The organism is Kitasatospora atroaurantiaca, assembly GCF_007828955.1.
GTDB classification, from domain to species: domain Bacteria; phylum Actinomycetota; class Actinomycetes; order Streptomycetales; family Streptomycetaceae; genus Kitasatospora; species Kitasatospora atroaurantiaca.
The window spans coordinates 7,714,910-7,771,337 of record NZ_VIVR01000001.1 but is presented as its reverse complement, the minus strand read 5'-3'; the positions used below and the strand labels follow the sequence as shown (position 1 = coordinate 7,771,337).

The 56,428-nt window shown below is 69.8% G+C and carries 51 protein-coding genes, 3 tRNA genes and 6 pseudogenes (1 of these 60 only partly in view); 30 read left to right on the top strand and 30 right to left on the bottom strand.

The features are described 5' to 3' along the window. Positions 1 to 178: 178 nt before the first annotated feature. From FB465_RS34845 to FB465_RS34835, 3 genes are all read right to left on the bottom strand, one after another. Positions 179 to 847, bottom strand: a complete 669-nt coding sequence (locus tag FB465_RS34845) for a hypothetical protein (RefSeq protein WP_145796961.1) — start codon at positions 845 to 847, stop codon at positions 179 to 181. A gap of 525 nt (positions 848 to 1,372) precedes the next feature. After that, positions 1,373 to 3,721 (bottom strand): DEAD/DEAH box helicase, encoded by a 2,349-nt coding sequence (locus FB465_RS34840; protein ID WP_145796960.1) that lies wholly within the window; start codon positions 3,719 to 3,721, stop codon positions 1,373 to 1,375. 178 nt (positions 3,722 to 3,899) lie between these two features. Continuing rightward, positions 3,900 to 4,496, bottom strand: a complete 597-nt coding sequence (locus FB465_RS34835) for a TetR/AcrR family transcriptional regulator (RefSeq protein ID WP_145796959.1) — start codon at positions 4,494 to 4,496, stop codon at positions 3,900 to 3,902. Positions 4,497 to 4,657: 161 nt separating this feature from the next. Between FB465_RS34835 and FB465_RS34830 the strand changes: the two genes are divergently transcribed. From FB465_RS34830 to FB465_RS37320, 3 genes and pseudogenes are all read left to right on the top strand, one after another. Further along, positions 4,658 to 5,584, top strand: a complete 927-nt coding sequence (locus FB465_RS34830; protein WP_145796958.1) for an NmrA/HSCARG family protein — start codon at positions 4,658 to 4,660, stop codon at positions 5,582 to 5,584. Continuing rightward, positions 5,581 to 6,462, top strand: a complete 882-nt coding sequence (locus tag FB465_RS34825; RefSeq protein ID WP_170290771.1) for a TIGR03620 family F420-dependent LLM class oxidoreductase — start codon at positions 5,581 to 5,583, stop codon at positions 6,460 to 6,462. Before FB465_RS34830 ends, FB465_RS34825 begins: the two co-directional genes overlap by 4 nt. 83 nt (positions 6,463 to 6,545) lie before the next feature. Continuing rightward, positions 6,546 to 6,716 (top strand): annotated as a pseudogene (locus FB465_RS37320) (IS5/IS1182 family transposase); the annotation flags it as partial. 140 nt (positions 6,717 to 6,856) lie between these two features. Here the strand turns inward: FB465_RS37320 and rox are convergent. From rox to FB465_RS34805, 4 genes are all read right to left on the bottom strand, one after another. Beyond that, positions 6,857 to 8,284, bottom strand: a complete 1,428-nt coding sequence (gene rox, locus FB465_RS34820) for a rifampin monooxygenase (protein WP_145797780.1) — start codon at positions 8,282 to 8,284, stop codon at positions 6,857 to 6,859. 537 nt (positions 8,285 to 8,821) lie between these two features. Beyond that, the gene (locus FB465_RS34815; protein WP_145796956.1) at positions 8,822 to 9,523 is read right to left on the bottom strand and encodes a helix-turn-helix domain containing protein; all 702 of its coding nucleotides are present in this window, start codon (positions 9,521 to 9,523) and stop codon (positions 8,822 to 8,824) included. Continuing rightward, complete coding sequence (locus FB465_RS34810) at positions 9,520 to 11,739, bottom strand: hypothetical protein (RefSeq protein WP_145796955.1); 2,220 nt, start codon at positions 11,737 to 11,739, stop codon at positions 9,520 to 9,522. Before FB465_RS34810 ends, FB465_RS34815 begins: the two co-directional genes overlap by 4 nt. A gap of 7 nt (positions 11,740 to 11,746) precedes the next feature. Further along, a complete protein-coding gene (locus FB465_RS34805; protein ID WP_145796954.1) occupies positions 11,747 to 12,439 on the bottom strand; it encodes a hypothetical protein in 693 nt (230 codons plus the stop codon). Between the two features lie 262 nt (positions 12,440 to 12,701). Here FB465_RS34805 and FB465_RS34800 point away from each other — a divergent pair, with 262 nt between their 5' ends. From FB465_RS34800 to FB465_RS34775, 6 genes are all read left to right on the top strand, one after another. Next, complete coding sequence (locus FB465_RS34800) at positions 12,702 to 13,463, top strand: SOS response-associated peptidase (protein ID WP_145796953.1); 762 nt, start codon at positions 12,702 to 12,704, stop codon at positions 13,461 to 13,463. Positions 13,464 to 13,489: 26 nt separating this feature from the next. After that, on the top strand, positions 13,490 to 14,407 hold the full coding sequence (locus FB465_RS34795; RefSeq protein WP_145796952.1) for a hypothetical protein: 918 nt from the start codon (positions 13,490 to 13,492) through the stop codon (positions 14,405 to 14,407). A gap of 219 nt (positions 14,408 to 14,626) precedes the next feature. After that, entirely contained in the window at positions 14,627 to 15,826 is a 1,200-nt protein-coding gene (locus FB465_RS34790) for an MFS transporter (protein WP_145796951.1), read from the top strand. Positions 15,827 to 16,019: 193 nt separating this feature from the next. Next, a complete protein-coding gene (locus FB465_RS34785; protein ID WP_145796950.1) occupies positions 16,020 to 16,712 on the top strand; it encodes a hypothetical protein in 693 nt (230 codons plus the stop codon). A gap of 188 nt (positions 16,713 to 16,900) precedes the next feature. Beyond that, positions 16,901 to 17,893 (top strand): GlxA family transcriptional regulator, encoded by a 993-nt coding sequence (locus tag FB465_RS34780; RefSeq protein WP_145796949.1) that lies wholly within the window; start codon positions 16,901 to 16,903, stop codon positions 17,891 to 17,893. 86 nt (positions 17,894 to 17,979) lie between these two features. Beyond that, positions 17,980 to 18,603: a cysteine hydrolase family protein gene (locus tag FB465_RS34775; RefSeq protein WP_145796948.1), complete on the top strand. Its 624-nt coding sequence runs from the start codon at positions 17,980 to 17,982 to the stop codon at positions 18,601 to 18,603. 384 nt (positions 18,604 to 18,987) lie between these two features. Here FB465_RS34775 and FB465_RS36155 read toward each other — a convergent pair. Continuing rightward, positions 18,988 to 19,076 (bottom strand) — tRNA-OTHER (locus FB465_RS36155). 519 nt (positions 19,077 to 19,595) lie between these two features. Further along, a complete protein-coding gene (locus FB465_RS34770) occupies positions 19,596 to 20,468 on the bottom strand; it encodes an SDR family oxidoreductase (RefSeq protein WP_145796947.1) in 873 nt (290 codons plus the stop codon). Between the two features lie 207 nt (positions 20,469 to 20,675). Here FB465_RS34770 and FB465_RS34765 point away from each other — a divergent pair, with 207 nt between their 5' ends. After that, positions 20,676 to 21,599 carry a LysR family transcriptional regulator gene (locus tag FB465_RS34765; RefSeq protein ID WP_145796946.1) on the top strand — a complete coding sequence of 308 codons (924 nt, stop codon included), beginning with the start codon at positions 20,676 to 20,678 and terminating at the stop codon, positions 21,597 to 21,599. 55 nt (positions 21,600 to 21,654) lie between these two features. Next, positions 21,655 to 22,074, top strand: a complete 420-nt coding sequence (locus FB465_RS34760; protein WP_342791874.1) for a glycine cleavage system protein H — start codon at positions 21,655 to 21,657, stop codon at positions 22,072 to 22,074. A gap of 760 nt (positions 22,075 to 22,834) precedes the next feature. Here the strand turns inward: FB465_RS34760 and FB465_RS34755 are convergent. From FB465_RS34755 to FB465_RS34745, 4 genes and pseudogenes are all read right to left on the bottom strand, one after another. Beyond that, entirely contained in the window at positions 22,835 to 23,263 is a 429-nt protein-coding gene (locus FB465_RS34755; protein ID WP_211785923.1) for an SRPBCC family protein, read from the bottom strand. Between the two features lie 603 nt (positions 23,264 to 23,866). Next, positions 23,867 to 24,016, bottom strand: a complete 150-nt coding sequence (locus tag FB465_RS36150) for a hypothetical protein (protein ID WP_170290770.1) — start codon at positions 24,014 to 24,016, stop codon at positions 23,867 to 23,869. Positions 24,017 to 24,177: 161 nt separating this feature from the next. Then, positions 24,178 to 24,266, bottom strand: a tRNA-OTHER gene (locus tag FB465_RS36145). 180 nt (positions 24,267 to 24,446) lie between these two features. After that, a pseudogene (locus tag FB465_RS34745) lies at positions 24,447 to 24,849 on the bottom strand (SDR family NAD(P)-dependent oxidoreductase); the annotation flags it as partial. Between the two features lie 173 nt (positions 24,850 to 25,022). Here FB465_RS34745 and FB465_RS34740 point away from each other — a divergent pair. Beyond that, positions 25,023 to 25,724, top strand: a complete 702-nt coding sequence (locus FB465_RS34740) for a 2-phosphosulfolactate phosphatase (RefSeq protein WP_342791873.1) — start codon at positions 25,023 to 25,025, stop codon at positions 25,722 to 25,724. A gap of 598 nt (positions 25,725 to 26,322) precedes the next feature. On the opposite strand, the pseudogene FB465_RS34730 reads toward FB465_RS34740, so the two are convergent. After that, a pseudogene (locus FB465_RS34730) lies at positions 26,323 to 26,544 on the bottom strand (SDR family NAD(P)-dependent oxidoreductase); the annotation flags it as partial. Between the two features lie 234 nt (positions 26,545 to 26,778). Continuing rightward, positions 26,779 to 26,867, bottom strand: a tRNA-Gln gene (locus tag FB465_RS36140). A gap of 405 nt (positions 26,868 to 27,272) precedes the next feature. On the opposite strand from FB465_RS36140, the gene FB465_RS34725 reads away from it, so the two are divergent. Further along, positions 27,273 to 28,127, top strand: a complete 855-nt coding sequence (locus tag FB465_RS34725; protein ID WP_145796943.1) for an IS5 family transposase — start codon at positions 27,273 to 27,275, stop codon at positions 28,125 to 28,127. Continuing rightward, positions 28,124 to 28,522 (top strand): hypothetical protein, encoded by a 399-nt coding sequence (locus FB465_RS34720; RefSeq protein ID WP_170290769.1) that lies wholly within the window; start codon positions 28,124 to 28,126, stop codon positions 28,520 to 28,522. The genes FB465_RS34725 and FB465_RS34720 overlap by 4 nt, the downstream gene beginning before the upstream one ends. Before the next feature lie 20 nt (positions 28,523 to 28,542). On the opposite strand, the gene FB465_RS36135 is transcribed toward FB465_RS34720, so the two are convergent. The 3 genes and pseudogenes from FB465_RS36135 to ltrA form a co-directional block, all read right to left on the bottom strand. After that, the gene (locus FB465_RS36135; protein WP_170290441.1) at positions 28,543 to 28,734 is read right to left on the bottom strand and encodes a hypothetical protein; all 192 of its coding nucleotides are present in this window, start codon (positions 28,732 to 28,734) and stop codon (positions 28,543 to 28,545) included. A gap of 76 nt (positions 28,735 to 28,810) precedes the next feature. Continuing rightward, positions 28,811 to 29,325: pseudogene (locus tag FB465_RS34715) on the bottom strand (IS5 family transposase); the annotation flags it as partial. Between the two features lie 82 nt (positions 29,326 to 29,407). Then, the gene (gene ltrA, locus FB465_RS34710) at positions 29,408 to 30,970 is read right to left on the bottom strand and encodes a group II intron reverse transcriptase/maturase (RefSeq protein ID WP_484140827.1); all 1,563 of its coding nucleotides are present in this window, start codon (positions 30,968 to 30,970) and stop codon (positions 29,408 to 29,410) included. A 547-nt stretch (positions 30,971 to 31,517) separates the two neighbouring features. On the opposite strand from ltrA, the gene FB465_RS34705 reads away from it, so the two are divergent. Then, positions 31,518 to 32,300: an IS5 family transposase gene (locus tag FB465_RS34705; protein ID WP_145796936.1), complete on the top strand. Its 783-nt coding sequence runs from the start codon at positions 31,518 to 31,520 to the stop codon at positions 32,298 to 32,300. Here FB465_RS34705 and FB465_RS34700 read toward each other — a convergent pair. Beyond that, entirely contained in the window at positions 32,266 to 32,766 is a 501-nt protein-coding gene (locus FB465_RS34700; protein WP_145796937.1) for a hypothetical protein, read from the bottom strand. The two genes, FB465_RS34705 and FB465_RS34700, sit on opposite strands and share 35 nt — an antisense overlap. Positions 32,767 to 33,242: 476 nt before the next feature. On the opposite strand from FB465_RS34700, the gene FB465_RS34695 reads away from it, so the two are divergent. The 6 genes and pseudogenes from FB465_RS34695 to FB465_RS38050 all read left to right on the top strand — a co-directional run. Continuing rightward, positions 33,243 to 34,490, top strand: a complete 1,248-nt coding sequence (locus FB465_RS34695; protein WP_145796941.1) for a sensor histidine kinase — start codon at positions 33,243 to 33,245, stop codon at positions 34,488 to 34,490. Then, a complete protein-coding gene (locus tag FB465_RS34690; protein WP_143600460.1) occupies positions 34,478 to 35,128 on the top strand; it encodes a response regulator in 651 nt (216 codons plus the stop codon). The genes FB465_RS34695 and FB465_RS34690 overlap by 13 nt, the downstream gene beginning before the upstream one ends. 83 nt (positions 35,129 to 35,211) lie before the next feature. Further along, positions 35,212 to 35,964 carry an IS5 family transposase gene (locus tag FB465_RS34685; RefSeq protein ID WP_342791872.1) on the top strand — a complete coding sequence of 251 codons (753 nt, stop codon included), beginning with the start codon at positions 35,212 to 35,214 and terminating at the stop codon, positions 35,962 to 35,964. A 265-nt stretch (positions 35,965 to 36,229) separates the two neighbouring features. Beyond that, positions 36,230 to 36,961, top strand: a complete 732-nt coding sequence (locus FB465_RS34680) for an alpha/beta hydrolase (RefSeq protein ID WP_145796940.1) — start codon at positions 36,230 to 36,232, stop codon at positions 36,959 to 36,961. Positions 36,962 to 37,484: 523 nt separating this feature from the next. Beyond that, positions 37,485 to 37,994: an SMI1/KNR4 family protein gene (locus FB465_RS34675; protein WP_170290768.1), complete on the top strand. Its 510-nt coding sequence runs from the start codon at positions 37,485 to 37,487 to the stop codon at positions 37,992 to 37,994. Between the two features lie 52 nt (positions 37,995 to 38,046). Beyond that, positions 38,047 to 38,205: pseudogene (locus FB465_RS38050) on the top strand (IS630 family transposase); the annotation flags it as partial. 27 nt (positions 38,206 to 38,232) lie between these two features. On the opposite strand, the gene FB465_RS36130 reads toward FB465_RS38050, so the two are convergent. Beyond that, entirely contained in the window at positions 38,233 to 38,574 is a 342-nt protein-coding gene (locus FB465_RS36130) for a hypothetical protein (protein ID WP_170290767.1), read from the bottom strand. A gap of 264 nt (positions 38,575 to 38,838) precedes the next feature. After that, a complete protein-coding gene (locus tag FB465_RS34665) occupies positions 38,839 to 39,324 on the bottom strand; it encodes a helix-turn-helix domain-containing protein (RefSeq protein ID WP_425461234.1) in 486 nt (161 codons plus the stop codon). Between the two features lie 238 nt (positions 39,325 to 39,562). On the opposite strand from FB465_RS34665, the pseudogene FB465_RS37315 reads away from it, so the two are divergent. Continuing rightward, positions 39,563 to 39,839: pseudogene (locus tag FB465_RS37315) on the top strand (IS5 family transposase); the annotation flags it as partial. A gap of 18 nt (positions 39,840 to 39,857) precedes the next feature. Here FB465_RS37315 and FB465_RS34655 read toward each other — a convergent pair. Together FB465_RS34655 and FB465_RS34650 are read right to left on the bottom strand one after the other, a co-directional pair. Beyond that, on the bottom strand, positions 39,858 to 40,400 hold the full coding sequence (locus tag FB465_RS34655) for a GNAT family N-acetyltransferase (RefSeq protein WP_145796938.1): 543 nt from the start codon (positions 40,398 to 40,400) through the stop codon (positions 39,858 to 39,860). Between the two features lie 126 nt (positions 40,401 to 40,526). Continuing rightward, a protein-coding gene (locus tag FB465_RS34650) for an IS3 family transposase (protein ID WP_246193060.1) occupies positions 40,527 to 41,779 on the bottom strand; the annotation gives its coding sequence in 2 pieces (ribosomal slippage) (positions 40,527 to 41,497 and positions 41,497 to 41,779; 1,254 coding nt in all). Between the two features lie 260 nt (positions 41,780 to 42,039). Here FB465_RS34650 and FB465_RS34640 point away from each other — a divergent pair. Next, on the top strand, positions 42,040 to 42,540 hold the full coding sequence (locus tag FB465_RS34640; RefSeq protein ID WP_145796937.1) for a hypothetical protein: 501 nt from the start codon (positions 42,040 to 42,042) through the stop codon (positions 42,538 to 42,540). Here the strand turns inward: FB465_RS34640 and FB465_RS34635 are convergent. After that, complete coding sequence (locus FB465_RS34635) at positions 42,506 to 43,288, bottom strand: IS5 family transposase (protein ID WP_145796936.1); 783 nt, start codon at positions 43,286 to 43,288, stop codon at positions 42,506 to 42,508. The two genes, FB465_RS34640 and FB465_RS34635, sit on opposite strands and share 35 nt — an antisense overlap. Before the next feature lie 510 nt (positions 43,289 to 43,798). Then, the gene (locus FB465_RS34625) at positions 43,799 to 44,110 is read right to left on the bottom strand and encodes a hypothetical protein (protein ID WP_145796934.1); all 312 of its coding nucleotides are present in this window, start codon (positions 44,108 to 44,110) and stop codon (positions 43,799 to 43,801) included. A gap of 441 nt (positions 44,111 to 44,551) precedes the next feature. On the opposite strand from FB465_RS34625, the gene FB465_RS34620 reads away from it, so the two are divergent. From FB465_RS34620 to FB465_RS34610, 3 genes are all read left to right on the top strand, one after another. Then, positions 44,552 to 44,800, top strand: a complete 249-nt coding sequence (locus tag FB465_RS34620; RefSeq protein ID WP_145796933.1) for a hypothetical protein — start codon at positions 44,552 to 44,554, stop codon at positions 44,798 to 44,800. Then, entirely contained in the window at positions 44,797 to 45,051 is a 255-nt protein-coding gene (locus FB465_RS34615; protein WP_145796932.1) for a hypothetical protein, read from the top strand. Before FB465_RS34620 ends, FB465_RS34615 begins: the two co-directional genes overlap by 4 nt. Positions 45,052 to 45,249: 198 nt before the next feature. Further along, positions 45,250 to 45,546, top strand: a complete 297-nt coding sequence (locus tag FB465_RS34610) for a hypothetical protein (RefSeq protein WP_145796931.1) — start codon at positions 45,250 to 45,252, stop codon at positions 45,544 to 45,546. Between the two features lie 93 nt (positions 45,547 to 45,639). Here FB465_RS34610 and helR read toward each other — a convergent pair whose 3' ends face one another. Continuing rightward, entirely contained in the window at positions 45,640 to 47,805 is a 2,166-nt protein-coding gene (helR, locus tag FB465_RS34605; protein WP_145796930.1) for an RNA polymerase recycling motor ATPase HelR, read from the bottom strand. A gap of 567 nt (positions 47,806 to 48,372) precedes the next feature. Further along, on the bottom strand, positions 48,373 to 49,257 hold the full coding sequence (locus tag FB465_RS34595; RefSeq protein ID WP_145797775.1) for an aminoglycoside phosphotransferase family protein: 885 nt from the start codon (positions 49,255 to 49,257) through the stop codon (positions 48,373 to 48,375). A 536-nt stretch (positions 49,258 to 49,793) separates the two neighbouring features. Here FB465_RS34595 and bla point away from each other — a divergent pair. From bla to FB465_RS34580, 3 genes are all read left to right on the top strand, one after another. Beyond that, positions 49,794 to 50,714: a class A beta-lactamase gene (gene bla / locus FB465_RS34590; RefSeq protein ID WP_145797774.1), complete on the top strand. Its 921-nt coding sequence runs from the start codon at positions 49,794 to 49,796 to the stop codon at positions 50,712 to 50,714. A 524-nt stretch (positions 50,715 to 51,238) separates the two neighbouring features. Then, the gene (locus FB465_RS34585) at positions 51,239 to 51,784 is read left to right on the top strand and encodes an NUDIX domain-containing protein (protein WP_145796929.1); all 546 of its coding nucleotides are present in this window, start codon (positions 51,239 to 51,241) and stop codon (positions 51,782 to 51,784) included. A gap of 391 nt (positions 51,785 to 52,175) precedes the next feature. Next, positions 52,176 to 52,757: an SMI1/KNR4 family protein gene (locus tag FB465_RS34580; protein WP_145796928.1), complete on the top strand. Its 582-nt coding sequence runs from the start codon at positions 52,176 to 52,178 to the stop codon at positions 52,755 to 52,757. A gap of 427 nt (positions 52,758 to 53,184) precedes the next feature. On the opposite strand, the gene FB465_RS34570 is transcribed toward FB465_RS34580, so the two are convergent. The 3 genes from FB465_RS34570 to FB465_RS34560 are packed head-to-tail and all read right to left on the bottom strand — an operon-like array spanning position 53,185 to position 55,621. Next, positions 53,185 to 53,976 (bottom strand): ABC transporter permease, encoded by a 792-nt coding sequence (locus tag FB465_RS34570; protein ID WP_145789095.1) that lies wholly within the window; start codon positions 53,974 to 53,976, stop codon positions 53,185 to 53,187. Further along, positions 53,973 to 54,935, bottom strand: a complete 963-nt coding sequence (locus FB465_RS34565) for an ATP-binding cassette domain-containing protein (RefSeq protein WP_145796927.1) — start codon at positions 54,933 to 54,935, stop codon at positions 53,973 to 53,975. The genes FB465_RS34570 and FB465_RS34565 overlap by 4 nt, the downstream gene beginning before the upstream one ends. Positions 54,936 to 54,949: 14 nt before the next feature. Continuing rightward, entirely contained in the window at positions 54,950 to 55,621 is a 672-nt protein-coding gene (locus FB465_RS34560) for a DUF4097 family beta strand repeat-containing protein (protein ID WP_145796926.1), read from the bottom strand. A gap of 222 nt (positions 55,622 to 55,843) precedes the next feature. Between FB465_RS34560 and FB465_RS34555 the strand changes: the two genes are divergently transcribed. Beyond that, positions 55,844 to 56,428: the 5' portion of a helix-turn-helix domain-containing protein gene (locus tag FB465_RS34555; RefSeq protein WP_145796925.1), read on the top strand. 183 nt of this gene lie beyond the right edge of the window; the window shows 585 of its 768 coding nt (coding positions 1-585); its start codon is at positions 55,844 to 55,846; its stop codon lies beyond the right edge, outside the window.

Sequence of the window (56,428 nt, the reverse complement as noted above, 5' to 3'; positions counted from 1 at the left end):
CCTGGACACACCGGGGGCCGCCGAGTGCAGGCAAGCGCCGGCGAGCGCGGTGTACGGCGGCTCCGGCGGGGGCCGGACCGGGCCCGGCAACCCGGTCGAGCAGAGCGAGGGCACACGCTCTGCGACACCGAGGCCGGACACCGGCGCACTGCTGCCCCCACGGCCGGCCGACTGAGGGTCAGCCGCCCGCAGGGAACGCGCCGCTGAGCGGAAGCTGGCCGAAGAAGCCGACAGGTGTCACGGCGGCAGCGTCACCCACCTCGTCCACGCGGTGGTCGAAGCCGCCGATGACGCCGGAGTCGAGGCCGAAGAAGACCAGCCGGCGGTCGCCGTCCTCCTGCGCGAGCAGGGAGACGTTCACGACCTGGCCGACGCGGCTCGCTCCCCCACGGAGGAACGGGACGAGGCGGGAGTCGACCGCGGCGGCCACGTCGTCGTCGCTCTTCCCCGGGCGCGGGCGCACCTCGGCGATCGAGATGCCTCGGCCGAGGTCGAACTCGCGGGCGTCCGGGTCGTCGGGGTCCACGGCGAGGTCGTCGTCGGTGACCGACGGCAGGGTAATGGGGGCGTAGAAGCCCATGTTCTGGACGGCAACCGCGGGGGACAGCTCGTCGATCCGGTCGCCGGGAGAGATCCCTGTGTCCGTCGACACCAGCAGCAGGAACCGGTCGTCCCGCTGGTCGTGCAGCAGACGGATCCGGGTGATGTTGCCCGTACGCCGCGGTTGGCCGGCCGTCAGGATGTCCCCGAGACGGCGGACGGCCGCCGCGACGCCTTCTGCCGTGGTGTCACCCTTGGGGCTGAGCAAGTAGATGGTCACCCGCCGGTCGAATCGCATGTCGTCCATGCGCGATCCCTCGCTTTCGGTGTGGTGAGCGGTCCGTCCCCGGGGTGACCGGTCCGCTCCGTCCCCCTGCCAGGTCGACGGTAATGGGCTGCCGACTGAAGGCCGCACGGCACGCCCGGCGCACCCGGCCCGGTCCATCACTTGGAGCAGGCGGCCGCTTCACCGGCTCGATCACGAAGGCGAACCACCCGTCATCAAGGCACTTTGCGCCATCCGGAGGTCGACCACATGCCCGGCAGGCCACTGCCGCTTCCCGGCCTGCTCCAGCCGACCCGTCAGCAGGGCAAGTGCTTCGGGTCGACGCGGTGTGCCAGGCACTGGACGCTGGTGCGCGCCGCGCCACGCAGGGGCGCACCCGAAGCACGAACCACCACCACGACTGCGCCCCCACTCCCGTCCTCTCGAGCACACGCGCGTCCGTCAGGCCAGCTGCGGCGGCGCACCCCCGGGCAGGCGGCCGGTACATCTTGCGAGCCGCGAACGCGGCAACGCGCGGGGTCAACTCCCGGCCGCGGGCGGTCCCGGTCAGGTGGTGCGCCAGGCACCGAGAGCGTCCAGCAGCGCGGTCTGCTGGGCTGTGTGCTTCCCGGCGGCGGCCAGCTGGTTCTGCTTCCGCAGCCACGCGCCCGGGCGGAACGTCGGGTCGTCCGCGCCGCCTGTGCGGTTGGCCGGCCCGGTGAGCGTGCCTCCGGCGGCGAGGTAGGCGACAAGTCGGCGGTAGGAGCGGTTCCAGTCGGGCTCCAGGCGCCACAGGGCGTCCAGTGCTGTCAGCGCGGCGTCCTGACGGGCGGTGAGCTTGGGGTTCTTGCGCTGCCGTCCCACCCATGCGCCGACCGCGTAGCCGTCCAGCTTCTCCGCCGCCGGGATAGCCAGGTGCCCGGTACGGGCCGCGATGGCGCGGGCGTAGGCGTAGCCCCGCTCCCAGGCGTGTCCGTGCTTGTCCCAGATCATCCCGAGCGCGTCCAGCTCGGAGACACGGGCGGCGTCCAGCAACCCGGCGCCGCGCAGGTACCGCTGGCGGACCAGCCAGCCCACCAGATCGCCGTCCCGTTCCCTGTCGGTGGCGTCGAGGTGCCCGTGCTCGGCGTGGAACGCGGCCGCGAGCTTGTGCATCCGCTCCCACTCCACCGCGCGCGGGCTGAACGCGCGCAGCTTCAACGCCCGTAGGATCGCTGCGGAGTTCGCCCTCGCGTCGATCCGCAGCCACTCGACCGGCGAGACCTCCCCCTCCCCCTCCTCGGCCTCGGCGCCGGCCTGGCCGCCAGGCCCGGCGGCGGCCGGCTGCTGCTGCTGGGAGCGATGGGTGCGCAGCTCGGCGATCCGGCCGACCACGCGGGAGTCATGGGCGGCGAGCGCTTGCAGGACGCGCCAGACCGTACGGAAGGCGGAGGCGTCAATCTCAGTGGCGGCCTCGGCCCGGACTGCGGGTGAGGCCTCGGTGACCTTGGCGGGGTCGGCGTCGGGTACGTCCTCGGTCTCCGCTGCGGTCTGGGGGGCGGGGAGGTAGACGGGAATGATCACGCGGGCGGTCTTGCCCTGCTGCGGCTTCTGGCGCACGGCGCGGCCGACGGCTTGGACGATGTCGATGACGGACGACTTCGCGTCGGCGAAGCAGATCGCGTCCACCGCCGGCAGGTCGATGCCCTCCGACAGCAGGCGCGCGTTCGAGAGGATGCCGCATTCCTCGCCGTCCTCGCCGGTGTGGGCGGCGAATTCGGCGAACGCCGCGCGGCGGTCACGCAGGCGGTCGGTGCCGGCCACGGCGTTCGCCCACAGCCGCTCCGGCCGGTCGTAGTCGGGGAGCAGGTCCGCCGTCTCCACCAAGGTGGCGGCGAACTGACGGGCTGCCGGGATCCGGGAGTGGAACGTGATCACGCGGCGCAGCCCGAGGTCGGCGATGGCGCGCAGCACCGCGACCTGCAAGGCCATCCTCTGCAGGTCCTCGTTGGTGCGCTGGGAGCGAAGGTCGGCGACGGCGGGGAGTGCGAGGAGCTCTTGGAGGTCCTGGTCGGTGATGACCGGTACCAGGACCTCGTAGTCGGCGATCCAGCCGTGCGCGACCCCCTGGCTGAAGGACCAGCGGAAGACTGTGTTGCCGTAGACCGTGGGGTCGCTCATCGAGTAGACGAGCAGGTCGCCGCTCGCGTCGGTCAGGTGGGAAAGGTCGTCCGGGGCGCCGGGCTTGGCGTCCGCCACCCTCGGGGTCGCGGTGAAGTAGACGCGGCGCAGCGCCGGGACCTGGTCGTCCTCGTGGACGGCCGCCCATGGCTTCTCCACCGCGCCGGCGGTGCGGTGGGCCTCGTCGACGACAACCAGGTCCCATGCGGGCAGGCCGAACTGCCGGTGGGCCTGGACGATCCGCTCCAGGGACGCGTAGGTGGCGTAGACGGTGACCGGCCGGCCGGTGGGGACTGCGGCGACCAGGTCGGCGACGCGGGCGGCCTGGGTGGTGATCTCGGTTTCCAGGTGCCCTCCGCCCTCGGCCTGCTCCAGTGCTTCGTCCCGCGAGCAGGCGGCGATGGCGAGGCCCCGGCGGCCGCCCTGCGTGGACCAGGAGTTGGCGGTCTGCTCCAGCAGCTCAATTGTCGGGACGAGCACCAGGACCCGGCCCCTGAGCGCGAGGCGGTGGGCGCACGCGGCGGCGATCAGCGTCTTGCCGGAGCCGCACGCCGCCTCCACGATGCACCGTCCGCCGTCCCTCACCTCCCGCCAGACCGCCGAGACGGCGTCCTTCTGGAAGTCGCGCAGCTCGGCGATCACCAGCCTCGACGGGACCGGGCGCGCGGCCGGGACCGTGCCGGCCTCGGCCGTACGGCCGGCGGCGGCGAGAGCAGGCGTCGCGGCGGCCGGCGGCTGGACGGGTGCGGTGTCCACGGCGGGTGAATCTCCTTCTGCTGCGGGGTGGTGAGGGCGTGCCGGGCGGACTGGGAAGGATTGGGCCGAGCGGCCTCTGCCCTCTCGCAGGGGGAGGGGATTGGCGTGTGACCTGGAGCGACCGAGGATAGGCGCGAGGGGTGCGAGAGCCCAGGGGTCTCCTGGCGATAGGAATGCGCTACTGGTCCTCGCTTGGTGTGTCCAAGGATCGCCCCCGCCCTGTCCCGTGCGGGCGCACCCCGTCGATGACGAGTGTCAGCAGGCGTTCGGCCTCGGCGGCGCCGTCACTGTCGAATTCGGTGGCCAGCGCGATGGCTCCGACGAGTTTGAGCAGTTGGGTGATGGTGACGTCGGGGCGTACGGCGTGCGCCTGGTGAGCACGCGTGAGCAGTTCGCCGCCGGCGTTCACGATCATCGTGTGGCAGGTGTCTCCCAGTGTCGGACCGCCGTCGCCGGCACCAGGCATCAGGGCTGCTCCCAGGCCCTTGTTGGTCACGGCGTGGGCTGCGACGGCGTGGAGCCAGGTGACGAGCGCGGCTCCGGGGTCGGGCTCGGCGGCCAGGTCGCGCGCCGTGGCGCAGAGAGCCTCCACCCGATCTCTGAAGACGGCCTCCAGCAGTGCCCGCCGGGAAGGGAAGTGCCGGTGCAGTGTGGCTGAGCCGACCCCGGCGTGCCGCGCGATCTCCTCCAGGGAGGCTTCAACGCCGTGTTGGGCGATGGCGGCCCCGGCCGCGGCCAGGATCCGTTCATAGTTGCGCCGTGCATCGGCGCGCATGGGCCGTCCGGGCGAGGACGGCGCGGTGGCGTCTTGGGACACGGGAGCTCCTGACGGCTTGCTAACCGGGGTGGTCCTCCATATTGTAGCGAGCATTAACCGGAGGGCTACCCCACTTAAGGAATGGTCCTCGCCGTTGCGTGCGACATCCAGGAGAGACAGTGGATCCGACGGACAAGACCATCGTGGTGACCGGCGCGACCAGCCTGCAGGGACGGGCGGTGACCAGGCATCTGCTCGACGGTGGCTGGCGGGTGCGCGCCCTCACGCGCAATCCGGACGGGGCGCCGGCCAAAGCCCTGGCGAGCGTCGGCGCGCAGATCGTACGCGCGCAGATGGAGGACATCTCCTCCGTGATCGACGCTGCCGAGGGCGCCCACGGACTGTTCAGCGTTCAGCCCACGGTCGGCTCCCCCGGCACGGCGCCGGACTTCTGCGCCGAGGACGAGGTCCGCTGGGGTATGAACATCGCCGAGGCCGCCCAAGCCGTCGACATCAGGCACCTGGTCTTCAGCTCGGTCGCCGGCTCGGGCCGCCACGGCAGCGAGGTGCTGCCGCAGAACCTGGTCAGCAAATGGCGGATCGAGCAGCATCTTGCGAAGCTCGGTGTGCCCGCGACGATTCTGCGGCCGGTCTCCTTCATGGAGAACTACACCGGCGGATACGCCCTCCAGAGCGGCCGGCTGGTCTCAGGGATCGCACCCGACGTCCCGCTTCAGATCCTGGCCGTGGACGACGTCGGCTTCTTCGCCGCGCTGGCCTTCTCCCTGCCCCAGGAGTGGATCGGGCGCGCGACGGACCTGGCCGGAGACGAACTGACCCCGGTCCAGATCGCCGCGCACATCGAGACGGCCATCGGGTGCCCGCTTCCGTACGCCCAGATCCCGATAGAGACGATTCGCGCCGTCGACGAGCAGTTCGCGTTCGCCCACGAGTGGCTCAACGAACGCGGCTACCGCGCCGACATCGCCGGCACACGACGGATCCATCCCGCTGCGATGGACTTCCGCACCTGGCTGCAGCGAACCGGTGCAGCCCAGGTCACGGCATTCCTGGACGCCCAGCAGGAAGTGGGCCGGCGCCGGTGAGCGGCCGGCGACCCCAGCTCGGGCGCGTCGGAATCTGGGCAGGCGAACTCGACAACTGTACGGGGTCCGATGCCCGCGAGGCCGTGACCATGATCGAGGACCTGGGCTTCGGTACCTTGTGGTTCCCGGAGACTGCGGGACGAGAGGCGATGTCACAGGCCGGGATCCTGCTGTCACAGACCCGGCGGATCGTCGTGGCAGCCGGCAGCACCGCCATCTACGCACGCGACGCCGTGACGACCGCCGCCGCACAGCGCACCCTCGAGGAGGCATTCCCCGGACGCTTCCTGCTCGGCCTCTGGGACAGCCACCCCAGCCTTGCCGAAGTCATCCGCGGCCACCGCTTCGGTCCCCCTCTGCCCACCATGCGCGCCTACCTCGACGCACTCGACACCGCCCCGTTCGGGCCGCCCGGCACGGCAGCCTCGCCACACCGTGTGCTCGCGGCCCTGGACCCTGGCATGCTCGCACTCGCCACCGAACGAGCCTGGGGCGCCAACCCGTTGGGCATGCCGGTCGAGCACACCCGAAACGCCAGAGCCGTCCTCGGACCCACCGCGCTCCTGGCCGTCACCCAGCTGTGCGTGCTGGGCCCGGACCGCTCGCACACAGCCGCACTGGCCCGCACCACGGCGGCGGCCGCCCTGCCCAACCGCCGCACTCTGCTGCACGACCTGGGGTACGAAGACGTGGAATCACTCGGCGACCGGCTCGTCGACGCACTCGTCGCCCACGGCACCGCAGCGGACATCGCCCGCCGCGTCCACGAGCACCTTGACGCCGGGGCCGACCATGTCAGCCTCCACCTCCTCACCACCACACCCCACACCCCACCCACCCGGCAGTGGCGGGAACTCGCCGCTCACCTACTGCCCTGACCCCGTGCGGGAAAGTGGCCGGGACAGGCGCGCGGCTCTGCCGTTCTCGCCGCCCTTTTCGCCGAGCAAGCACAGGAGATGCCTTGCCTGCCGTGCCGTCATCTTCTATTTGAGCCTCTCGGGGAGAAGTTCTCGGCTCTCCTGCCCGAGCAACCCGAGTTCGACCCCTCACATCCGTTGGGCTGTCACCGTCGGCGAGTGCCGGGCCGAAGGGTGTTCGGACTGGTCGTCGACCACTGGTACACGGCTCCGGCCCTCCAGCGCTTGAGCCGCCCCCGCTGAGCACCGTGCTTGGCCTGGACTGGTAGCGCGGAACTTGGTGGGAGGTGCGGCACCGGAGCGCGCCGACCTCGGCCGGAGACAGGTCACATCCTTTCAAACCGCAACTGCGTGCTCAGCTGACGGCAGCTCCGAACCACTTGGGCAGCCGGCCGAGCAGATCCTGCTGATCTTCACCGACCCACGCCACGTAGCCGTCCGGCCGCAGCAGCACCGCAGGCACGTCCAGTTCCTCGCTGACGTCGACGACGTGGTCGACCCGATCCGCCCAGCCCTCCACCGAGAGGCGGCCGATCTGGTCGAGCAGCAGTCCGCGGCCGTCGTGCATCAGCTCGTAGAGGCGACCCTGCTTCAGCTTCACGTCCCGCAGCCGCCGGCCGAGCAGTTCGTGGCCCTCGCCGAAGTCGTAGCGGATCCCCACAGCGGTGATCATCCCGGTCACGTACCGGTTCGCCTCCTCGAAGTCCATCAGCTTCGAGAACAGCTCCCGCAGCGCGGTCGCACCCGGATCGGTCCCCATCAGCGTGATCTGCGCGCGGGCGTTGTCCAGCACGCGGGCGCCCACCGGGTGCCGTTCGGTGTGATAGCTGTCCAGCAGCCCCTCCGGCGCCCAGCCGTTGACCTCGGCCGCCAGTTTCCAGCCGAGGTTGAACGCGTCCTGCACGCCGAGGTTGAGCCCCTGCCCGCCCACCGGCGGGTGGATGTGCGCCGCGTCGCCGGCCAGCAGCACCCGGCCGACCCGGTAGCGCTCGGCCTGCCGAGTGGCGTCGCCGAACCGGGAGAGCCAGCGCGGCGAATGCACGCCGAAGTCGGTGCCCGCGAACGCCTGCAGCTGCTTCTTGAACTCCTCGAGGGTCGGCGCGGTCGCACGGTCCTCGACCACGCCGTCGGCGGGCACGACGACGCGGTACGTCCCGTCCCCGTTGGGGATGGTGCCGAACATCAGTTGGGTCTTGCGGACTTCCGCGACGACGGCGGCAACCGTCTCCGGATCCTCGGTCATCTCCATATCGCCCAGCAGCGTCTCGACCTTGGCGGGCTCGCCCGGGAAACCGACGCCGAGCCGCTTGCGCACCACACTGCGGCCACCGTCGCACCCGACGAGGTAGCGCGAGCGCAGGTGCGTGCCGTCCGCCAGCTCGACGGTCACCCCGCCCTCGTCCTGGCTCAGCCCGACCACTTCGCAGCCGCGCCGGATCTCGGCACCGAGTTCGAGGGCATGCTCGTTGAGCAGCCGCTCGGTGACCGGCTGAAGGGTGGAGAGGCCGTACGGGTGCGCCGTGTCCAACCGGTCCGGCCACGGCTTGTGGATGCCGCCGAAGAAAGCGCCGACCTGGAACTTCTCACTGACCGCGAGGAACCGGTCCAGCAGGCCGCGCTGGTCCATCATCTCGACGCTGCGCGTGTGCAGGCCGCGCCCGCGGGACTGCCCGGTCGGCTCGGTCAACTTCTCCAGCACGACTACGTGCACGCCGTGCAGCCGCAACTCGCCGGCCAGCATCAAGCCGGTCGGTCCGCCGCCGACCACGATCACGTCAATCATGAAGACCCCCATGTAACGAGATTGGATTTCGGCCAGCTGCTCCGCGCGGTCCGGCGGCGCGCACACCCGCACCTCGGCGCCGAGTCCCCGAACCCGCACCGTGAGTCCCACGGCGGTTCGCCGTTCCCGTGCAACCCATACGTCGACAACAGCACACGAACTTCGCGAATCCGTTATTTCCGCAGGTTCTGGCCTTGGCCGACCATTCTGCGGCACGACCTGGGCCTTGCCGCAAGCCCCCCGGTGCGCTATACGTTGGGAGTGGCAAGGAGTGGGTAACCTCCTTGCCTTTGCCTTGTCGTCCGCTGTGGACGGACAAGCTCCTCCCGAAGCGGTGACGCGCCGCGTACGGCGATGCCGGCGGTCCAGGAGGACCTCCCATGAGCCTGCGGATGCCGGGTGCCGCTAACGAGCCACCTGTTCGTTCTCGGCGTCCTCGGCGCATGATCGCCATCATGCCGGGCCAACCTGGCGCTCAGCAGGGCCAACTCAAGCGCCAAAGGGCCAACTCAAGGACTGAGTCACAGGTCGCTCGGCCTACTGCTGCTGCGGGGGCACCCAGCCGCGGACTTCGAGGTAGAGGATCTCGGCGTCCTCCACCGCGCGGCCGGTCTCCGCCATCCACGCCTGGAACGCCTCGGTGACGTCGCCGTGGTGGTCGGCGACCCGCTGGGACCACTCGGCGGCATCGAACCCGCCGGTCGAGCTGGAGCCGTAGGTGCGCTCCTCGGTGCCGTCCGCACGCGGGACGACGCCGCGCCGGATGCCCGGCGAGTCCGTCTTCGACCCGGCCGCCAGCGTGAACTGATTCGCCTTCATCCGGACCGTGAACGCGAGGTGACCACCGGCCGCGCCGGTCTCGTGGACCACCGGGGCGAGGTGCGAGGCGCCGTGCTTGATGGCCTGCTTCCCCGCCCGGCCCGCCATGCTGCCGCCCGGGGCGCCGATGACGTCCTTCCCCCGCACCCGCGCCTTCTGCCCCGTCTTCGTGCGGCGGCGCTCCACGTTCTCCTGGGCGACCGCGCCGAGGACCTCGGTGTCCCGCTCGCCGCCGCGCACCGCGCGCACGACCTGGCGCAGCGCCTGGACGAACGCCTTGCCCTTGCCCTTGGTGAAGAACTGGGAGACCAGGGAGGCGTCGCGGCCGAGCATCTTGGCGACCTGGCGCTTGGTGTACCCCTGATCCAGCAGCTCCTGGGTCAGCCTCGCGGCCTCGTTCGGGTCCTGAGGCGTGCTCACCGGCTACCTCCGGCGGTGTGGGCGGCGAGGTGGGCGCGGCCCTGGTCGCGCAGCGCCAGCAGCTCCTCCTCCGTCGTGGGTGCGGGGACGGGGCCGGGCAGGTGACCCTTCATCAGGTACTCACCCGGCTGCCCGTGGTACGGCCAGGAGGCGTCCGCGGTGACGTACACCGCGTCCGTACGGAAGGCGACCACCGACCCGGCCGGGACGTGCAGCGCGCCCACGCTGACGTTGTCCTCGCGCATCTTCATGGACAGCAGCGCGGCCCTCGCGCCGGACCAGACACCGGCCGCCCACTCCGGGTGCGCGTACGGATCGCGGGAGAACCCGGTGCTCCGCTGCCAGGTGACGACCCGGTCGTCCTGACCGAGGATCTCCACGCCGGCCGGGAGCGGCTCACCGACCGGCGTCGAGCCGCCGACCGTACGGGGGCGCTGGGCGAACCCGCCGATCCCGAACAGCAGGATCGACCGGACGGCCCGGCTCGCGAGGTAGGCGGCGGTGCGCTGCCGCTCGTCCCCGTGCACGGTGGACAGGTTGGTGAGGTCCGCCCAGGCACTCTTGAGCTGCTTCGCCCAGTCGTCGATGGGCTTGCCGTCCTCCCACACCAGGCCGTCCAGCACCTCGATCCGCCACGGGGCGATGGGGTTGGACAGGGCCGTGTAGACCTCCGCGCCGCCGGCCCAGGTGGTGAACTGCGTCCCGCCGGTAGCCGGGTACACCCAGTTCCGCTCCCCCGGCGCCGGGGCCGGCAGCAGACCCACGTGCTCCCAGCCCTGAGGCACCGTCACCCGCACATGCCAGTGCGAGCAGGACATCAGCGCCTTCACCTGCTCCTTCTCCGGCAGGGCGGCGAACCGGGCAGCAGTGATGCGCTGCGGGGCGCCGACGCCGGACTTCCAGGTGTGCTTGGCGTAGGCGAAGGTGCGGTCGTACTCCACCAGCGCGGGGAGCTCGGCCGGCACGCGCGGCGGCAGGACCAGCTCGGTCCGGCCCTGCCCGGCTGTGGCGTGCAGCAGCCCGCGCAGTTCCTCCGACATGACCGGGTAGCCGCCCGCCCACTTCCCCTTGGTCGGGATGGTGCGCGACCACAGGTCCCGGCCCGTCTGGCTCGGGGAACCCATCAGCACCACGTCGTCCCAGTGACGGCGCAGCGCCTGCCACAGCAGCCGGAAAGCGTCGCGAACGATCGCCGGGTCCGCCCCGTCCGGGTCGAACCACTCCCCCACCGAGCGGATCTCGACCATGTCGCCGTCCGGGGCGGCCGTCGGGGCGTAGCGGCCGACGGGCTGGCGCTGGTGGACGAAGTGCCCGGCCAGCTTGTCCTTCCCGCGGCCGGTCGCGGTCGTCCACCGCTCGGACGGGATGTTGAGCCACGCGGCGACCGCGTCCTTGAGCGTGGAGTACCGCTCGGCGCCGAGGTGCCACGGGGCGCCGTCGGTGATGTAGATCCGCTCCGTCCCCGGCGCGGTGGCCAGCACCGCGTCCAGGATCTCGCCCGGGGTCTTCGCACCCAGGCTCAGGCGCAGCGTGTGGTCGCGGGCGACCAGGTCACCGGTCGCGGCGTCCAGGAACACCGTCGCGCGGGCCTGCTGGACGAAGTTCGGGCGCTTGGACACCAGGCCGGAGGTCACCGCCGCGAACCGGTCACCGGCCGGGCCCTCGGGAATCCACGGCAGCACCCGCACCTCCCCGTCACCCACCACGGTGGACGAGGGGGCCTGTACGCCGGGTTCTGTCTCCCGCGGCCCGCGCGCAACGGCCGCGGCGGAGACCGGGAGGGCAGCAGAAACGGCAGCCGGGGCCTCGACGACGGGCGTGGGCTCCTCGACCGCCGGGGTCGGCTGCGGCGCTGCAACGGCGGTGGTCATGGCGGGGGCGGCGGTGCCCACCGGCTCAGGCTGCGGCGGCGTGGCGGTGTCGGCGGTCGGCGCCGGCGCCTCGGCGGCGGGCCGGGCCTCGCGCACGGCGGCCGGGGTCGGGTCCAGCAGCGGGGCGATCCGCACCACGGCGGCGACCGACAGGCCGGAGGCCTTCGCGATCGGGGCAGCCTGCGCCTTCTCGTACCCCGCGAGCTCCGCCACCCGGCGGGCGCGCTGGGCGGTGAGCTTGTCGAGCGTGGCCTGGGCGGCGGCGACGGCCTTCTCGGCCTGAGCGACCTCCCCGCGCAGCTCGCGGAGATCGGCCAGCCTCGCGTTGTACGTCTGGCGGTCCATCAGAGTCTCACTCCCCCGTCGCGGTCGTGTCAGCCGTCCCAACCGCGTTGCCGAGTTCGTCGGCGCCCCGGATCGTGCCCTGGTCTCGCTGGAAAGCGGTCTTCAGTTCCTCCAGCGCGCTCCACACGCCCCGTTCCGTCTCGGTGAACGCTTCCCGGCCGGCCGGGTCTGTACCGAACTCGTCGGCGAGGCGGAGCACTTCCCGCACGGTGTGCAGCAGCGGCTCCGCCTTGAGGGCGGCCTGTGCCTGGGCCATCGCCATCACCGCGATGTACAGCTTCGCCAGGAGCGGGCTGCGCTCGTCCGAGGCCGTCAGCGCCAGGCCCGTCATGCGATGGACCAGGCTGGTGGCGGCCAGCCGCAGCGGGCCCTGCCCGTCGGCGTTGCGGCTGTCCAGCCCGTAGTACGGGGTGATGGTCACCACCGGCCCGTTCGCGCGGGCCTGCCGGGACAGCACCGCCTGCGACAGGCCGATCTCCTGCCCGATCGAGGCCCACGACATCCCGCGCCCCCGGCAGTCCCCCACCGCCTCGCGCAACGCCCATCCCGCGTACGGCTGGATCAGCAGGGCCAGCGCCTTGGCCTGCTCGCTGGGGTCCTCCAGCAGCTGCGCGCGCTGCGCCTCCTCGGCGATCCGTCCCAGCAGGTACACCGTGTGACTCGGCCCCTCGGCCGGAGACCCGCGGTCTCGGTCACCCATGGCAACCCTCCAGGATCGGATTCAAATACTAACTTTCAAGTTCACCTCAGAATATCACTGCGGTCGTCTGCGGATCACGGCTGTCACTCGGCCAGATGAGGCCGGCAAGGGCCGAACCTGCGGGCAACGGCGGCAGTCGAACGCGACCCCGTGGTGGTGACTCGGGGCCTCGAGTCGTTGCCCGGAGCCGACCTGTCCCCTCGAAGCCGGGCAGGGCGCGCCGCAGAGCGCGCAGCAGCCGCAGGATGGCACGGTTAGGGGTATGTGCGGCCGCTTCGTCTCCACCTCGAACGTCCAGGACCTGGTCGAGCTGTTCGGCGTGACCCGCTGGAGCCCGACCGAGACCCTCGCCCCGAGCTGGAACGTGGCACCCACCGACACCGTCTGGGCGGTCATGGAGCGGGTGGACCGCGAGACCGGTGAGCTCGCCCGGCAGCTTCGCCCGCTGCGCTGGGGTCTGGTGCCGTCCTGGGCGAAGGACCCCGGCGTCGGGGCACGGATGATCAACGCCCGGGCCGAGACCGTCCACGAGAAGCCCGCCTTCCGGAAGGCGTTCAGCTCCCGCCGCTGCCTGCTGCCGGCCGACGGCTACTACGAGTGGGTCGCCATCCCGGCCGCCGAGGGGAAGAAGGGCTTCAAGCAGCCGTACTACATCACCCCGTCGCAGGGCGACCTCCTCGTCATGGCCGGCCTCTACGAGTTCTGGCGCGACCACACCCGGCCGGAGGACGACCCGCTCGCCTGGCTGACCACCACCACAATCATCACCACGCAGGCGACCGACGCCGCCGGACGGGTCCACGACCGGATGCCCCTCGCCATCGACCCGGACGACTTCGAGGCCTGGCTCGACCCCGAACACCACGACCCCGGCGAGCTCCGCCAACTCCTCCACACCCCCGCCGGGGGCGACCTCACGGTCCGGGCGGTCTCCACCGCCGTCAACAGCGTCCGCAACAACGGCGCCCAGCTCCTGGACGAAGTCCCCGACCCCGGCCACCCGGCCTCGGGCGACGGCTCGTAGATGCAGGCAGAACGAGGAGGCAGGTGATGGACCCGGACCAGGTCGCCGACCACCTCTACTCGCTGCCACCAGACGAGTTCACCGCGGCCCGCGAGGCCGCCGCCGGGCAAGCCGTCAAAGCCGGGGACCGCGCGCTCGCCCGGCAGATCCGCGCCCTGCGCAAACCGACCACGGCCGCCTGGATGGCCAACCAGCTCACCCGCCGCCACCCCGAGCAGATGTCCACGTTCACCGACCTCGGCCGCTCCCTGCGCCAGGCCCAGGAGCAGCTCTCCGGTGAGCAGCTGCGCGAGCTTCTCGCCCAGCGCCGCCGGCTCGTCGCGGCGCTGGTGGCGCAGGCGCGTGAGGACGCCCGGGCCGGCGGGCACCGGATCGGCGACGGGCCCGAGCAGGAGCTCGCCGAGACGCTACAGGCCGCCCTCGCCGACGAGCAGGCCGCCCAAGACCTCGCCGCTGGAAGGCTGACCACGGCCCTTCACCCCGGTTCCTCCCCCGCTCTCCCGGCCACCTCGGCAGGCCGGCCCCGCGCCCCGGCCGCCGTCCCCGCCCGACCCGCCCGACCCGCCCCCGATCGCAAGAGGGCCCGGGCGGCGGAGCCATCCGCTCGGCTGGAGAAGCTGCGTCGTGAAGCAGAGCAGCTGCGGGCCGATGCCGCCGATGCCGAGCACCAGGCCCAGAGCGCCGCTGACCAGGCCGAGGAGCTGGAGCACCGGGCCGAGGCCGCCGAGCATGACGCGGCCGAGGCCGAGGCTGTCGCCAACCGTGCCCGCACGGCCCTCGAGACGGCCGAGGCCGACCTGCAAGCCGCCCGAGCCGCCGCCCGTACCGCGCGCGAGCAGGCCGCGGCCGCCGCACGGACCGCGGTTAAGGCCCGGACCGGCGCCGACGACCTCACCAAGAAGCTCACCGGGCTGGATGCCCGGCTCGCCAGGAGCAGCCAGTAGCCGCACCGCCGTACGTCGGTGAGACGTTGCACGTCAGTTGGCCGGTTGCGCGTGGTGGCCGGCGGTGCGGCTGAACCGGCTGTGTGGTGCAGCTGAGCGCCGGTCAAACGGCTGGTGGCCAACGGCCGGCTAGCAGCCCTGGCCGCCTCGGCGACGATCCTGGCGGGATGGGTGACGCGCCTCGGCGACTGGGCGGCCGACGGCCCGTAGCGTGAGCCCATGCGTGCTCGTCAGGCCCGGCGCCCGGTCCGTTCCGCCGCGTACCTCGGCGCTGCCGGCGCGTTCGCGGTCTGCATGGCCGGGACGACCCTCCCCACCCCGCTCTACGGGCTCTACCAGGAGCAGCTCGGTTTCTCCGAGCTGCTCGTGACGGTGGTCTTCGCGGTGTACGCGTTCGCCGTGATCGCGGTGCTGCTGGTCGCGGGCAACGTCTCGGACACGGTCGGGCGCCGCCCGGTGCTGCTGGCGGGTCTGGGGTTCGCGGCGCTGAGCGCACTGTGCTTCCTGCTGGAGGGCGGGCTGCCGCTGCTGTACGCGGGGCGGTTGATGTCGGGCCTGTCCGCGGGTCTGTTCACCGGCACGGCCACCGCGTACGTGATGGAGCTGGCGCCGGCGGGCCGGGAGGGCCGAGCCGCGTTCGCGGCGACCGCCGCGAACATGGGCGGACTGGGCCTGGGACCGCTGATGTCCGGGGTGCTGGCGCAGTACGCGGCGCAGCCGCTGGTCCTTCCGTTCGTGGTGCACCTGGTGCTGGTGGCCCTCGCGGCGGGAGTGCTGCTGGCACTGCCGGAGACGGTCGCGAGTGCGAAACCGCTGTCGGCGGCACGGCCGCAGACGCCGCGTCTGCCGCCGGAGGTACGAGGGGTGTTCGTGCCCGCCTCGGTGGCGGCGTTCGCCGGGTTCGCACTGTTCGGGGTGTTCACCGCGGTGTCGCCGGCGTTCCTGACCCAGACCCTGGATGTGCACAACCGGGCGGTGATCGGGCTGATCGTCTTCTCGGCGTTCCTCGCGTCGACGGCCGGCCAGTTGGCGGCGGGCTCCCTGGGTGACCGGCGGGCGCTGCCGCTGGGCTGTGCGGTGCTGATCGCGGGGCTGGTGCTGCTGGGCGGCTCGCTGCTGCGCGAGACGTTGTGGCTGCTGGTGCTGAGCGCCCTGGTCGGCGGGGCCGGCCAGGGGCTGTCGCTGCGGGGTGCGGTCGGGGCGGTGGCCGCGGTGGCGCCGGCCGAGCACCGGGCAGGGACGATCTCCGCGCTGTTCGTGGTGGCCTACACGGGCATCTCGATTCCGGTGATCGGCGTCGGAGTCCTGACCGGGCCGCTCGGGTTGGAGGACGCCGGGGTGGCGTTCATCGCGTGCATGGTGCTGCTCACGGCTTCGGCCGGCATGTACCTGCAACAACGTCCGGCGCCGGCGCCCTGATCGCAGGACAGGACGTCGGCGTCCCAGGGGCGCAGCGGCAGAAACAAGCAGAGGCCCCGCATCATCGCGATGCGGTCCGATGCTAAGTTGAACGCGTTCAACTCCAGCTGATCGATGCCCGACTGCCCGTGTCCAGGGAGACGGGCAGCCGGTCGGTGGGGGTGGCAATGAGGCGGTTCACGACGGCGCTGGCGTGACAGTGCTGCTGAGCATCGGCGGTTGCGGGGCTTCCGACCCGTCCCGGAATGCTCCGGAACCCGCTGCGCCGCAGTCCGGCGAGCGGATACTGCGGGCGGCGGCCGAGGGCGGATACGCCGCGGGCTCGGTGACGGCGGAGATCAGGGCCCTGATCATGGGTCAGGGCCTCCTCGGCCCGGTCTCGGTGGACCGGTCCGGCCGGTGCGCCGCGCGCCTGGAGATCGCCAAGCGCGGCCGGACGGAGTTTCTGACGGACGGCGAGCACTTCTGGCTGAAAGGCGGCGAACAGCTCTGGGGGCCGAACCGTGCCTCCCGGATCGGGGACAGGTACGTCACCGGCGCGGTGGCCCAGGACCCCTTCAACCTGGCCATCTTCTGCCAGAGCGCCGCCGCTTACGCCCTCCTCGGCAGCCTGGAGCAGAAGGAGATGGCCCAGCACAGTCCGGCCGGTGCGGCGTCCGCCGACTTCGTCGATCCGGACGGTTCGGTGGCCGAGACCGCCGACGCCGCCGCCCCGCGCCTCACCCGCTACCGGTCCGGCAACGGCTCCGAGCCCTTCGACTACCGCTTCAGCGACTACGGCCGGCCCGTGGCCTTCGAACCCCCACCCTCAGCCTCGACCGTCGCCCTTGCCGAGGTCCTCGCCTCCGAGGGCAGCGGGGCACCTCCGAGCAGGACCGCGCCGTAAGCCGCGGCCTCACACTGAGCTCGCGGTCGGGGCTAAAGGACCGGGCTGGCGCGATCAGTTCGCCCTGGCGGACGGCGAGGCTGCTCCCGTCGACCGCGGGAACGTCGGCGCCGAGGCTCGTGCCGCATGTCCGGATGTGACAGTTCGTCGTCATTGCAGTCATGAGTGGTGGCGGTGAGGATGGGGTCATGCCCCTCACACACCGTGTCGTCATCGCGGTCTTCCCCGATGTCGATCTCCTCGACGTCACCGGCCCGGCCGAGGTCTTCGCGCTGGCCAACCGGGAGACCGCGGGCCGCGCCGGCTACCAGGTCCGCCTCGCCGGGCCGGCCGCCGGCGAGGTGCGGACGTCGGCGGGTGTGCGTCTGCTGGCCGATCTGGCCTTCGACGAGGTCGGCAGGCAGGTGGACACTCTGCTGGTGCCCGGTGCGGTCGACATGACCGACGACGGCCCCCTGGCCCGGATCGACACCGATGTCGTGGCCTGGGTGAAGGAGACCGCCCCGCACGCCCGGCGGGTGGCGTCGGTGTGCGTGGGTGCGCACGTGCTGGCGGCGGCCGGGCTGCTGGACGGGAGGACGGCGACCACGCACTGGTCGACCGCCGCCCAACTCGCCGCCGACCACCCGGCCGTCACGGTCGACCCGGATCCGATCTTCGTCCGCGCCGACCGCGGCCGACTGTGGACGGGCGCCGGGATCAGCGCCTGCCTTGACCTCGCGCTCGCCCTGGTGGCCGAGGACCTGGGCGAGGACGTCGCGCTGGCCGTGGCCCGGCAGTTGGTGATGTACCTCAAGCGGCAGGGCGGGCAGAGCCAGTTCTCCGTACCGCTCAGCCGGCCCGCCTCCGCCCGCCGGGACATCGACGAGCTGCGGCTGTGGATCGCCGACCATCTCGACGAGGACCTGTCCGCGGAGGTACTGGCGGCCCGGATGTGCCTGAGCGAGCGGCACTTCGCCCGCGTCTTCAAACAGGAGACCGGCGCCAGTCCCGCCGCCTACGTCGAAGCCGCCCGGGTCGAGGTGGCCCGGCGCCTGTTGGAGACCACCGACGGCCCGCTCGACCAGGTCGCGGCCGCGGCCGGGCTCGGCTCGGCGGAGACCCTGCACCGGGCGTTCAAGCGGCAGCTCGCCACCACTCCCGCCGGCTACCGCCGCCGATTCCGCACCCGGACCACCTGACCCTCTCCACCCACCGATATCCCCCGCCGGTACGCAGGCACGGCGGACGGCTTCGCCATGCCTCATTCCCTTACGAAAGGCACCCTATGAGCACGAATCAGCCCTCCACGACCCTGCGCGACGTCATCGGCCTGGACAACCAGCCGCCCAAGCTGAGCGACTCCGTCCTGATCATGATCGACTTCCAGAACACCTACCGCACCGGCGTCATGGCCCTGGAAGGCGTCGAGGAAGCCCTCGCAGCCGGCGCCCGCCTGCTGGAGCGCGCCCGCGCCGCGGGCACCCCGGTCATCCACATCATCAACGACGGCGGCGAGAACACCCCCTACGACATCCGCACCCGCATCGGCGCCATCAGCGACGAGGTCGCCCCGGCGGACGGCGAGGCGGTCGTGGTCAAGCAGTTCCCCAACTCCTTCCACCTCACCGAGCTGGAGAAGACCCTGACCGACCTGGGCGCCGCCCCGGGCAGCGGCAAGGACCTGGTCATCGGCGGCTTCATGACCCATATGTGCGTCAACTACACAGCCCAGGGCGCCTTCAACCTCGGCTACCGCCCCACCGTCGTCGCCGAGACCACCGCCACCCGTGCCCTCACCACCCCCGACGGCACCGTCCTGCCCGCCTCCACCCTCCAGGCCGCCGCCCTGACCACCATCACCGACCTGTTCGGCACCGTCGTTCCCACCGTCGACGCCCTCCCCGCCTGACCCCGGACCCAGCCGTGCGCGGCGGGGCCCATACGCTGCCGCGCGGTGTCCGACCGCGCGGCAGCGCCGGGGCGGCGGGCCATCACCCGGAGAACTGCACCGCCCGAAGGCCCGGGATCCATGACGGACCCTCAAGACCCCTTCCTGTCCGACGCGGACGACGTCGAGCGTGACCCTGCCCCGAGGTGTGCGGTCGACGGCCCCGCTCGTCACAGCCCGCGAGGTCAGAGCCCACGCCCCTACCGTTGTGTCATCTTGACCGTCTACCAGATGAAGCGGCTCGGCCGCGACTGGGCATCGCGCTCACACACGGTGACGCTAAAGAGCCCGGCGGTGAGGTGGTGCTGAACAGCTCTGGGGCGGACCATGCTGTTACTGCTTGAGCGGAGAAGGCAGGATTCGAACCTGCGCAGGCTTGCACCCGACCAGAGCCAGAGCTCCGATCCCCGATGAACCACTCCGGGCACCTCTCCCAACGGAGCCACCCGCACTCAGCAGGCCGTCCGCCGCGCAGCGAACCCTTCTCCAGCCGGCCCCCTGCACACCCATGACTATTCCCCACCACGCTGACACCGCCCTGACCCGACGCTGACCGGTCGGGGTCGCCCCGGACTGCGGGGAGCAAGCGGACGCGGCGGCAACGATGGGTAGCCGGCTTCGCCCAGGACGATCGGGATGTCCGCGACACCGAGGTCCGCCCGCGCACGCCCTTCAGTCCCGTGTACTCACGTGGTCGTGACCGATCACCGGCCGTGCGTTCACCGGAGCCCTTTGGGATCTGCTGCCACGTACAAGCATCCGGCTGATCAGCGTTGCGTGAGGCTGCTGAAGACCGCTTCCTGACCCTTGAGTGAGCGTTTCCCGAATCGAATCCGAACGGGTGTCACGAGACCGCGTCGACTGGCTCGGGATGGTTCGACTTGATCTGCGCGACGGCAACAGACATGAACGACGCGACGGTGTCGGCCCCCGCCGTCGCCCGCGAGGCGAGGTCAGCTCTCGGAGTAGTGGCCGTGGTCGAGGTCGTCGAGGAGCCCGGGGTGGGTCGGCTGCCAGCCCAGCAATTCGCGAGTCAGCGTGTTCGAGGCCGGCCTGTCGAGCCCGAGGATGCCGGCCAGGAAGCCGAAGTGGGCGCCGGCGTCCTCGGCCGTGACGGCGGTCACGGGTACGTTCACATGGCGGCCGATGACCTCGGCGACGGCGCGGATGGTCACTCCCTCCTCGCCGACGCCGTGCAGCACCGACCCCGCCGGTGCCTTCTCCACCGCGAGGCGGAACAGGCGCGCGGCATCGAGCCGGTGTACCGAGGGCCAGCGGTTGGACCCGTCGCCGAGGTAGCCGGAGACGCCCTTCTCGCGGGCGATGCCGGCCAGTTGTGCGACCATGACGCACGTGCTCCGGTCGTGGACCGTCGGCGCGAGCCGCACGATGGACGAGCGCACGCCGCGCTCCGCGAGCGCGAGCGCGGCCCGGGCGCCGGCGATCCGGGGGCTCGGCGAGGCGGGCAGCGCGTCCTGCTCACTCCCCACAGGCCCCCCGTCGGCGATGACCAGCGGCCGGTCCGAGCCCTCAAGGGCGTCACCGAGCGTCTCGATTGCGCGCAGCTCGGCGCGCGCCGCGGCCTCGTGTTGCGAGAAGTCGTGGTTGAACGCCAGGTGGACGACTCCGTCGGCCTCGGCAGCGTCGGCGCGCAGGCTGTCAAGGTCCTCCAGAGTGCCGCGGCGCACCTCGGCACCGGCGCCGGTCAGAGCTGCCGCCGAGGCATCCGAGCGGGCGAGCCCGACCACCTGATGGCCGGCGGCGATGAGATCGGACACGAGAGCGGAACCGATGAACCCGGACGCGCCGGTGACGAACACACGCATGACGATGCACTCCCTGGAGACAAGATTGAGGACCGGCCCGATGGGGCGCTCGCTGGGGCGGCGCCCGGCCGGTGATCCCACTCTGCGGCGACCGCACCGGTCGGGTCCAATGAATGCTTCGCAACGGGCAATACGCTCCGTGTATCGCCACCGGTCACGGTGGTCGTGCGGGTGTCGACGGGATGGCGTGAGGGCTACGCTGGAACGGTGCCCGGCTCGCTACCACCTCCGACGACCCTCGATCTGCGGTTGGTGTGGTGCTTCACCGTTGTGGCCGAGTACCGGCATTTCGGCCGTGCCGCCGAAGCCCTCCACACCACCCAGCCGTCGCTGAGCCGGCAGATCCAGCGCCTCGAACAGCAACTGGGCGCCCGCCTGTTCGAACGCACGCCCCACGGCAACCACCTCACGGAGGCCGGCGAGGTCTTCCTGCCGCTCGCCACGGAGTTGCTGCACTCCGCCGACCGGGCCGCGGCGCGCACCCGGGCCGCGGCCCAGCCCAGCCGCATCACCGTCGGCTACACGCCGGGCATCATCGTCACCCCGGCCGTGCGCGAGCTGCGCCGCCGGCACCCCGAGGCGGAGGTGCGGACCATGCACCTGACCTCGGATGAACCGCGCCCGGCGCTGCTCGACCACCGCGTGGACGCCGTGGTTTCCCGGCTGCCGTTCCCGACCGACGGCCTGGACGTGACTCCCCTCTACGACGAGCCCCGGGTGCTGGTGGTGTCGCGGGACCACCGACTCGCCGGCAAGGAGGGGGTCACCCTTGACGACATCGCCGACGAACCCCTGCCCATGGTGCGAGGTGACGACCCGCTCCTGAGCGCCTTCTGGCGGATCGACCCCCGGCCCGACGGACGGCCGGCACCCGACGGCCCGCTGATCGAGGCCGTCGAGGACAAGTTCGAACTCATCGCCGCCGGGCAGGCCGTGGCCATCTCGGCCCACGTCCACACCCACACCCTGCGCCCCGACCTCACCACGGTCCCGCTTGAAGGCGTCGAGCCCAGCCACGTCGTGCTGGCGACCCGGGACGGCGACCGCAACCGCCTCGTGGCGGCCTTCCGCACATCCGCCCGGGCCCGCCTCACGGGTCTCGCCCCGCAGTGGTCGCCGACGATGGGCTGACCTTCCGTTGGCCACTTCGGGGGACGTCGCGCCTCTGCCGCGATCGTCGGGCACGATGAGCACGCTGATCAACTACGGCTTCGAAGGAGAGACCATGTCGAAAATTCCGACTGACCTGCGGTACGCCATGTCGCACGAGTGGGCTCGCTCGGAAGCGGACGGCACTGTGACGGTCGGCCTGAGTGACCACGCCCAGAAGGACCTCGGCGAGATCTGGTTCGTGGATACCCGGATCGGCACGGTTCTGGCCAAGGGGGACATAGCCGGCCTCGTGGAGTCGGTCGAGGCCGTATTGGATGTCTGCGCGCCGATCGGCGGCGAGGTGATCGCCGTCAATGGGGTATTGGATGACCGCCCGGAGTCGATCAACACGGATCCCTACGGCGCATGGATCTTCAAGCTCAAGCCGTCCAACAGGGCCGAGCTCGACGAGCTCCTTGATGCTGCCGGCTACAGGGCCGCCGTCTACGGGTGATCGCAGCGAACCAACGTCACCGCTGACAGGCGCGTTCGGGAACGTGCCGGCGACGGACAACCTCGGCACTTTCATGGGAGATGACTGGCTCACCGCTCGCCTTGTCCAGTGAGACTCCCTCACGTTCGTCGAGACCGGACAGCTGGCCTGCGCTGTCTCACCTGGCCTTGTCCCTGCGCGCGAACCGGACAAGGTCAGGTGAGACAGAGGCAAGATCTCGTGAGACGGGACACTGAACCCCGATGCGGCACGTCAACCCAGGGGCTGCCCGAAAAGAGACGTCTGAGGAAGCGTTCGCGGAACCGTTGGGGTTTGTGAGACACACGAGCCTCCGGGTGACGGTCTCCACGGAGACCGTCACCCGGAGGCCGGCGAAGTCTGGTGGTAGGCCGGAGATCCTTGATCGTTCTCAAGTTGGTGGGCCCCAACTTGGCCCACGGCTCACCTGGCATCAGGCTACCGACCTCACCCGGTCCGGGGTTCAGACAGGCACTCAGACGTTCTTGGTGGCGGTGTCGACAGCGCGGCGGACGCGCCAGTTCGTACAGAGAGATCGTGCCGCGCTAGGTGCGGGGTCTGCGGGGTCCTCCAGCCGGGGCCTTCTGTGCCGGGCCGACGGTCCCTCACCCGCCTCCCCCGCGGCCACCGGCGCCCGACCGGCGCTCCGGTGCCGCGGCAGGTCCAGGCGGCGCCGCAGTACGACGCGTACCGCAACTGACGTGCCTGAGCCGGGCGGTTCGGGGCTGCGGCCCCGCACCGCTCAGCCGCCGTGCGCCTCGCAGTACCGCTTCAGCCCGGCCGCCTCCATGTCCACGTACCGGCGGGTCAGCTTGCCGTACGCCAATGCGAGCAGCGGCGCCAGGAACCCCTTCTGCTGGAGGCCGAGCACCACCCGCGACCGGTCCTCACCGAGCGGCTCGATCCGGTGCGTGCCGATCGTGGTGAATCCCGGGTTCTCGCAGCGCCACTCGAAGCTGCGCCCGGGCTCCAGCTCGGTGACCCGCCACACCGCGGACGTCAGCTTGGGCTGTCGGACCTCCGCCTCGCTGCCCACCGCCACTGGGCCGCCGGACAGCAGCCTTACGCTCGTCATCGACACCGTCCAGCGGGGCCAGCCCTCGATGTCGGCCAGCACCTCCCACACCCGATCCGGCGCTGCCGCGACATCCACCGTCACCTTGTACCGCACCCGTCTTCCCTTCCTCGAAGTCAGATCCCCACGGTACGGCCGTCGCGCAGTGACGTTCGCTCAGCACCTCTGCCAGAGTGCTGGTACGAAGCTTCGCCGTGCCGTTCCAGGCGACTTCCAGGGCGTCGCGACCACCGTCGCCGACTGGTCGTCCGTCACCGACCGGTCGAGGCCACCGCCTTCCGCGAGCACTTCGCCACCGAGGACGAACTCGCCGCCGCCGCCGCGGTGATCAGCGGTTTGGGCAGCAGTTGGCGATCTTGAGCGGCAGCTCTGCGGTTCGTGCAGGTGGCTGCGCGAGTTGGCAGTGATAGTTGGCGGTTTCTGGAAGTGATAGCTGGCAGCCCTCGCGCCTGGTGATTACGGCGGGTGAGTCAAGTGCTCAGGTGATGACTGCGTCGATCTTCTGTGCCAGGTGCCGGGCAAGCGCTCAGCCTGGGAGGAGTGCATCCCACTGATCTCGGGTCGGGCCGTCGTGCTTTGGACGTGACCATATGGCCCCGCCGGCCAAGCATGATCGCCGTCCCCAGCCCGCTGATACCCCCACCTATCACCGCAACCCGCGCCGCTGAGCTCCCCTTCGCGTCGTGATGCGGAATGATCTTATTGCTTGGCGATCTCCGGTCGAGAACCGGCCTCGTCCGTCGCGGTGCGGGCGGGGCACGGCGGCATCCAGCGCCAGGTCGACCGCTTGTCCATGTCCAGGCGGAAGGTGCCCTCGACGTACCCCCAGTGGGTGTGGACGGTGCGCAACGGTAGCGACACAATAGAGATTCGGACCCGGTGCGGTCACTCACCGTGGTGAGGCCGGGGAGCCGCCACCTATCAGTACCAGTCTCAACGGTGACGACCCTCCGCCCGTAGAGCGCGGGCCGTCGAGTAGAAGTCTGCGGCGGTCGCTGTTACTTCTTGAGCGGAGAAGGCAGGATTCGAACCTGCGCAGGCTTGCACCCGACTAGAGCCAGAGCTCAGATCCCCGATAAACCACTCCGGGCACCTCTCCAATGGAACAGCCTGCGGACCGCTTGCTGTCCTCGTTGTGCCGTGAGCCCCGGTGTCTTTACGGGCCCCTGTGCACAGGTATGACTATGGCCCACCGCTCTGACGCGGTCCTGACGTCGTGCTGACGTCTGTGAGGGTGTCCGAGCGCGGCGCCCTCGAGGTGACGGCGCCTGGTGCGGCCTTACCAGGGAAGGGCGTCCTCGGCGTCGAAGTAGCCTCCCGTGGGGGCCGTCGGGGTCCACCTGCGCCATACGCACGATGATCTCGGCGCCCTGCTCGACGGTCTGGACGCCGGTGTTCCCGTTCAGGTCGGTCCTGGTGAAGCCGGGCTCCACCGCGTTGATCCGCATGTTCGGGAACCCCTTCGCGTACTGCACGGTGATCACGTTGACCGCTGTCTTCGACGCCTGGTACGCCACGCCCGGGTAGACGTACGACGGGCCACCCAAAGTGGTGAGCCGGGTCAGCGAGGCCAGGCCGCTGCTGACGTTGACCACGGCCGGGGCCTCGGAGCGCTCGAGCAGCGGCAGGAACGCGTGCAGGACACGCACGGTGCCGAACACGTTCGTCTCGAACGTGTGCCTTGTGTCCCGCAAAGGCCGTGTGCAGGTGACCCCGTGTGGTGATTGAGCAGGCGTGTTGTTGCGGACCACCTTTGTGACGCAGGCAGCCGGAGGTGTTGCACCTTCGAGACCGTCGATATGATGTAGATCACTCTCTGACTGCTTCGGGTCGGGCATGCGCGATCATGATCGGAATGGACACTCGTTTCGTTGGCATCGCTGAGCTGGCCGAGGCTCCGTCCGTGGCGGTCGTAGTCGACGTCATGCGTGCTTTCACCGTGGCTGCCTGGGCCTTTGCTCAGGGGGCGGAAAAGATCATTCTTGCCGAGTCGCTGGACGACGCTCTGGCGCTCAAGGCTCGCCACCGGGATCGGGTGGCGCTCAAAGACGGGCCGCCCGCGCCTGGGTTCGACATGGTCAACTCGCCGGGCCTGCTGCGGTCTGTTGACCTTGGCGGACGGACCGTTGTGCAGAAGACCACGGCAGGGACGGTCGGCGCCCTTGCGGTCAAGGAGGCGTCGCTGGTGCTGTGCGCCAGCTTCGTGGTGGCGGAGGCAACGGCTCGGCTCTTGCGGACACGCAGGAGTGACAGTGTCACGTTCGTGGTCACCGGCGACGACGGACAGGCCGATGAAGATCTGGCGTGCGCTCAATACATCGCTCGGAGAGCTGCCGAGGCTGGGACGGATGCTGCTGGGTTCCTTCGCCGCGCTGCCGAGTCGCGCGCCGCCGCCGAGCTGGCGGAGGGTGTGCGTCAAGGAGTCCATCCTGATGACGTTGCACTCTGCCTTGAGCTCGACCGGTTTCCCTTTGCCATGGTGGCGGCCTTGGAGGACTCACTCATGGTCCTGCGTCCGTGCGCCGTGCCTTCGCTGGCTGACGCCACCTCGATCTGATCAGCGAGCGCCGGCCTTCGGTCGGGTATGCGGCATTGACTGCATGTCCCGATGACGGTGGTTCGGGGTGGCGGCAGCCGGCTGACCCGAGTGGTACCCACGGCGGCTTCGCGGAGTCGACTGATCTCCTCGTGCTGGGCGGTGAGTCAGACAAGGGCCTGGGTGCGGTAGTCCGTGAGCTCGTCGATCGTCTGCTCCGATCGGGCGATCTGCTTCGAGGCGGGTGATCTGGGCTTCGCGGGGGTCGGGGATGTCTCCGGCCTGCTGCAGGGCCTGGAGACGTTGCTCGAATTCGGCGCGGAGGTACGCGTAGGGGCAGGTGCCGTGGAAGGCGGTGCGGTCGACGCCCGCTTCGCGGGCGAAGGTCTTGACGTCGCACGTTCCGCCGGGCGGGATCTCGCCGCGCAGGAGCCGGTCCATGGCGGCCCGGATGCGGCTGTCGTTCCCGGTCCGCTGGGCTGCGGAGATTCTCGTGCGGACTCCTCGTCCATGGTGTTGGCGGCGTCGATCTCAGCGACGACGCGGAGGGCCGGTCGTAGTCGGCCCGGAGCCGGGTGCGTTCGGTATTGCGTGTGGTGCCGAGCCGGCCGAGGAAGATCTCGGTGCCCGCGTTGTTGATCAGTACGTCCAGCCCTCCATCGGCCTCGATGGTCCTCGCCGCCGCCTCGACGGACGCGTCATCGGTGGTGTCGAGCTGGACCAGCGGTGCGCCCAACTGCTCGGCGGCCAGGCGCCCGCGTTCGGCGTCGCGGCTTCCGATGTAGACGGTGTGGCCCGCGGCGAGGCGGCGGGCGGTCTCGAGGAACCCCACCAGCGGCACGGCGCAGCCTGCCGGGCGGGCCCGTGTTCGAGGGTTGGCGCGGCCGCGGCGCAGCTGCAGAACATGCGGAAAGGTGCGGCTTGGCCCGGCTTCGGAGGCGGCGCGGGTGGAGTTGATGGCCGGTCAGTGCCGAGCGTGCGCCGGCTCGCCATGGCGGGTGGGTTCCGGGGCTTGGCCGGGCAACCGTCGCGGGCCGGCGTTGCGCGACCGGGGCCTGGTTGCTGGCCGTGTCGGCGGAGAAGGCAGGATTCGAACCTGCGTGGGCTTTCACCCGATCGGGGCCAGAGCCCCGGTCCCCGATAAACCACTCCGGGCACCTCTCCCAGCGGAACAGCCTGCGCATCGGCGCGCCGTCCAACTTGTGCAGTAGGCCTCGGTCTCTCTCTGGGCCCCCTGTGCACAGGAACGACTATGGCCCACCACCCTGACACGGTCCTGACCCCGTGCTGACGTCGTGCCTGAGCGGTGTCCGAGCGCGGCGTGCGCGGCGGGGCGCTGCTTCGGCTCGGGACCGGGCAGCGGGCCGAGGGCGCGAGCCGCGAGCGGTTCAGCGGGGTTCGTCCAGTCCTGGCAGAGCAAGGGGCAGGCGCCAGAAGGCAGGGGTCGGGCATCTAGGCCGTGTTTCAGAGGACGTTAAGTCCCTTATCTCTCGGTTCGTGATCGCTCGTTCGTGGTACTGATCGTCGTACCGGCCGGACATTCGGCATGTGCATGCTGGGATCAGAGGTATGGAGCGAGAGCCGTATCCCAGCGACTTATCGGATGAGCAGTGGGTGTTGATCGAGCCGATGATCACGGCCTGGAAACAGGACCGTGTGAGGCGGTCGGCGACCGGAGACCCCGGGGCCTGTAATCTCCGGGAGGTCGTGAACGCGATCTTCTACCAGAACCGGACGGGCTGTCAGTGGCGTTACCTGCCCCACGATCTGCCGGTCTGGTCGGCGGTGTTCTACTACTTCACGCTGTGGCGCCAGGACGGGCTTGACCAGCGAATCCAGGAACTTCTGCGCTGCCAGGTGAGGGAGAAGGCCCGCCGATTAGAGGACCCGTCCCTCGTGGTCATCGACACCCAGTCCGTGCGCGCGGCCGCGGGTGTCCCCAAGACCACGACGGGACTGGACGCGAACAAGAGGACACCGGGGCGCAAGCGGGGACTGGCCGTCGACGTGCTGGGGCTGATCATCGGCGTCGTGGTCCTGGCCGCGTCGGCGCACGACAACGCCGCCGGCACGGCCCTGCTCGACCAGGCGGCCGAGCGGTGCGGCAACCGCCTGGAGAAAGCCCTGGTGGACCAGGGCTTCAAGGACGAGGTGATCATCCACGGCGCACTGCTGGACGTCACCGTCGAGGTCGTCCGCCGCAACCCGGCCGACCAGGGCAGGGGCTTCGTCCCGCAGCCCAAGCGGTGGGTGGTTGAGCAGGTCAACGGCACGCTGATGCTGCACCGGCGCCTGGCCCGCGAGTACGACCACAGGCCCGACAACTCCGCCTCGCGCGTCTACTGGGCTTCCACCGCGAACATGGCCCGCCGCCTCACCACACCCGCACCGGCCTGGCGCGACACCCTCCAGGCGGCCGCATGAACGTCACCGAATTCCTGGCGGACCTCCAGGCCCGGCACGACGAGGCCACTGCCCGCGCCGACGAACTACGCGACCAGATCGAGCACCTCACCGCCGCCCTCACCGATACCGAAGCACGCCTCGCGGACCTGGCCACCACCCGGAAGGTCATCACCGAACTCGCGCCGACCGGGATCGCACCGGATCCGGCCGGCTCGAGCGCCGCCTACCAGGCCATCGTGAACGCCTTCAACCAGCACCCCGACCAGACATTCCGAGTCCGCGAACTACACGAACTCATCGGCATGCCCACCGACGACCCAGCCCTGAACGTCACCCGCAGTCGCCTGGGACGCCTCACCCGCCAAGGCTTCCTCACCCAGCCCGGACGAGGCCGCTACCAGAAACGGACTTAACGTCCTCTCAGAAGTGCCTGTCAGTCTCCGACGAAGACGAGGTAGCGGTGGGGCATGTGCTGAAGCTGTTCCGAGAGAACGAGCAGCTCAGCCGCCGCCTCGGCTTCCGCGGGGGACGCGTCGTCAAGCAGAGCGCTGAGCTCGGGGACGACAAGCCGTATCTGCGACTGGTTGAACCAAGTGTCGTCGTACGGGTCGACATACCCGAGCATCGGTAGCGCCAGGGCTTCGGCCCGTCGGCACAGCGGACTGATCGCCGCGTGGGTGCAGGTCGCGACGGTTTCTCGGGAACTGGGGGCTGTCGTGCCGCTGGCCAGCTGTGACCAGGAAGGAGAGCGGCTTCTGTCCGTGCTCGACCGCCAGGTGCACCTTCGTGGTCAGTCCACCTCGTGAGCGTCCGAGCCCGTGGTCGGCGGGCTCGGCAGCAACTCCACCTGGTTTGTCCCGCTGCAAATCCCCCTTTTGCGGGCGCCAGCCGCGTGCTGATGCGCCCGCGCGACGGTGGAGTCCACGCTCACGTCCCAGGTGATCAGGCCTTTCGCGTCGGCCTCGGCTTGCAACTGGGTGAGGATCCGGCTCCAAGTGCCGTCACGCTGCCAGCGCCGGAAGAGACCGTAGATGGTCTCCCACTGGCCGTAGCGGGCGGGAACGTCGCGCCACGGCGCACCGGTCCGCGTCCGCCAGCGTATGCCGTTGATCAGCTGCTGCTTGGACCAGACCGGAGGCCGCCCAGGCTTCTTGCCCACGGGCAACAGCGGCTCCAGCCTGGCCCGCTGAGTAGGCCCGGGGCGCGGTGTCGGGATTGCTCCCGGCCCGTTTCCCCGGACCTCTCGCCGAACCCGCCGTGCGCCTCTCAACGCAACGGGCTCTCCACGGCCTTTGCCGTCAAGCTTCTTGCAGGGGCCAGGGACTGGGGATCGACTTGCTGCGGTAGCGATACCGGGTGACCGGGATCGCGCTGATCTTCTGCAGTTCGACCTCGCCCGCCGCTATCGGAAGCCACCGCCCGGAGGGGGTGACGAACCGGCGGCGGACATCCGACCACGTCCAGTGGTGCCGCTCGCGCAGCATCCGGATCAGCCTCCACCAGGTGAAGTTGTCCAGCATGCTGAAGGTGTTCTTCGCGACGGCGTGCCGGAAGTAGTTGGCCCATCCGCGCATGACCATGTTCAGACTGGTCAGCACGTAACCCAGGTCCTGTTGCGACGTCTTGCGGGTCAGGGCACGGATCTTCGCCTTCACCGACCGCTGGGGCCGTTGAGCGACGAAGGTGTAGACGTACCACTTGCTCGTTCCTCGCTTGCGGCGCCACTGGATGTGGAACCCCAGGAAGTCGAAACCCTCGCTCATGTGGACGACGCGGGTCTTCGCTGGCGAAAGCCGAAGGCCCATCGGCCGCAGGACGTGAGCGATCTCCTCGCGCAGGATCTCGGTGTCCTGCTCGGTCCCGTGGACCAGAACCACGAAGTCGTCCGCGTAGCGGACGACTCGCCAGTTCGGCAGGCCCTTGATACGCCGCCGCCTCTCCCGCTGTCGCTGGGTCGACATCACACCCTCCGGCTCCCATGCCCGGTGAAGGTGCTCATCGAGCACCGACAAGGCGATGTTGGCCAGGAGGGGCGAAATGACGCCTCCCTGCGGTGTCCCGGTGTGGGTGTCCTGAAGCTCTCCGAGTTCCGTGAGGACCCCGGCCTTCAAGAACGCCTTCACCAGGGCCAGGACCCGCTTGTCCTTGATCCGCATCCGGATGCGGTCCATCAACGGGGCGTGTTCGATCTCGTCGAAGCACGCCTGGATGTCCGCGTCCAGAACCCAGCGGTATCCGCGGGTTCCGAAGAAGTGGATCTCGGCAATCGCATCCTGGGCCCGCCGGTTGGGCCGGAACCCGTAGGAGACCGGCTTGAAGTCGGCCTCGAAGATCGGCTCCAGCACCAGCTTCAGCGCGGCCTGGACGACCCGGTCGGCAACGACGGGAATCCCCAGTCGCCGGACCTTCCCCGACCCGCCCGGCTTGGGAATCATCTTCTCCCGCACCGGAAGAGCCCGAAACGTGCCCGCCTTGAGCTGAGCACGCAGGTCGTCCAGAAACCCGGGAACTCCGATCCGCTCCTCCACGTCGGCGACCGTCAGGTCATCAATGCCGGCGGTTCGAGCCCCCCGGTTGCCGGCCACCCGATCGAACGCCACGATCAGCGTCGCCGGGTCGTGCACGAGGTTGAACAAGTCGTCGAACCGGCGGCCGGGATCGGCCGCCGCCCAACGGTGAAGCTTGGCCTGCATCTCCGATACCCGCTGACGAGGCCCCAACGGGGCTTGTTCCAGCAGGGCACCGGTGTTCACCGGTGCTTCTTTCGGCATTGCAGCCTCCTCCCTTCTCAAAACCGCTGCCGCCCTTCCCCATGTGCCGGGCTTTCCCCGGCTCGGAGTACTACGGCGGCTCCGCCCCACCCATCCCGTTCAGCAGTCGATGTGCCTATCCCGGCCCGCGAGTTGGAGGCCCGCCGACCGGGAACCGTGGACAGGTGGTTCCCGTGTTCACTGTGATTCGCTCGGTGGAGTAGGAGCCCGGCTGTATCCCAGCGGCATCGCCATGAGTACGCCGCAGACCTTCCTCATGGCCTCCCGGGCGCAAGCAATAAGACGCCCCAGGAGTTCCGGCCCCCGAAGGCGACCGTGCGCACCGCGCCCGACCCATATCCACCAGATTGGAGTCGGTGACGAAGTTAGAAGCCGTTGTCGTACCGATCAAGGAACTTGTCGATCGAACGGAAGTCCCGATTGGGTGATCGTCGAGCGGTTGGCGCATGAAGGTAGGGCCTCCTGCACAGCTCAAGGGTGTCGAGTCCGTGAGCAAAAGCAGGAGGCCCTGGTGTTGCAGTCTGTCGTGCGCGTGCTGGTTGCGTCCAACTCCCGCGTGTCGTTGTGTGATTGCCTCGCGCATGTGTACGGGAACGCGGCTGATCGGCCAGAGCGCCGGCCGCGGTATCCGTCGGACATGACGGACACGGAGTGGGCCGTGGTCCGGGCATCGCTGCCGGTGCCGGGGTGGCTGGAGGGGCGGGGCGGCCAGCCGGAGGGCTATTGCCACCGACAGATGCTGGATGCCGTGCGGTATCTGGTCGACAACGGCATCAAATGGCGGGCGATGCCGGCGGACTTCCCCGCTTGGGACCGGGTCTACGCCTTCTACCGACGCTGGCGCGACAAGGGCCTGATCAAGGAGCTGCACGACCGGCTGCGCGACAAGGTTCGGCGGGCCGAGGGCCGGGATCCGGAGCCGACGGCGGGGATCATCGACTCGCAGTCGGTGCGGGCCGCCGCGTCGGTGCCGGCCGCAACGCGCGGATACGACGGCGGGAAGATGGTGCCGGGCCGCAAGAGGCACATCGTGGTGGACTGCCTCGGGCTGCTGCTGGCCGTGCTGGTCACCGCCGCGAACGTCACCGACCGAGAGGCGGGTGCGAGCCTGCTGGCCCGGCTGCGGGCACGGTACTTCCGGCTGACGCTCGTGTGGGCCGACGGCGGCTACACCGGAAGCCTGGTCGACATCGCCGCGAAGGCTTGGCGCATCGCGTTGACGGTGGTCAAACGCAACCACGACACTGCGGGCTTCAAGGTGCTGCCGAAGAGGTGGCTGGTGGAACGGACATTCGCGTGGCTGATGCGCTCACGCCGCCTGGCCCGGGACTACGAAACCCGCACCGACACCGCCGAGGCGATGCTGCTGTGGTCGATGACCATGGTCATGAGCCGCCGCCTGGCCCGCCGGTCCAGCTGAACCGGCCCGGCGTGTCCTCGGCCAGCCAACCCCTGGCCACCAGGCGTTTGGCGCGAGACCGCACCGCACCCTCGATCTTTGCCGGGGCCAGCTCCAGCCCCAGCGCGGCCGCGATCTCCTGACAGCTCATCGATCCGCCTTCGCCGGCATGCTGCCGATCAGCCAGCAGATTGACGATGCGCTGATACTCCACCGCCAGCACGCTCGGCGCGAGCCCGGACCGCCACACCGGCACGACCGAACGGCCCGGCGCCGCCCCGGACGCGGGAGCTGTCTCCGCGGCCTGCTGCCCCTGCGATTCCGCCAGGACCCGGTCGACCCTTTCCCGGGCGATCGTCCATCGCTCCCAGTCCGTCTCCGCGTCCCGCAACTCGGCCACGATCCGGTCCACTTCCTCGCGCAACGACTCCACCCGCTGCCGAGCGGCCAACTCCCGCTCCTCCAGCAATCCCATCACCGACGCCACCCCGGCACCTCCACCGCGAGACAACCCGATGGACCAACCCTGCCGCGCCGCCACGGACTCTATGCCTGGCCTGCGGAAACAAGCCGATCACGCCCGATAAGACAACGGCTTCTTAGGACGTAACGACGCCGGTTCCTCTCGTACTCCTCTCCACCACGCTTACCGGACCCGCACCATCTGGCAGTACTGGCACGTCCCGACGTTGTCAGGGCCGCTCCCGCCCTCCCCGGCATCACCCGGATCAGGCTGCCCTCAGCTCCACCGCCTTGCTGCGACAAGGTCAGCGGCGAAGGTCTCCCACCTCCGCTCGAACCAGCAGCGCCTCACGGCGCAAATTGCTCGCTCGTCAGATCTCCACGCCCCACGAATGGATCATGGCAGACCTTGATCCACTTATGAAACGGACCCTAGGTTCACCATGAGATCGGGTACAGGTTTCATGGCACCATCCTCCTGCGGTGCCCTAGCGTCGTGCCATGACGATTCCAGCTGGACTGAGACGCACGGTCCTCCGGGCGCAGCGGGACACCGGCTTTCTTGCCGCTGGTGTGCTGCCGCACCTGGCGCTGGTGCCCGTGTGGGCCTGGGCGGCGGCGACTACCGCCAGGACGGGGAACTGGCTCCTTACGGTTTCCATGTCGGCCGCCCTGGTCCTGCTCGGCACCCCGGTGCTGACGGCCGTTCAGCGGGCTCGCTACCGGGTGCTCATCGGTGTGGACGTCCCCCGGCTCACCCCCACCGCGCCGGAACAATGGACGTGGGCCTCGACCGCCCGGTGGCTCGCGGCGACGCGGCCTTGGCGCAAGATCGGCTACCACCTCCTGCTGGGCCCGCTGCTCGCGCTGCTGGAGCTGCTGGTGCTCGCGGTGGCAGCGGCGTGCCTGGCGGGCGTCATCGCCTACGCCTGGTCATGGGCGCTGCCAACCGGAATTCGCCAGGACTGGTTCGGCTACCTGACCCAGCTGCCGGCTTACACAGCGGCTGGACTCCTCCTCCTGTGCGCCCTGCCCTGGACCGCGCGGGCAGTAGCCCGGGCCGAGGCGCGGCTGGCGTTGGGCCTGCTCGGGCCCAGCCGGGCGCAGCGGCTCCAGGAGCGGGTCGATCAGCTGACCGTGAGCCGGACCGACTTGATCGAGGCCGTCGACGCGGAGCGCCGCCGGATCGAGCGCGACCTGCACGACGGCACCCAGCAGCGGTTGGTGTCTCTCGCGGTCAACCTGGGTCTGGCCATTGCCACCCGCCCGGACCTGCCGAGTGATGCCCGCGAGGTGATCGCGAGAGCGCACCTGGAGGCGAAGGAGGCGATCGCCGAACTCAATGACCTGGTGCGGGGGCTGCACCCGGCCGTGCTCGAAGACCGAGGTCTGGACGCGGCGTTGTCCGGGCTGGCTGCCCGCACGCCCCTGCCGGTGCGGCTGCGGGTCAATCTGGAGGAGCGGGTGGCGCCCAACGTGGAGTCAGTCGCGTACTTCGTGATCTCTGAGGCGCTGACCAATGCAACGAAGCACGCCAACGCGATGCGTGCAGAGGTGATAGTCCGTCAGGTCGGCGAGGTGCTGCTAGTGCGCGTTACCGACGACGGGCTGGGCGGTGCCGACGCCGCCGCCGGCACGGGGCTGACCGGGCTGGCCAAGCGGGTCGGCTCCCTCGACGGGGCCTTCCACGTCAGCAGCCCCGTTGGCGGGCCCACCACCATCACCGCGGAGCTGCCGTGCGCGCGGTGATCGCCGAGGATTCGGTCTTGTTGCGGGTCGGCCTGATCAAGGTGCTGGAGATGGGTGGGTTCCAGGTCGCCGCGGAAGCCGGCGACGCGGAGGGGCTGTTGGCGGCAGTGGCGGAGCACCGGCCCGAACTTGCCTTGATCGACGTCCGGATGCCGCCCGGCTTCACCGACGAGGGGGTGCGGGCGGCGATGGAGATCCGTCGGCGCTGGCCGGGGACGCCGGTGGTGCTGCTTTCGCAGTACGTGGAGGAGCGGTACGCGGCTGACCTGCTGTCTGCGAACACCAGCGGTGTGGGCTACCTGCTCAAGCAGCGGGTTGCCGATGTCGCCGACTTCGTGGCGGCGGTGCGGCGGGTGGCGGACGGGGGCACGGCCCTGGACCCGCAGGTCGTCGCCCAGTTGCTGCTGCGGCGCGACAGCGACCCGCTCGCGCGGCTGACCCCCCGCGAACGGGAGGTGCTCGGCCTGATGGCCGAGGGGCGCTCCAATGCCGGCATCGCGCAGGCGCTGGTGGTCAGCGAGAGCGCCGTGGCGAAGCACATCAACAACATCTTCGCCAAGCTTGACCTGCCCGTGGTCGACGCGGACCACCGCCGCGTCCTGGCCGTGCTGCGGTTCCTCGGAGCGTCCCGGGCCTGACCTTCCCATCCGTGATCACGATCTACGGCTGGAGTACTAGGGCGCACTGCGAAAGTGGATCAAGGGCATGATGATCGCTGTTCGTGGTGCGGGGTGATCTGACGGACAGCCAGTGGGAACGACTGGAACCGCTGCTGCCGCGAGGCAAGAAGCCGGGACGTCCTCGGATTCGGACAAGGCGACAGTTGATCGACGGCATACGGTGGTGGATCCGGACCGGGGCGCCGTGGCGGGACGTGCCACCGCGGTACGGCCCGTGGGAGCGGGTCTACGACCTGTTCACGCGCTGGCAGCGCAACAGGACCTGGAAACGGATTCTGGAACGGCTGCAGGCCCGGGCCGATGCGAACGGACTGATCATCTGGGAGGTGAACATGGACTCCACAATCGCCCGCGCCCACCAGCACGCCGCCGGAGCACGCAAGGGCGACTTGCAACAGGAACCGCCCGGCGGTGTCGATGTCGAGCCTGACGATCACGCCCTGGGACGTTCCCGTGGCGGATGGACGACCAAGCTGCACCTGGCAGTCGAGCAGGCGCAGAAGCCGCTGTCGCTCCTGGTGACCGCCGGCCAGCGGCACGACAGCCCGCAGTTCCGGCCCGTCCTGGAGGGCATCCGAGTGCCTCGCCCCGGTAGCGGACGACCGCGCACGCGTCCTGCCGCGGTCCGCGCCGACAGGGCCTACGGTTCCCGGGCGAACCGCGCCTATTTCCATGGCCTGTGTCTCGTGCGAGCTGACGACGACTGGTACATGGGGCAGCTCGATTCCGACGGTTCAGTCATCTGCTGGGCCTCCTACGGCCCCGACTTGGGCGAAGCCATCCAGGGTTTGTGAGTTATCAAGCGATTGGCCTGATCACTTTCGCAACGCGCCCTAGCTCTGCGTGTGTTCCGGCTCCGTGGCCTCCGGCCACGGAGCCTCCGCAAAAACCTGTTGGCGGACCACGGCGACCACTGCTAGTTTTCCGGAGGCCGTGCGAGAGAACGAGGAGGTGGTACCCGTGAACGCAGTATCGACATGGGTGCTCCCCTCCGGGGTCACGGTCGGGCGATAGGTCGTCCGGGAGCGCCGTTCAAGAGCACTCCCGAAAGGCACGACCATGCAATTCACTTCTGAACAGCGCCTCGACGACGGCGTCCTCGAACGCGAATTCACCCTCGGCGAGATCCCCGGCATCCTGTGGACGCCCTCATCCGCACCGGCACCGCTGATCCTGATCAGCCCCCCGCCCCTCGGACTGCACAAGATGTACCCCCGGCTGGCGGGGCGGGCCCGGTACTACGCGGCGGAGTACGGCTTCGCCGCGGCCACCATCGAGCTCCCCGGGAGCGGTGACCGGCCCCGTTGGGCCGCCGCCGAGCAGGCCCGCGCCGACCTGCGCCGGGCGATGGAGGCCGACGAGCCGGTCAGCGACGAGATCGTCGACGCCCTCATCCTCCCGCTGGTCGACAAGGCGGTCCCGGAATGGCAGGCCACCCTGGACGCCCTCCTTTCGCTGCCCGAGATCGGCGGCCCGGTCGGGTACGAGGGGGGAGTGATCTCCATCGGCATCCGGCTGGCGGTGGTCGAGCCGCGCATCTCGGCCGCCGGACTCTTCGCCGGGAGTCTCGTGCCCGCCGCCATGTTCGAGGAGGCCCGCCAGGTCACCATTCCGCTGCAGGTCCTGCTGCAGTGGGACGACGAAGGGAACGACCGGCAGGCGGCCCTGGACCTGTTCAACGCCTTCGGCACCAAGGAGAAGACGCTGCACGCCAATATGGGCGGACACACCGGCACCCCGTGGTTCGAGCTCGACGCCGGGGCCCGGTTCTTCGCCCGGCACCTGAAGTGAGACCGGGCCGTCAGGCCACCAGCAGACGGTAGGCGGAGTCGGCCAGGATGCCGCTCATCGAGGACAAGTCCCGGCCCTCCTCAGCTCTCTGCACCGCGGGCCCCTGCCAACCCGGCAGGGGCCCGCGGTGCCCGAAGCCATGAACTGTTCGATTTCTGCAGAACTTTCGAGTGCTGCCCAAACTCGTGTACAAGTGCTGTCGGGTTCTCGTGAACAAAGCCACCGCGCCGACCGCCGCCTTGAGGTTCAGCATTGTCCGTTGACAAGGAAGTTGGCCCGGGATGGGCGGGCTGACCTGGGCGGGCCTGATTGGATGTCACGTAACAGAGGGCTTCCGCCGGCCGGCTGGGGTCCTGTTCGGCTCCTGCGGCCCGTGCCCCGGGACCGGGGCGTCGCTGTCAGAGCGGCCTGGGAGACTGCCGGCCATGATGTCTATTGATCATGGTGTGCGGGAGTCGTGGGATCGCATCGACGCCTGGCTGAGGGCGCACGTCCGGAAGGCCCCATCAGGCCGGCGGCGGCTGTGGGGCGCCTCGATGCAGTCGAGGCCGCGCTGGCGGTGACACTGCCCGCTGACGTGCGGGGATGGTGGGCCCTGACCAACGTCAGCGCTGACTACTGGTTTCCTGGATCGTTCGCTCCGGTGGCGCTGGAAGAGGCTCCGGAGACACGGGAGATCTGGCTGCTCGTCGCGGAGCAGGAAGAGTCCCTGTTCGATCAGAACGGGGAGGAGGAACCTCGGTTTCTGCCGGAGTTCATGCCGATCGCGATGAGTCCTGGCGGTGACGGCCTCGTTGTCGACCTTCGGGCTGGCGAGCACCACGGTGCGATCTTCTTGTGGGATCACGAGCGTTGGAGGCTCGGGGTTCCGTTGTGGGACTCGATGGGCTCGATGCTCCAGGACATTGCCGTCGCTCTCGAATCGCAGACGCCGGCCCTGCCTCGACATGCTGCTCTCGGCGGTGCCGAAGCGGCCTGCGTCGGCAAGGTCAACGACTCGGGCGACCTTACTGACGTCGGCGCGTCAGGGTGAACTGTCCTGAAGACCCTCATGGGCGTGGTGTGGTGGCTGTATCTGATGGTGTGTGAGGTACGCGGACGGGGGCGGGCTGACCGCTGAGGGACGGCTGCGCCGGGACTCGGTGCGGATGCGGGCGGCCGAGCTGTTCGAGCAGAGGGTCAAGCCGTCGGAAGTGGCACGGCGTCTGCGGATGAGCCGGAAGTCGGCCTGGGCTCCGGCGTGGCCCGTCACCCGCTCGGTGATCGCCTACCTAGCATCGGCTCTTCGCATCATTCATCTCAGCGACCTGCTCTTCGGGCCGAAAGCGCATCAGACACCGGGGGCAGTACAACACCTTCGCTCGTGGCGCCCACCTCGCCCGGCGCACCGCCCGCACCGCGCGGACCCCGACCAGCACGGCCCCCGCGAGCAGCAGTGCCCCCACCACGAGCCGTGCCTGGGCCAGCATGGCCGCGCCCCAGACCGCGAGGGTGGCGGCGGCGAACATCCGGACCCCGCCGGCCGGGTGGACCAAGGATCTGCGGCGCTCCTCGAAGACCCCCAGTTGAGTAGTGTCCTCGCACTGCGGGCAGGCAGGTTCCCGGAGTTCCATGCGCACACGGTAGACGATCAGCTCTCGTATCAGATAGTGCGGTTCCAGGCCCGGCTACCCAGCAGGAGGAGCAGGGGCGTTTCAATGAACCGGCCATCCGCAACAACCGCCAGTGGTAGGCGGGGTCAACCGACCCCAACGTGCCTCTCAACGAAGCGTTGTGGCAGCTGGCCACCACCACCGAGGCGTTCATCGCTGCCGCGCGGAAGCACATCGACGGCTGACACGGGGGCCGTGATCGCGCAGTTACTTGACTTCGGCTTGTCAGGGTGACGTTGGGGTGTTGAGGGTCAGGCCGGTGACGGCTATGAAGCCGTCGAGGGTGTCGGGTCGGTACTGCAGGCGTTTGAGCCGGTTGCGTACGAGGGCCTCGAGTCGGTCGAGGGCCATGATGGCGAGGTTGGCCAGGCTGCGTTTGACGTGTGCCCAGACCCACTCCACGGGGTTGAGGCCGGGCGAGTAGGCGGGAAGCAGGAACACCGTCAGCCAGTCATACGCGGCGAGTTTCTCCAGGCACCGCGACGACAGACGGCACCGCGACCCGCCCGGGCCGCGAGAGGCCAGAGCCTGAGCGCCGCCGTCCCGCCACAACTCATGCCTTTGACAGGCCGACTTCCGGCTCACCCGCAGACGCCGTGCCACTTCCGACGGCTTGACCCTCTGCTCGAACAGCTCAGCCGCCCGCATCCGCACCGACTTCCGGCGCAGCCGTCCCTCAGCGGTCAGCCCGCCCCCATCCGCGTACCTCACACACCATCAGATACAGCCACCACACCACGCCCATGAGGGTCTTCAGGACAGTTCACCCTGACGCGCCGACGTCAGTAGCTGGGAGCCAGCAGGCTGAACACTATGGTGTGGCGGCGGCGCGGTCGTGGACGTAGGACCTGATCCTGCCGGAGGGGAGGGAAATGTCGTGGTTGTCCGTCAGGGAGGCCCAGACACACACCGGCTTCGGGCCGAAATCGCTGTCAAGGGGCTCGATTGAGTGACAGCAGACAGGGCGTACGCGTCCCGCAAGAACGACGCCTACCTGCGGCGTCGCGGTATCCGCTGCACCATTCCGGACAAGGCCGACCAGGTCCGCGGCCGCAAGAAGCGCGGGTCCAGCGGTGGCCGGCCACCGAAGTTCGACCCAGAGGACTACAAGGCCCGGCGCGCGGTCGAGTGCGGCATCACGCGCGGTCGAGTGCGGCATCAATCGCCTCAAGAGCCATCGAGCCGTGGCCACCAGGTACGACAAACTCGCGGTCCGCTACGAGGCTACGTCCTCGCTGCCGCCATCAACGAGTGGTTGTGACGTACTGGCCTGACGACAACTCGAACACCCGTACTCGCCGACCGCAGGTGGGATTGACGGTCTCACGGACCGGACGCATCCCCAGTTTGATCATGATTCGTTCGGAGGCGTCGTTGCCCACTTGAGTGATGCTGACGATCCGCTCCAGCCCCCGCTCTTCGAACCCGAACCGTACAGCGGCCGCAGCGGCCTCGGTGGCCAAGCCCTGCCCCCAGTGGGAACGTCCCAGCCGCCAGCCGACCTCAACCGCCGGCAGTACCTCCGGCAAGAAGTCGGGCACCGAAAGGCCGGTGAACCCGGCCAGCTCGCCAGTGGACCGGATCTCCACGGCGAACAGGCCGAAGCCCTGTGACTCCCACTCGCTCTCCCATGCCTGGACCCCGCCGCGAGTCTGCTGTTCGTCACGGACGCTGCCGTCACGGATCCACCGCATGACCTCGGGGTCGGCATTGACGGCAGCCATGGGCGCAACGTCTTCCTCGCGCCAGCGACGCAGGATCAAACGGGGAGTCTCAAGCGTGACCATCCAATCATTCTGGATCATAAATGGGCTCTCCGCCATCCTCACCAGGCACGTTCGATACACGCCCCAGTGCCGTGACCGGGAAGGTTCACCGGCTGGGGTTGAACCGCCCCGGGTTCGGTAGAGAGCTCAGGTTGTGGTTGTGACCTGGGGTTTTGTGGCTGTGAGGTAGTAGGCGGTCTCGTATTCGGCGGGTGGGACGTGGCCTATCTCACCGTGGAGTCGCCGGTGGCAGTACCAGTCGGTCCACTCGGCTGTGGCGAGCTCGACCTGGGCGAGGGTCTTCCAGGGCCGGCCGGGCTTGATCAGCTCCGTTTTGTAGAGGCCGATGGTGGATTCCATCAGGGCGTTGTCGTAGGCGTCGCCGACGGATCCGATCGAGGCCGCGATGCCGACGGCGTCCAGGTGCTCGGCGAGCCGGAAACTCGTGTACTGCGACCCGGCATCCGAGTGATGTATCAACTCGCCTCTCTGGTGGGGGAACCCGTCACGGTCGCGCTGCCACAGCGCCATGTCCAGCGCGTCCAGGACGAGCCGGGTCTCCTTGGACGTTGACGCGGCCCAGCCGACGATCCGGCGGGAGAAGGTGTCCACGACGAAGGCGACGTAGACGACGCCGGACCACGTGGCGATGTGCGTGAAGTCGGCGACCCAGCAGCGGTTCGGCGCGCCGGCGACGAACTGACGGTCCACCAGGTCCGGGGCGCGAACGGCGGCCGGGTCGGGGATGGTGGTGATCACCTTCTTGCCACGCACGGCGCCGGCGATGCCGAGTTCACGCATCAGGCGTTCGACGGTGCAGCGGGCCACCTCGTGGCCTTGGCGTTGCAGCTCGCGCCAGACTTTCCGGGCCCCGTAGACGCGGTAGTTGGTGTCATGGACCTCCTTGATCAGCGGCTTGAGTTCCTCGTCGCGCAGAGTGCGAGCACACGGCGAGACCAGGCGCTTGTGCTGGGCGTAGTAGGTGGAGGGGGCGATGCTGCAGCCGTGCTCGGTGAGAACGCGGCAGATCGGCTCGACGCCGCCGAAGCGGCCCCGGTGCTCGTCGATGAACGCTACGAGCGAAGGTGTGGCCGGTCGAGCTCGGCCGCGAAGAAACTCGCCGCGGCCTTCAAGATGTCGTTGGCGCGCTTGAGTTCGGCGATCTCCTTCTTCATCGCCTTGATCTGCGCGGACTCCTCCGTGGTCGTGCCCGGGCGCTGACCGGAGTCGACCTGGTCGCGTCGCACCCAGTTGCGCAGGGTCTCGGCCGAGCCGATGCCCAGCTTCTCCGCGACGGCCCGCAGCGCGGCCGACTCGTTCGGGTAGTCACCGAGGACCTCGGCAACCATGCGCACCGCACGACGGCGCAGCTCAGGCGGGTAGGAAGAGGGACGTGCCATGACTCGAATCCTTACACGAAATCGAGTCCCCACCGAACCCGGGGCGGTTCACGTTCCATGCCGCTATCTTGCCAGGACCGCGATCGGGCGGGCCGGCACCACACCATCGCCCGCTTCACCCCCGTCTCAATCGCGGGGGAACTCGTAAGAAGCCGTTGTCTTATCGGGCGTGATCGGCTTGTTTCCGCAGGCCAGGCATAGAGTCCGTGGCGGCGCGGCAGGGTTGGTCCATCGGGTTGTCTCGCGGTGGAGGTGCCGGGGTGGCGTCGGTGATGGGATTGCTGGAGGAGCGGGAGTTGGCCGCTCGGCAGCGGGTGGAGTCGTTGCGCGAGGAAGTGGACCGGATCGTGGCCGAGTTGCGGGACGCGGAGACGGACTGGGAGCGATGGACGATCGCCCGGGAAAGGGTCGACCGGGTCCTGGCGGAATCGCAGGGGCAGCAGGCCGCGGAGACAGCTCCCGCGTCCGGGGCGGCGCCGGGCCGTTCGGTCGTGCCGGTGTGGCGGTCCGGGCTCGCGCCGAGCGTGCTGGCGGTGGAGTATCAGCGCATCGTCAATCTGCTGGCTGATCGGCAGCATGCCGGCGAAGGCGGATCGATGAGCTGTCAGGAGATCGCGGCCGCGCTGGGGCTGGAGCTGGCCCCGGCAAAGATCGAGGGTGCGGTGCGGTCTCGCGCCAAACGCCTGGTGGCCAGGGGTTGGCTGGCCGAGGACACGCCGGGCCGGTTCAGCTGGACCGGCGGGCCAGGCGGCGGCTCATGACCATGGTCATCGACCACAGCAGCATCGCCTCGGCGGTGTCGGTGCGGGTTTCGTAGTCCCGGGCCAGGCGGCGTGAGCGCATCAGCCACGCGAATGTCCGTTCCACCAGCCACCTCTTCGGCAGCACCTTGAAGCCCGCAGTGTCGTGGTTGCGTTTGACCACCGTCAACGCGATGCGCCAAGCCTTCGCGGCGATGTCGACCAGGCTTCCGGTGTAGCCGCCGTCGGCCCACACGAGCGTCAGCCGGAAGTACCGTGCCCGCAGCCGGGCCAGCAGGCTCGCACCCGCCTCTCGGTCGGTGACGTTCGCGGCGGTGACCAGCACGGCCAGCAGCAGCCCGAGGCAGTCCACCACGATGTGCCTCTTGCGGCCCGGCACCATCTTCCCGCCGTCGTATCCGCGCGTTGCGGCCGGCACCGACGCGGCGGCCCGCACCGACTGCGAGTCGATGATCCCCGCCGTCGGCTCCGGATCCCGGCCCTCGGCCCGCCGAACCTTGTCGCGCAGCCGGTCGTGCAGCTCCTTGATCAGGCCCTTGTCGCGCCAGCGTCGGTAGAAGGCGTAGACCCGGTCCCAAGCGGGGAAGTCCGCCGGCATCGCCCGCCATTTGATGCCGTTGTCGACCAGATACCGCACGGCATCCAGCATCTGTCGGTGGCAATAGCCCTCCGGCTGGCCGCCCCGCCCCTCCAGCCACCCCGGCACCGGCAGCGATGCCCGGACCACGGCCCACTCCGTGTCCGTCATGTCCGACGGATACCGCGGCCGGCGCTCTGGCCGATCAGCCGCGTTCCCGTACACATGCGCGAGGCAATCACACAACGACACGCGGGAGTTGGACGCAACCAGCACGCGCACGACAGACTGCAACACCAGGGCCTCCTGCTTTTTGCTCACGGACTCGACACCCTTGAGCTGTGCAGGAGGCCCTACCTTCATGCGCCAACCGCTCGACGATCACCCAATCGGGACTTCCGTTCGATCGACAAGTTCCTTGATCGGTACGACAACGGCTTCTAAGCCCGTAACACGGTCTCGTGGATGTGGGCTGGTTGGCGGTGCCCGGTGTGACGATTCGTCCGTTGGTGGTGGTGTGCGTGCTCCGTGGATGGTCGGTGACGAGCCACTCGTCCCCCTCGCATGCGCTCACCTGACCGCCCTGCCCTGCCCAGCAACGGGCAGGGCAGGGCGGTCAGGCCAGGTGGCGCAGAATCACCCGTCATGCGGGCGTTCCGCTGGAGTGCGGGCCTAGATGGCTCAGCCGGTCCGCTCTTGTCGGCGGGCGTCAAGCGCCCTGGCGAGTACCTTCGCCCGGAACGGGTTCGCTTGGTGCAGTGCCTCTGCGACCTCGATCGCCTCGTCCAGCAGCGCCAGCCGCACCTGCGGCAGATCGCTCAACCTGGGACTGCGGCTCGCCTCGACCAGCACATACGCAAGCTTGGACCCGTACACCTCCGGGCTGACCTGCGTCAGCACCCGGTAGACCCTTAGCGCGTCCGGCCCGCGCAACACCCGCCGGTTCGAGCCGAGGAGCAGCACCCTCGCCCGCTGTACCGCGTCCTGATCCATCGCGTTCCCCCTTCATCCCGGCACTCCCAGCCACCACCGACGGCGGGGCAGCACGACGTACGCACCGGCACCTGGGGACAGGCACCGGCACGCGGCCGTTGGAGTGGATGTCGTCGAGTCTGCGGGTGATCGGCAGATGCGGGCAAGGGAACCCGGGCGTGCTCTCCGTCCTACTCCAAGAGCCTCTGACAAGGCATGATGGATCTGACACGCTGACGACGACTCAGGGTCCCCAACAATCGTGGTCGCACGCCGGCGATGACCGTGGGGCGACCTCGGGTCGCGGCGGGGTCAGTGCGGTCACCAGTTCGCGGTAACTCCGCAGGAGCCGGTCCGGTGGCGTTCTCGTTGGGGCGCCAATGCGCGCCAGGCGGCTCAGAGCCCGGCCACGGCATCCGCCAATAGCCTTTCCGGGCGGTGTCGACTCGCTATCGTGGTGGTATGTCTACCCTTGTCGAGCTGCCCGAGCGACTGGAGAAAGCCGTCCGCGCGGCCGCCTCCGAAGCGGGTCTGAGCGTCAACGACTACGTCGCCCGCGTCCTGACCGCCGATCAGGCCGCCGCCGAGGGAAGCCCCGCGGAGCGCGCCGCGCGCGCAGACGCGCTCGCTGCCGCCGCACACCGTCAGTGGGTCGCGGGCGGGCACAGCGAGGTGGGCTCGATGTCGATGGGCGAGGTCTTCGGCCTGTGAGTGCCGCGCATCATGAGGCACGGTTCGCCGCCGAGGTCGGCCGGGTGGTGCGCGACCTCGCTGTGGAGGACCGCAAGGAGCTGCAGGCCGCCCTGGAGCAGGCGCAGGCCGATCCGTGGTCGTGGCCGCAAGCCGACCGGTACGAGCTGGACGACTCGGTGCGGGTCGTCACTACCACCGGGGCGATCGTGCACTACGCGATCCTGCCGGTACCGGCGCACCTGTGGGTGTTCGCCATCACCGTGCTGTAGGCGGCCGCCGCGGAGGTTGCCTGCCGGCGCCGGTCCGTCCGCCGTGGCAGCGGCCGTGGGCGCCACAGCACCTTGCCCCTGCAGTACGGGCTTTTGATCATGGTGTGATGAGCGATCAAGCCCCGGTCAGCATGCCGACGAGCTTCACTGTGGAGCGGCGCTTCCGCGTCTGGCATTACACCGTCAGCCACATGACGTTTGCTCCTGCGAAGCGCCGCCTGGCACGAAGGTGAGGAGACGATCGACCTCTGGTTCGACGGCGTGGCCGCCATGAACCTGCACGAAGGCTTCGCACCACTGACCATCCGCGCCGCCGACGCCGACGCCGACGAGCGCGAGCGGCTGTTGACCCACGCGGCGGGCCGCATCCGCGACCCGCTGGACCGGCCGCCGCTGTGCTTGATCCTCGCCTACCGCGCCGCAACGCCCGAGAGCCTGCTCCCGCTCGGCCCTGTCGTCGACCTCCCCCTCACCGGGATCGTCGTCGGTGCCTGACTCAGCCCGGCCCGCGGACCGCGAAGCCCGGGCAGACTCCTTCGGTGGCGGTCCTCGTGATCGCCGGGGGCGATCACGTTGCCCTGCCCGACGTCAGGAGCTCGTGAGGATGACGAGTTGCTGGGTCGCTCGGGTCATCGCGACATAGCGGTCGACCGCTCCTTCGATGCCGTTGCCGAACGCCTCTGGGTCGATGAGGACGACCAGGTCGAACTCGAGCCCCTTCGACAGCTCCGGGGTCAGCGATCGGACGCGGGACGTCGCCCGGAACGTGCCATCGCCGATCCCACCAGCGCCGATGACGCAGGCGATCCCGTTGGCGTGCGCAGCGAGCCAGGTGTCGAGGATCGAGTCCAGATCCGAAACAGAACCGTGCACGACGGGGATGCCGCTGCTGCGGATGGAGGTCGGCACATTGGCGTCCGGGAGCACGGCTCGGATGACCGGCTCGGCTTCCGCCATGACCTCTTCCGGCGTCCGGTAGTTGACGCTCAGGGAGGCCACGTCGATCCGGTCGAGCCCGATCCGCTCGAGCCGTTCCTGCCACGACTCCGTGAACCCGTGCCTGGCCTGGGCCCGGTCCCCCACGATGGTGAAGCTCCGGGACGGGCAGCGGAGCAGCAGCATCTGCCACTCTGCGTCGGTCAGTTCCTGAGCCTCGTCCACGACGATGTGCGCGAACGGACCGGCGAGCACGTCCGGGTCGGTGCCGGCCAGTGCGGTCTCGTCCACCAGGCTGTCCTGCAGGTCCTGCCCGCGCAGCATCGACATCACCTGCATCTCGGAGTCGTCGGTCTCGATCAGGTGGTCGATCACGCGCGACATCTCCTCCCGTTGGGCGGCCACGGCGGCACGCTGCCGGTGGCTGCGTCGTGACGCCTCGGGGTCGCCGAGCCGCTGCCGGGCTGCGTCCAGGAGCGGAAGGTCGGACACCGTCCAGGCCTGGGCGTCCTCGCGCCGCAGCTTCCGAACGTCATCGGGGCTCAGCCAGGGAGCGCACATCCGCAGGTAGGCGGGTACCGTCCACAGGTCTCCGACGAGGTCAGCCGCTTCGAGCAGCGGCCACGCACGGTTCAGGGTCCCGACCAGCTCTCGGTCCTGCAGCAGCGACCTCCGGAACAGGTCGGGCGGGACGTCCTCGTCGTCGTGCTTGTCCATCAGGATCGTGACCAGCTCCTCCCAGATCTGGTCGCGCGCCTCGTTGTGCGGAGTACCCGGCTCCGGTGCTTCGAACGCCTCGGCCCAATCCTCGGCGCTCAGCCAGATGTCGGACCAGTGGGTCGTGACCGTCATCCCCTCGGCGGGCGGCTCCTCGTAGATACTGACGGCCCTCTCGATCGCCTTGACCATGTTCGCGGACGACTTCAGGCGCGCCACGTCCGGGTCGGTCTCGATCGCCGCTCCGGCTCCCTCGGCGACGAGGTTCCGCAGGGTGCAGGTCCGCACGCCCTCCTCGCCGAGGCTGGGGAGGACGTCGGCGACGTAGACCAGGTAGGGCTGGTGCGGACCGACGAACAGCACGCCGCCCCGACGGTGACCGAGGCGAGGGTCGGAGTAGAGGAGGTACGCGGAGCGGTGCAGAGCGACGACGGTCTTCCCCGTACCGGGACCGCCGTCGACGACGAGAGCGCCGCGGGATCCCGCCCGGATGATGGCGTCCTGGTCGGCCTGGATGGTGGCGAGCACGTCTCGCATCCGGGCCGACCGGTTGCTGCCCAGGCTGGCGATGAAGGCGGACTGGTCGTCGAGCGCGGCGTGCCCTTCAAGCCCGTCGGCGTTGAACACCTCGTCCCAGTAGTCGCTGATCCGGCCGCGGGTCCAGCGATACCTGCGGCGGCTTGCCAGACCCATCGGGTTGGCGTGGGTCGCGGCGAAGAACGGCTCAGCCGCGGGGGTGCGCCAGTCGAGCAGCAGCCGACGACCCGCGCTGTCGGTGAGGCCAAGTCGTCCGATGTACACGGGCTCGGGGTTGTCCGCGCTGACGATGTGTCCGAGGCACAGGTCCCAACCGAAGCGACGCAAGGCGCGCAGGCGACCGGTCAGCCGGTGGATCTCCACGTCCCGGTCCATCGCCTCCCGGCCGCTGCCGCCGGGCGCCCTGCGCTCGGCATCGAGACGGTCGGACAGTTCGGCGATCGCCTGCTCGAGGCTCTCCGCGATGGCCGCGAAGTGCTGCTCGTCGCCGGCGATCAGCGTCGGGTCGGCCTTCGGGGAGAGACGGTCGGGAAGGTCGAACGCGCTGGTGATCAGGGGGTTCATGTCATCAGCTCCGATCCGAGGTCGCGCCCGCGAAGTCCGGCGGCATGCACACCCGCGCCTCGGCGCCGAGTGCCCGCAACCGCAGCGCGAGTCCCACCACCGGCTCGACGTCACCGCACGACCCATCAATCGACAACAACACACGCACTTGGTGAATCTCCCATTCCCGCAGGTTCTGGCCTCGGCGAGCGATTCTGCGGCACGACCCGGGTCTTGCCGCAAGCCCCCTGGTGCGCTATAAGTTGAGAGTGGCAAGGGGTGGGTACTCTCCTTGCCTTTGTCGTCCGCTGTGGACGGACAAGCCCTTCGCGAGGCGGCGACACGCCATGTACGGCGGTTTCGTCGGCCCAGGAGGATCTCCCACGGGCCTACATGCAGCCGCGGAACGAGAAGTTCTCACCCTCTCCAGCAAGGCCGGCTCGAACGTCGTCGATCGCGACGTGGGAACGCGGTGAAAAACCAGCCGTCGAACGCGACCCACGCACCTCGCACCTCCTGAACCCGCGGCCGGATGAGCTGCCACCGGACAGGGCCCGCCGATCCAACAGGCCCCGTCCGGGGCCGGTGTCATGAGGCGTGCTCGTGATCGGCGAGAACCTCACGAATGACATGCCGTGCGTTGGCCGCGAGCACCGGGTTCGTGTCTCGGTAGTACGGCAGTTGGATGAGCGCAATCGACAACGCCCAGCCACGGCCCCGCGCCCAGGTCGCGTCATCGGCCTGCAAGGCGGCGCGGAAGACGCCACGCGCGTCTGCGGGCAGCAGGTTCCACGCGATGATCAGGTCGACGGTGGGGTCGCCCACACCCATGCACCCGAAGTCGATGACAGCGCTGAGCCGTCCACGGGTGATCAGCACATTTCCAGGCGACAGGTCCCCGTGAAACCAAGCCGGCGGGCCGGACCTCTCGGGGATTCGCAGGGCTTCCTCCCATGCCGCGCCCGCCGCGTCAGTGTCGATGATTCCCCGTAGCTCCACGATCGCGGCGCGCGTCGCGGCGTCCCGCGCCGCCAAAGGCACACCGCGACCCGCAGACGGCCCGCCCGAGGGATCGATCCGGCGCAACGCCCTGATGAACTCCGCCAGATCCTCGGCGAGCAGACCCGGTTCGGCGACACGGTTGACCGACGGGTTCTCGCCGTCCAACCAGCGATAGACGGACCAACTCCAGGGATAGCCCCCAGCGGGCCCTCCCAACCCGCGCGGGGCGGGAACGGCGACCGGAAGCTGCGGCGCAAGCAGCGGCAGCCACTGCTGTTCGCGCTCCACGCTCCCGACAGCCCCCTCGATACGGGGAAGCCGTACAGCCAACTCCCCGCCCAGCCGGTACACGGCGTTGTCCGTCCCGACCGTGTCCACCGGCTCCACGGAGAGATCCGCCCACTGCGGAAACTGCGCAGCGATCAGCCCACGTACAACAGCTACATCGATGTCCGCCTCATCGGCATGCATCCTGCCGGCACGCACGAGCACCCACCCCCCACCGGGCAAAATCACCACCCGACACGCACAACACAACAGCCTGGACACCGGCCCAGCGCACCCAGCGCACCCAGCGCACCCAGCCGACAGCAACACAAACGCTCCGGGACATCGACCGTCAACTCAATTCCCCGGATACAACAAGCGTGCAGAGAACCGAGGATGAACAACCAGCCGAACCACGGCCCCCACCCGCCCCCGTATCCTGGGACCCTCCCGGACACCCCTCGGCTCCTGACCCGCCGCGGGGGTATCCGATCGGAACCGTCCGTGACGGACCCACGATCTGCGCCCCAGGCCGACCTCGGCATCGAGGCGCACGGGATGCCAGCCGACCTCCTGCTCAGCCGTCGGGCGTGGCACCCACACGAAACTCGCGCTGACGGGCACAGCCGAACGGGGCGTCAGCCACGGCCGCCGCGCCCGGAAGACTCCCCTGGGTGGAACCGTTCGTCCACGCCCCGCGTGTTGATCGATGGTTTGACTGCAGAAGAACGGAGACGATCTTGGAAACCGCAGGAGCACGTCCGTCCCGCCGCACGGTACTGACGCTCGGCACCGGGGCCGTACTTGGTGCCGGCTTGGCTGAGGGCGGGAGGGCATACGCATCAGCGCCCGGTGGGCAGACGCTGTACCGGCAGCTGAAAAAGCTCGAGCGGGATCACTCCGCCCGCCTGGGCGTGTTCGCCCGCAACATGGCCACGGGCACAACGGTGCTGTACCGCGCGGACGAGCTCTTCCCGATCTGTTCGGTGTTCAAGACCCTTGCCGCTGCGGCCGTTCTGCGCGACCTCGACCAGGACGGCGAGTTCCTGGCCAGGCGGATCCACTACACGCAGAAGGACGTCACCGACTCGGGCTACGGCCCGATCACCGGTAAGGCGGACAATCTCGCCAACGGCATGACCGTCGCGCAGCTGTGCGCCGCTGCCGTGAGCGACAGCGACAACGCCGCAGGAAACATCCTTCTCCGCGAACTGGGCGGACCCACCGCCATCACACGCTTCTGCCGCTCGATCAAGGATTGGACAACCCGGCTCGACCGGTGGGAACCCCTCCTGAACTCGGCGGAACCCTGGCGGATCAGCGACACGACCAGCCCCCGTGCCATCGGAACGACATACGCCCGCCTCCTGCTCGGTGACGTCCTCCCGCCCCGCGATCGGGAGCAGCTGACCGGTTGGCTGATCGCCAACACCACCAACCGCGGGCGATTCCGTGCCGGCCTTCCCGTGGACTGGACCCTGGCGGACAAGACCGGCGGCGGGGACAGTTACGGCGTGGCAAACGACGTGGGCGTCGTGTGGCCCCCGGACGGGCCACCGATCGCGATGACCGTCCTGACGACCACACTCGCCTCCACCGGCCCCAGGGACGAGCCGCTGGTCGCCAAGACCGCCACGCTGCTGGCCGCAGCACTCACCTGACTCTTCGCCACGCCGCACCGCCCCTACCTTGGGCTGGCCCCGCCCACCGCGGTCCCCAGCGCCGGCAGGCGCGACACGGACGAGGGCCAGAAGCCGGGAGCGAGACGGAACGATGGCCGGGAGCAGCGAGGCCACGGGCAGAGCGGGCGCAGCCCGGCCCGGCCGCACAAAGGAAGCGGCCGGGCATACAAGATGCAGAGCGATAGCACCCGCTCCCCCGCCTCTGACGGTACGACCGGCCCGAGCCGACTCCTGGGAGGGACGCCCGCAGCCAGCCCCAGCAGGGGCGAACCGGCAGCGTGGCACGGCGCCGGGCCTGCCGTGGGGGCGGGCCTGACGGCCCGTTGGCGGGAGCGTGAGGGCGGGCCGCCCGCGGCGCCACCGAGCCGGGCGAAGGAGACGGCCAAGGATGCCGCCGTCCCGGCGGGCCGCCGCCGACCGGCTCCAGGAACGGCCGGCCGACACCACCGCGCCCACCGGCGAAACACCGTGGAGCGGGCACGGGTCGGCGGTACGGTCTGGACATGGCCGACCAGACCCGACAAGGGTGGCTCCCGCCCGAGCAGTTCGTACCCACTCTGCCGCACGGTATCGCCTACGCCGCCTTCGTCTTCAGGGACAGCGACGACCGGGTACTGGCACTCCACTCCGCCTACGACCGCGCCACGCTCAACCTCCCGGGCGGTCTCCTCGACCCGGACGAGGACCTCCTCGGATGCGCCCGCCGCGAGACGATCGAGGAGCTCGGCTTCCTGCCCGCCAGCGTCGACCAGCACACACCACAACTCCTCGTGCTGTCCTTCACCGCTCCCCAGCCGCCCTGGCCGTGGAAAGTCGGCGCGTTCTTTGACGGCGGCATTCTCACCGACCAGGAGATCAGCGGCATCACCCTGGACCCGGCCGAGCACACCGCGTTCGCCTTCAAGAGCGTCAAGGAATGGGCCGCCATCGCCGACGAACGCCGCGCGCAGGTCCTGCACGCCGCGACGAGCGCCCGCCGCACCGGCCGCACCGCCTACCTCGGCCCGACCGACCAGGGCACGCAGCTCCGCGCCGCCGGCCGCCCGTGAGGGTTGGCCGTCCAGCAGCACCCACCACTCGTCCGAATACCCGAACGTCATCGGCGCCCCCTGACATCGCCCGGCGCCCCGAGCTTCTTCCCCCGCCGCACCCCTGCGTGAACCAGCCCGCCGGCGAGCTGCCGGCCTTCGGCCCTTCCTCCGCGGAGATCGTAGTAGCGACGGCACTGAAGCCACGTCGTGATCGCCCGAACAGCCCCTGACCGATCTGCGGCAGTACTTCCACGTCGCCCGATCCCGCAAGATCGTCTTCAGCTTGTCGTTCAACGTCCGTCCAAGATCCAAATGAGCGGATGGGTGTCCTTCGGCTCGGCTAGGTTGTCGGCGAAACGAGACGAAGGGCAACGTTGTGCACCGTGACATCGAGAGACTCACCCAGGCCATGCCGCCGGAGAACGGTGCGGATGAGCGTGCCGATTGGGCTGCCGCCCGGGTGAGCTGGGGTGTCACCTTCCCCGAGGACTATCGGGCCTTCATGGCGGCGTACGGCAACGGTTCGATCAGCGACGAGGCAGACATCCTCGCCCCCGCGCCCGTCGGGACCACCCTGGTCGCATCGATGGCTGATGTGACGGCAGACGCTCGCCACGTCTGGGAGATGGTGGGCGGCCGAGATGTCCTCGATGTCGACCCGAACCACATCCTGGCATGGGGCGTGACGTCCGGTCCCGACCTGCTCTGCTGGTTGACCGCAGATGACGATCCCGACCGCTGGCCGGTGCTGGTCATCGGCCGTCACACCCGACCGATGTTCACGGTCCACCCGTTCGGCATGGCCGAGTTCCTCCGCCGACTGCTCTGTGAGGACTCGACGACCTGGGAGCAATGGCCGCTCAGTATCGGGCGCCCGTTGCTGCTGAACCCAGCACCGAGCTACGTGCACTGGCAGGTGCAGGAGAACCGATGGAGGGCCGGCCTCGACCCGGCCACGGGAGAGCCCAGCAGGTTCCCCGAAGGCTTCTGACCGCGTCGGCATCTCAAGTGCCTGCTTGCGATCCCAGTGGCTGGGTGGTGTGGAGGCCATGGCCTTGGCTGCTGTCTGAGGGTTTTGCCGGGGCCGACGATCGCAGATGCCCTGGTTCGGGGAGCTGCGGCGCCGGGTGCAGGCACTGGCCGGCCGGACGCCCCTTCCGGCCCGCTCTCGGCGTACGGCACCGCCCTGCACGGGCTCGCCGTGGCGGGCCTTTGCCGGCGGCGACCGTTCCGCAGTGCGGTTGCTCGCGCTGGCTGAACGGCTCGGCGTGCTATGGGAGTTCTCGCCGACGATGTCCGCGGACCGGACCCACCTGGAGCTGAGAACGCCGACAGGGCGGCGTGCGCCGACGCGGTGTCGGTGTACGCCGTCCTGGGGTGGGACGAGTTGCGGGAGGCGGCCCGCGTGCTCATGTCGGTTACTTCGGGTCGCGGTTGAACACCGACTTCGACCAGAAGTAGCCGAGGACGGTCAGTGCCAGGCACCAGGCGATGGCGAGCCACCCGTTGTGGCCGATCTCGGTGCCGAGCAGCAGGCCGCGCAGGGTCTCGATGGCGGGCGTGAAGGGCTGGTACTCGGCGATGGGCTGGAACCAGCCCGGCATCGTGTCGGCCGGGATGAAGGCGCTGGAGATGAGCGGCAGCAGGATCAGCGGCTGCGCGCTGTTGCCGGCGGCCTCGGCGTTCGGGCTGGCCATGCCCATGCCGACCGCGATCCAGGTGAGCGCCAGGGCGAACAGTGTGAGCAGCCCGAACGCCGCGATCCACTCCAGGGGCGTGGCGTCGGTGGAGCGGAAGCCGATGGCCACGGCGACGGCGCCGACGAGGACCACGCTGGTGATGCACTGCAGCACGCTGCCGACGACGTGTCCGATGAGCACGGAGCCGCGGTGGATCGCCATCGTGCGGAAGCGGGCGATGATGCCCTCGGTCATGTCGGTGGCGACCGACACGGCGGTGCCGATCACGGTGCCGCCGACGGTCATCATCAGGATGCCCGGGACGAGGTAGGCGATGTAGTCGGAGCGGTCGGCGCCACCGCCGCCGATGCCCGCGCTCATCACGTCGCCGAAGATGTAGACGAAGAGCAGCAGGAGCATGACCGGGGTGAGCAGCAGGTTCAGGGTGAGGGAGGGGTAGCGCCGGGCGTGCAGGAGGTTGCGGCGCAGCATCGTGGACGAGTCGCGCAGGGCGAGGGAGAGGGAGCTCATCGGACGGTCTCCTTGGGCTGGTTGGGGATGCCGGCGCCGCCGGTCAGGGCGAAGAACACGTCGTCGAGGTCGGGGGTGTGTACGGTCAGCTCGTCGGCCTCGATGCCGGCGGAGTCCAGGTGGTCGAGGATGGAGCGCAGCTCGCGTTGGCTGCCGCCCGAGGGGATCTGCAGCGCGAGGGCCTCGTGGTCGCGGGTGACCTCGCGCAGGGCGCGGGCGGCCGCCTCGTACGCTTGCGGGTCCTCAAAGCGGAGCCGGACGTGGCCTCCGGGGATGAGCCGCTTGAGCTCCTCGGCGGTGCCCTGGGCGGCGGTCTTGCCGTCGTTGAGTACGGCGATGCGGTCAGCGAGCTGGTCGGCCTCCTCCAGGTACTGGGTGGTGAGGAAGACGGTGACGCCGCCCGTGACGAGTTCGCGGATGATCTGCCACATGGTGTGGCGGGAGCGCGGGTCGAGGCCGGTGGTGGGCTCGTCGAGGAAGATGATCCGCGGGTTGCCGACCAGGGTCATGGCGATGTCCAGGCGGCGTTTCATGCCGCCGGAGTAGGTGGAGGCGGGCTTCTTCGCGGCCTCGGTGAGGTCGAAGCGCTCCAGCAGTTCGGCGGCGGTGCGCCGGCCCTCGCCGCGCGAGAGGTGGTGCAGGTCCGCCATGAGGAGCATGTTCTCCTCGCCGGTGATCAGGCCGTCGACGGCGGAGAACTGTCCGGTGACGCCGATCGTGGCGCGGACCGCCTGGGGGTCGGCGGCGAGGTCGTGGCCGCCGACGCGGATCTCGCCGGAGCCGGAGTCGGCGGTGATCAGGGTGGAGAGGATCTTGACGGCGGTGGTCTTGCCGGCGCCGTTCGGGCCGAGCAGGGCGAAGATGGTGCCGGTGGGGACGGTCAGGTCGACGCCGTCGAGGACGGTCTTGTCGCCGTAGGACTTGCGCAGCCCGTTCGCCGCGATGGCCAGGTTGGTCATGAGGGGTGCTCCTTTTAGAGGCTGCGGGCGGTGATGTCGCCGTGGGCGGTGGTCGCGCGGATGTTGAGGCCGGCGGTGGCGCCGGCGGTGTTCAGGAGCGTGTTGTGGATCCGGCCGTAGCCGGTGCCGGCGTCCAGGGAGGCGGAGACTGCGGGGGCGGCGGCGACCGAGATGTCGCCGGACTCGGTGCGCAGCACGACCGTGCCGCGCTGGGCCTCGGCGATGTTGATGTCGCCCTTGTGGGTGGTGATCTCGGCGGGGCCGCCCAGGCGGCCGACCGTGACGTCGCCGGCGTGGACGGTGAGGCGGGCGCTCGCGGTCTCGTCGAGCTTGACCACGCCCTGCGCGCCCTCGAAGGTGACGTCGCCGAGCCGTCCGACGGCCCGGAGTTCGGCGCTGGCCGCCTTGCCCTCGAGGCGGGAGCCGGCGGGCAGCTGGACGGTCACCTCGATGGATCCCCAGTGGCCGAGGATCCGGTTCTTGGCCGGTGCGGTCCCGATCCGCAGGACGCCGTCGGCGTATTCGACGGTGGTCTGCTCGGCGGTTTTCACGTCGCGGCCCTTGGAGGCGTCGGCGGGCAGGACCTCGACGGTGGTGTCGGTCCGGTCGGCGGCGATGAACCGGATGCGTCCGGCGGGGATGTCCAGGACGGCGGTGATCGGGGCGGGGGTGTCGAACTTCTGCATCGTGCGCTCCTGCGACTCGTCGTTTGCGATGCAGGAAACGCTACGTTGCGTTCAAGAATCCTTCAACGGCTTCGTTGCGCGAAATTGCCATCACCGCAGGTGAGAGGCGGGAAATTGTTGCAATGGTTGATGAAGTAACGCAACGTCAGCCACCAGACTCGTTGCAATGGAATGGGAGTGAACGCTATACTGGAGGCACCAAGGAGAACGAAGGAGACCGCGATGCCGGGAGGCAGGCTCACCCAGCAGGAACGCCAGCAGATCGCGCTGGGGCTGGCCGACGGCCTCGCCTACGCGGAGATCGCCAGACGCCTCGACCGTCCGACCTCGACCATCACGCGTGAGGTGATGCGCAACGGCGGCCCCACCGCCTACCGCGCCGACCTGGCCCACCACGCCACCGAGCGCCGCGCCCACCGGCGCAGGCAGGCCGCGCCCCGGGGTGCGGAGGCTCCCCCGCAGGCCCACGGGCGCAACGCCGAGGCCGTGCGTGAGTACGAGGAGATGTTCACCGCCCTCCTTATGCAACAGGGCCTGCCCAAGATGATGTCCCGGGTGCTCACCTGCCTCTACACCACCGACGCGGGCAGCCTCACCGCGTCCGAACTCGTCCAGCGCCTGCAGGTGAGCCCGGCGTCCGTCTCCAAGGCGGTCACGTTCCTCGCGAGCCAGGGCCTCATCCGCCGGGAACGCGACGAACGCCGCCGCGAGCTCTACATCGTCGACACCGACGTCTTTTACCAGGGCATGATGGCCGCCGCCCGGTCCAACGCCCAGCTCGCCGAGACCGCGCGGCAGGGCATCGGC

Excerpts from the sequence above, each read along its gene's own strand:
- helR (WP_145796930.1), bottom strand. The coding sequence starts at position 47,805 with ATGAACCCCCTGATCACCAGCGCGTTCGACCTTCCCGACCGTCTCTCC.
- FB465_RS34835 (WP_145796959.1), bottom strand. The coding sequence starts at position 4,496 with ATGCGCGCCGATGCACGGCGCAACTATGAACGGATCCTGGCCGCGGCC.
- FB465_RS36135 (WP_170290441.1), bottom strand. The coding sequence starts at position 28,734 with ATGCTCGGGTATGTCGACCCGTACGACGACACTTGGTTCAACCAGTCG.
- FB465_RS34695 (WP_145796941.1), top strand. The coding sequence starts at position 33,243 with ATGACGATTCCAGCTGGACTGAGACGCACGGTCCTCCGGGCGCAGCGG.
- FB465_RS34810 (WP_145796955.1), bottom strand. The coding sequence starts at position 11,739 with ATGGACCGCCAGACGTACAACGCGAGGCTGGCCGATCTCCGCGAGCTG.
- FB465_RS34705 (WP_145796936.1), top strand. The coding sequence starts at position 31,518 with ATGACGGACACGGAGTGGGCCGTGGTCCGGGCATCGCTGCCGGTGCCG.
- FB465_RS34635 (WP_145796936.1), bottom strand. The coding sequence starts at position 43,288 with ATGACGGACACGGAGTGGGCCGTGGTCCGGGCATCGCTGCCGGTGCCG.
- rox (WP_145797780.1), bottom strand. The coding sequence starts at position 8,284 with ATGATTGACGTGATCGTGGTCGGCGGCGGACCGACCGGCTTGATGCTG.
- FB465_RS34655 (WP_145796938.1), bottom strand. The coding sequence starts at position 40,400 with ATGGTCACGCTTGAGACTCCCCGTTTGATCCTGCGTCGCTGGCGCGAG.
- FB465_RS34800 (WP_145796953.1), top strand. The coding sequence starts at position 12,702 with ATGTGCGGCCGCTTCGTCTCCACCTCGAACGTCCAGGACCTGGTCGAG.
- FB465_RS34560 (WP_145796926.1), bottom strand. The coding sequence starts at position 55,621 with ATGCAGAAGTTCGACACCCCCGCCCCGATCACCGCCGTCCTGGACATC.
- FB465_RS34795 (WP_145796952.1), top strand. The coding sequence starts at position 13,490 with ATGGACCCGGACCAGGTCGCCGACCACCTCTACTCGCTGCCACCAGAC.
- FB465_RS34595 (WP_145797775.1), bottom strand. The coding sequence starts at position 49,257 with ATGCATGCCGATGAGGCGGACATCGATGTAGCTGTTGTACGTGGGCTG.
- FB465_RS34565 (WP_145796927.1), bottom strand. The coding sequence starts at position 54,935 with ATGACCAACCTGGCCATCGCGGCGAACGGGCTGCGCAAGTCCTACGGC.
- FB465_RS34625 (WP_145796934.1), bottom strand. The coding sequence starts at position 44,110 with ATGGATCAGGACGCGGTACAGCGGGCGAGGGTGCTGCTCCTCGGCTCG.
- FB465_RS34570 (WP_145789095.1), bottom strand. The coding sequence starts at position 53,976 with ATGAGCTCCCTCTCCCTCGCCCTGCGCGACTCGTCCACGATGCTGCGC.
- FB465_RS34775 (WP_145796948.1), top strand. The coding sequence starts at position 17,980 with ATGAGCACGAATCAGCCCTCCACGACCCTGCGCGACGTCATCGGCCTG.
- FB465_RS34770 (WP_145796947.1), bottom strand. The coding sequence starts at position 20,468 with ATGCGTGTGTTCGTCACCGGCGCGTCCGGGTTCATCGGTTCCGCTCTC.
- FB465_RS34725 (WP_145796943.1), top strand. The coding sequence starts at position 27,273 with ATGGAGCGAGAGCCGTATCCCAGCGACTTATCGGATGAGCAGTGGGTG.
- FB465_RS34620 (WP_145796933.1), top strand. The coding sequence starts at position 44,552 with ATGTCTACCCTTGTCGAGCTGCCCGAGCGACTGGAGAAAGCCGTCCGC.
- FB465_RS34760 (WP_342791874.1), top strand. The coding sequence starts at position 21,655 with ATGAGCACGCTGATCAACTACGGCTTCGAAGGAGAGACCATGTCGAAA.
- FB465_RS34805 (WP_145796954.1), bottom strand. The coding sequence starts at position 12,439 with ATGGGTGACCGAGACCGCGGGTCTCCGGCCGAGGGGCCGAGTCACACG.
- FB465_RS34845 (WP_145796961.1), bottom strand. The coding sequence starts at position 847 with ATGGACGACATGCGATTCGACCGGCGGGTGACCATCTACTTGCTCAGC.
- FB465_RS34580 (WP_145796928.1), top strand. The coding sequence starts at position 52,176 with ATGCCGCCGGAGAACGGTGCGGATGAGCGTGCCGATTGGGCTGCCGCC.
- FB465_RS34720 (WP_170290769.1), top strand. The coding sequence starts at position 28,124 with ATGAACGTCACCGAATTCCTGGCGGACCTCCAGGCCCGGCACGACGAG.
- FB465_RS34585 (WP_145796929.1), top strand. The coding sequence starts at position 51,239 with ATGGCCGACCAGACCCGACAAGGGTGGCTCCCGCCCGAGCAGTTCGTA.
- FB465_RS36130 (WP_170290767.1), bottom strand. The coding sequence starts at position 38,574 with ATGGAACTCCGGGAACCTGCCTGCCCGCAGTGCGAGGACACTACTCAA.
- FB465_RS34740 (WP_342791873.1), top strand. The coding sequence starts at position 25,023 with ATGGACACTCGTTTCGTTGGCATCGCTGAGCTGGCCGAGGCTCCGTCC.
- FB465_RS34790 (WP_145796951.1), top strand. The coding sequence starts at position 14,627 with ATGCGTGCTCGTCAGGCCCGGCGCCCGGTCCGTTCCGCCGCGTACCTC.
- FB465_RS34680 (WP_145796940.1), top strand. The coding sequence starts at position 36,230 with ATGCAATTCACTTCTGAACAGCGCCTCGACGACGGCGTCCTCGAACGC.
- FB465_RS34780 (WP_145796949.1), top strand. The coding sequence starts at position 16,901 with ATGCCCCTCACACACCGTGTCGTCATCGCGGTCTTCCCCGATGTCGAT.